Below are 57,671 nucleotides of genomic sequence, written 5' to 3' on the forward strand. Positions count from 1 at the left end.
ATAACCTTCTACTACTTCGAAACAAAGTTACTTCGGTATCATATATTGATACTTTTATAAAAATATGAGTTTTGTTAAAAATTAGTTACATCTCAGTGATATCAAGCTTCTCGTTTAAATTTATATCAAAAAGTGTATGTCATCGATGAAGTATCATATATTGATACCTTCCTATGATTTAATTTTTGATACTCTACTAAGATAACCTAATACAAATTATCAAATTGATGAACTAATGAAGAAGTCTCAAAGTCTTTCGACTACTTCCAATCTTCATCATTTGCCCTATCGGCTACGGATTAAATTAATTCCGTTTTCTGTCGATAAGCTATTAAGTCGAAAAATAAGACTACTAAATAACTTTAGAAGAGAAACACTTCTCTACTTCGGGCGCTTTGCCCATTCATTTTTAAATCGAATACGACGCTCGATGGGCATTTACCTATCCTGTATGCGCTATCGATTACGGCGAATTTTCGATTACCGTCGAGCGTCGTATTCACCAGTTTCGCCACTGGCTTGATTTAAATAATGATACCCTCTTTACAGGATAACGAAAATGAACTTCATCAGCAAAACCTCCATCTATTTCAACCACGAAAAGAAACTTCACAAATTCAGCAATGGCGAACAAGCCAAAATCTGGAAACTCGATACCATCAAATTGAAGATGGGAACCAGCACACCAGTTAAATTCAACAAATACGAAATTAAGTCTAACCTTTTCAAAGACTTGAAAGAACTTGGTTATGGAACCGCTAATGTAAAGGGTCGCAGCATTCAGGATCGGATCAAGTCCGAGATGAAAGAAGTCTATATGGATATCAAGCAGTGTGAATATGCCATTCGTGTTGCTGGTTCTAAAATTTACATTTTCGTTATCTCTTACAACCATAGCGGGAACAACGAACGTCAAAACTACGAGGGGATTATCCTCTCATTTGAAATCGATGTTTCTGGTAAACGAGTAAAGATTGAACACTTCCAAGAAGCTTTTAATCAATGGCACAAATTCACCACCGGAAAAAATAATATGGTTCATAAATTAAACGAAACAGATATGGTCAAAAAAGAGAATCGCGGTAAGTATGAGCGCAAGCTAATCAAAACCCCTAAGCTGACAGTAGACGCTACCCAAGAGCAAATCGTTGCCAAGATCAACGAAATCCAAGAAGTAACCAATCACAACGCGATGGTCGCCGAACAAGAGCGCATCGAAGATATGCAGCGCATATATGAAGAGAAGAAGAAACAATACGAAACTATCCAAAATCTTCTTGTCAAAGCTACTAAGCAGCAAGGTTTCGCTAAAGAAGAGTTGGCAAATATGGAAATCGATATGCTTAGTATGGGGTTAGCACAATGAACCCCTTACAATGGACTACCAAGCAATGCGTAACGTTCCTGGTTCTCTTTATCATCACTATGCCGATGTTCCTATTGCTGATTGTTTAGAGCGGGGCGATCTGCAAATTTATGACTTGTAGGACTGCTGAAATCCAAGCAGTCATAAACCATAAGCCAGCGGACTTTATTAGAAACTGGAAAAGAAGTATGGAATCGAAAGTATGAAATTTCCCTACCTTAAAAAATTAAAGGTAAAAACGGCGTTTTCAGACACCACTAAATATTAGTGTAGAGAGAAAGAAATGATTCTTCTCCACAAACGGGTTCCAAAAACCCGAACAATTTCACAAACCGCTATTTGGTTATTGTGACAAAACTATCTGACTTGAAGAGGAACCATGTGTTTTCTAATAGCGGATTTGTCGCATGAATTCCGATTTTGGGCAAGCCAAATAGCACAATCACAATAACCAAATAGAGGTTTAAATTTTTATGAAAAACGAAATTATTACACTGAAACTTGAAAGTAAAGAAATCACCCTGACTACTCACGATGTAGAAGGATCCCAACTCTATAAAGCTCAAGACCTTCTGAAAGGTTATGGTCTTGATGCAAAACAGGTATCCAATACCATTAGCAACTGGTTGATTGGTATGAAAACTAAACTACTTGATTTTAAAGTAGTATCAAAACAAGGTAAAAACGGCGGAACATACCTAACCAAGCGTCAAATCCTGAAACTTGCTGGTTATGTCTCCTATGAATTTGAAGATGCTGTTTATGAAGCATTTGAAATGCTCATGGGTGGTAATGGTAATGACGCAATAGAAAAGGCTCTGAGTGTTGCTGTAGTCCATAAGGTAATGTTACAAGACCGCCCTACCCCAACGCTTAAGAAGATGTATAAAGAATCCGGAATGAAGATTGACGAGTTTGTTTCTCATATCCTGAAAAACAGCACTTTGAATAACAAGGCTGACGTCGATGACCGTAAGAGGCTGGCAAACGCCCTCTTGAACGTGGTTGATGATATTGTCGTTGGTGGTAAGAACGTTGCTGATGATGCGTTGCGTATCTTGTCAGCGCAGAAAGAGATTCATCAATACCGCGCTATGAAGTTCGCGCAAAGTGCAAACTATAAGAAGACTATCGCACTCAAATCTAATCGTAAGCTTGTCCGCCAGTCAGAAGCCTTGGAGCGTATGATTGATGAAGCTCAAGCCGAACTTGAACAGGTTCGCACCAAAGCACGTATGATTGGCTCTATTGCCCTTGCCGACCGCAAGATGAAGAACGAGCTTGAGTTGCAGATTATCGACCTTGAAGAACATATTGAAGATTTGAAAGCTCAACGTGAAGAGATACCCTTCTAATGCGCTTATTAAAAGAGCAGTTACCAACAGAAGAGGATTACGCCCGTTTGAAGAAAGAGTTCAAACCGCGCCCTCGTAAAGAATGATTTTCCTTGTGGTGAGGAAGATAAGGGAACAGGTTCGATTGGACTTGTTCCCTTTTCCGTATCTGCGATATGATGATTTCGAATCCCACTAACGAGAATTCATAATGACCAAGACAGAGCAACAACAAGCCGCCATAGAAGTCCTCTCTAACCGTCAGAGCGTTGCTGAATGGCTTAACGAATGGCAGCCTACCCACGAAGAGTTTGAAGCTCTTGTAGCGCGTCTCACGAGCGTTTATGAAGACTTCCACAATGAGAAGAAGAAGGCGGATATTGAGAACCTACTTCAACTTATGAAATCAAAGGGAATTTCACCTCAAGATCTGATTCCAAACACATCACCTAAGCCAAAACAGAAGTCAGAAAGCGAAAAGCTCAAGATAATGTATGTCACTAAGACTGGTGAAGTTCAAACTACTCTCATCGGTGCGAAAGGTAGAGTTGCAGATGCAGAGGTTTCTGAGTTCCTTTCATATGCAAAAGACATTGGGTTAAGCCGTAGTCAAATCGCTGCTATGAGTGATGAGGAATGGACTACAAAATTCACTGAGTATATGAAAAAGATGAAGAAATAATAATGAAATTCACAGATTTTAAAATCGTTCCTAACAGCGGCGACTTCCACCCATTTGAGTTGAGTCATAAGGTTGTTACTGTTACTGCGTCGTTAGACGGTAATTCCGTAAGTATAGTTTTTAAAGATAATAAAGTAGAGGCATGTTCATTGACTGTCGTCGATAAAGGGTATGAAGAATTTATTGATGAGTCGAAATCATTTTTAGGTATGTAACTATAAATTACACCCATCAAGGGTAGCCTTCTGGTTGCCCTTTTTTGTATCTGCGATATGATGTTCATCGTCAGCTTCTGACACCCATCAACCGTGCTATGTCGATGGGGATAACACACTTTTTAGCCATCCTTCGGGATGGCTTTTTTATTGCCTAACTAAATACAAGGAGAATCACAACATAGGAGATTTAAACGATGAGTTTACCGGTTCTATCAGTCGATGACTGGCCAGTCGGAAATGTCAGTATTGACCAGCAAACCCCCAACTTCTTCACAGAAACAGTTTCCGGAAGGGTCAGATCTTACGAGCGAGGCTTACACATGATCTCGTTCAAATTTGATGTGTGGTTACCCTATGACAGCGACGTCAAACGGATGAATGCGTTTATGCTTCAATGTCGGGGCAGAGCTAACCCATTCGTTCTTGACCTTGGTAATTCGTCTACTTGGTTCAACCCACTAACCAGTCAAGCACGACGAATTACCCTTGGTGCAAATGCTGGTATTGGGCAGAAGAATATCACTCTCGTGGGATCTGTTTCCTCTATTTCAGAAGGGGAATATTTCCAAATGCCCAATGACACAAAACTTTATGTTGTTATCGGCAAATCCGGTCAGAATGTAGAGGTCTATCCCCCGCTTCTTATTGCGCACAAATCTGGCGAAACACTGAATTTCGAAAATCCCCGCCCTCAACTTAGGTTAGAGAAAGACGAATTCACATTAAATCTTGAGGGTCGCGGGAAAACTATATCAATATCCGCCAAGGAGGTAATCTAATGGCTATTGTATGCAGCCTTGTTACTCTGGATCTGACAAGATTCACGAGCATTAATCAGAAGGTATGTTGGACTGACCATATTCATGATGTGGTCTCCAATGGAACAATTTATCGGTCTGCTGGTTCACTATTAAAAATTAGCAATATTTCAACACAAAGTGTTTTGAACAACAAACAGATTAAAATCACACTCTCTGGATTGGATGAGAATACTACTCAAATCGTCAATTCAAATGAGTTCCGAAATGCGCCTATTCTCATCGAAAAGGCAATATTACAGGACAATACCAATAACGTATCTACTAAACGAACTTATTTTCGTGGGAAAACCGCAACACCAGATACCACCATTGACTATAAATCCGGATTGATAACTATTAATATTTCGGCTCAATCAATTTTCGATCTATCTGTGAAGCCAAGTTATTCGAGAAGTAACAATGCCACGCATCAATTCAGTTTTAATGGAGATATGTTCTTTGAATACGCGAATCGTGATCTTGGTGAAGATATTCTCTGGAGAAAACGATAATGGAGCTTCATGAGTTAATTGAACAATATAGGGGGCAGTTTAGATCCCCTTCTACTTGTGATTGTTTGAGTATGATCCTGCATTACCTTGGTGATGATATTCATATTGAACAAATTGCAGGACGCTATAAAACTCAACGTGGTGCATTCAGAACGATTCCTAAGCTAACTGGCTACCCTTCCATTGATGACTATTTAAAACAGCACTGTGAGCCGGTCACCCCCCTATTCTGTCGTGATGGAGATATAGTTATTGCACAAGGCCACATAGCGATTATTGCAGGTGGGTATCTTTTTGGAGTAATTACAAACTTCGATGGTTTCGAGCAGTTCGGGTATAAGTCTTTCGATATTACCTCTCTAAATACAACAGGAGTATACATTTTTAGAAAGAGGTAAAATTAAAATGGCAGAATTAACAATCGGGACAATCATCACGGCGGTGCTGTCCGGGGCTTCCCTTGCAATGAGTGCTTTTACTCTGTTGAGTAGTAAGCCGGGGAATCTTAATCAACAAGATCCGGGTGTAGCTGTTCAGAGAAAAGGGTCAGACACCCCTAAAATCATTGCCTGGGGTGATACGAGAATTCCCTCTGTAAGGGTTTATACCAACGTCAACAATAACAATTCAGAAATGCTGGCACAGGTATATAGTCTTGGGTGGGGGCCTTTGAAATCAGTTGAAGAAATCTATATTGATGGTGTCCCCTACTTCAAAACCTCCGGTGACAGATCTAATGTTTGGTCAAATCAAGGTGCGGAATTCCCAAATGTTCAGATGGGTATACGTCGCGGTTTGGCGGTCGAAAGCGTTTGGTCTCAAATTACATCTAACTCTGACGGTGAACTGAGTAACAATCACAGGGGGGACCGCACAGGGTCTGTAAGTCTCCTGGCAAGACGCCAAGTCAACATGAGTGGCGATAACAACGTCCGCTTCATAAGCCCTCAAGTGAGGATAGAGGCGCTTGTGCATGGTAATGCGGTTGTAGACCCACGTTACGATCCTCTGTTACTTGGTGCAACTGACATAACAAAGCGTAAATGGGTAGATGGTAGCGTTATTTCATATCGAAATCCTGCCCTCTGTTTGCTGACCTACTGCTTAGATCCTGATTTCGGTGTTGGTCTTACTGCTGATAGTATTGACATCAATTCGTTCCTCCTTGCCGCAAACTATTGTGATCAGTATGGATTGAAATGTGATGGTTTTTCAAATGCAGATGATGACCATGGAACTACCATCAAAGATCTTGCGAGTTCGTTTAGTTCGATGGTCTTTATCCAAGATGGATTGTTGACTGTTAGACCAAATACTAAACGACCGGTGAAATACACTATTCGTGAAGGTGATTTGGTTAGAGATAACGCCATCAGTGTTAGCAACAACAACCAATCTGAATACGCGAATGCGGTCGTGTGTGAATTCCAGAACAAGACGACTGAGTATAATAAAGACAAATATGCATTACCCGCGAACAAATGGACAGATGAAGCGATTATTTCTGATGGGGGGAATGTAAAAGAATTTTCATTGAAGTTACCATATACAACTGACCCCATGCATGTTAAGCGATTCGCTAACGAAGCATTAAAAATTCGTAAGTATTCAAAAAAGTCGGCAAAAATCACAATTGATAATAACGATTTCGATTTGCGGATTGGCGACGTAATCAGATTGGTTCATGTGCCACTCACAGTTGATGCACTTTTCACGGTCGATGAGATCGGAAATTCACTGAATGAGAAGGTCATGGAAAGTTCAATTTCCTTATCAGAGTATCGTGATGAGTTCTTTGACACGAATTATCAGGATGGGATTATCTCAGGAAGTCAAGGCAATCCGAATATAATCGTATTGCCTGTAAGTGGATTGAACTTTATACAGAATAACACGCTCACGACTGGTTCAGGTGAATTACATTGGAATAATCAATATAAGGGTGATTGTTCATTCCGCATTGAATATCGTCGAACTGGCACAATTACATGGTCTTATTACAACGAGGTTCGCACTGAATCTTGTGTGATGACTAATTTGCAATCTGGCGCTAACTATGATTTTCGTGTGTTGGTTGTCACAGCATATAAGACAAGTTCTTGGGCAACTCTAAACAACGTTAGGATTAATCGCTCTGTAAGTTTGCCTGCTGTTACTGGCTTAAATGGTAACTTTGTATCACGAGATGCTGTTTTTGTGTGGAACCCAATCAAGGGGGCAATTTTAAATAACTCACCTGTTGGTGATGGGGTTACAGATTTAAGTCAGCTTGTTTCACATTATGAAATCAGTGTCAAACACGGGACAGTAGCGAAGAAAACATATAGAAGTAGTTCTCCACGGTTCATCTATTCATATGAAGAAAACGCATCTAATGGGCTTAGTCGAGACCTGACTGTCACAGTCAAAGGCGTTTCAATCTATGGTGATAGTTCACCTGACACCGTTATGACGGTTAGAAATGAGCCTATGAGCGCCCCCAGTGGTGTGAGTGCGAAAGCTCAACTAATTAATTTAACGGTTGAATGGCTAAACCCGTCTGATTTGGTTTCTGACTACTCTGCAACCGATATTTGGATAACAGATAGCAAGACAACTGCACCTACTTCCCTTGATCTGGTAGCTTCATCGAGTGTCGGATTCTTCACGGCGCTTCAAGATGCTAAAAAATCAGGATGGATCTGGCTTGCTCATCGTGATGTTTTTGGTCATGAATCTATTCCGGTGTATAGCGCCCCTGTGTTTTTCCGACAGACAACCATTGATGAAGAACTTAGTGGATCAGGTTTTGAGGATACGATTGAATCTATTCAAAACAACATCGATGTTATTGAAGGTGCGCTTGATACTGTCAATACAGAAATTGGCGTTATTGAAGGAACCATTACCAGCAATAAGACCGAGATCGATACAAAACTTGCGCAACAGCAAGCGACTATCACAGCAGAGAAAACCCGTCTTGATGGGCAAGTCGCCGAACTGAACACCGCTAAGAACTCTATCGCCTCTCAAGGTCAATCGATACTCAAAAATGCGACCGATATAAAGTCGAATAAGACCTCTATAACCTCTCAAGGTGCGAGACTCACAACGGTTGAACAGGTAGCAACCGACAACACGGGTAGTATTGCGACGACGAATCAGTTACTCGAAACTATCAATGGGGATCTGAGTTCCAAGATAGAGACTAACAAGCAAAGTATTGTTACAACAAACTCTGCACTCTCGACTCTCGATCAACGACTCACGGCAAAGACTAATACTAATGCCGCCGATATATTGAGCAATAAAACAGCGATTGCAACAACCAATTCCAGCATGGCGAGTATGGATACCCGTCTTACGGCGAAAACTAATACCAACGCTGCGGACATATTGACGAACAAGACTGCAATCACCACGACTAATAGTTCTATGGCGAGCATGAACACATCATTGCAAGCTCAAATAGATACTAACAAGGCTGGGGTTTCGACCAATAAAACAGCGATTGCCGCAACCGACAAGAATTTGGCAGATTACAAGATTTCTGTTTCAACCTCTTTCGGTGCAACGAATGGAAGAATTGATACTGTTTCGAGTAGTGTCTCAACTCTACAAAACACGGTGACGACGAATGCAACGAGTATCACAGCGAACTATAACGATCTGAACGGTAAGATCTCGACTAACTCGACTGCGATTGTAAATGCCAACAAGGCTATAACATCACTCGATACAAAGCTTACAGCTTCAATTAATGGTGTAGATGGTAAGGCTGATGCAATTCGAGCAGATGTTACCTCTCAGGGTTTGGCAATCGTTGATTTAAACAGTTCACTGGCGAGTATGGATACCCGTCTCACAGCTTCAATTGGTGGTGTAGATGGGAAAGTTACGGGGATCGAATCAACCGTTACCTCTCAGGGTCTCGCAATCGTTAATCTCGACCAATCGCTCACCTCGTTCAAAACTTCAACAGCGGCGAACTTTGGAACGGCGAATAGTCGGATCGATACCACCAACACGAACTTAGCGACAACTAACAAAGCACTGAGCGACTACAAAATTTCTACTGATAGTCGAATCGGACAGAATACCGCCAATATTACAAGTCAGGGTTCAACTCTGGTCACTCTTGATCAAAGTTTAAGCTCTTATAAAACGAGTAATAATGCAGAAGTCGCGGGTATTAAATCAAGTGTTACAACCGTTCAGCAATCAATTGCGACCACGGATGGTAAGGTTTCTTCGATGTATGGCCTCCGGGTTGATGCGAACGGTAAAGTTGCTGGGATGACTTTGAATGCGAGTAACAATTCAACTTCAATAGATTTCTTGGCGGATACACTCCGAATTGCAAGCTCGACGACCGGAACACCAGTAACAGCTTTCGAAGTCAGAGGCGGACAGGTGATGATGCGTAACGCTCTAATTGGATCCCTCACGGCGTCACAAATTGCAGCAGACCAGATCAACGGAAATCACATAGCGGCAACCAGTATCATTCAGGCAGGTTCAGGGGCTACCAGTGCCACCCTAAACGGTGCTGATGCAAACTGGCGTATCTATGCTGGCTCAACTACTCCCGGATCTGCACCCTTCCGTGTGAGCACTACAGGCGGTTTGGTGGCGACGAATGCGACCATCACTGGGACCATCAACGCCACAAGCGGGACGTTCAATGGCACAGTAAACGCCACAGGTGGGAATTTCACTGGTTATGTGCAGGTAGGAAACTCATACATGAGTGCAAATCCTGCACATGACTTCTTGAATGGGAATGGTGGTAATTTCCGTGTAGATAGAAACGGAAGTCTTTATGCGAACAACGGCACTTTCGGGGGAACAATCTACGCTGATAAGATAGTTGGTGACATAGTAAACGCTGGTGTGACTGATCTTCCTGCATTTAATGTGTTCTCTATACAATCCGGTCAAGTATATGACTTATTCACTATGAATGTCCCTGCGGCATCCTTTGTTAGGATTGCAAACCTTGTTAAGTTCCCAGTTAATTGGCGAGGGGCTGAAAACGGTGGCACTTACTCGATGTATCTAAGAGATAGCACAGGAAGAAATAGTTGGCTGTTCAGTGGTAGTGGACAAAATACATTCGATATTAGTTCAATTCTTGAAAACTTGTATGTTCGAGTGCCTGCAAATTGTACTTGGTGGAAGATAGTTCTTACTGCGGATCGACGTAGCTCACTTACCAGAACCGCAGCAGATCAAACAGGATGGACACTCTTCAAAGAAGGTTCAGGTGGTGTATCCGTATCACATCCTTAAAAACAACTAAGAACCTATCCTGTCAGATGGTGGTATCTCAATCACTACTTAATAACAAAAGACTCCTTCGGGGGTCTTTTTTTGTTTTTGTGGTTATGTGCTTTTAAGCGTTATCGCAAGGGATTCCACGCCCACGAACTCTGATGGGGGCACCCTCAGTGCCCGCCATTTATCTGTGACTCCTCTCCCCGCTTCCTTTACCCGCCATAGGTGATCCCCGGCGCCAGGGGCGCTGATGCCTGTTCGCCCGGCTGGCCGGACTGCAACGGACACAAAAAAAGGGAAGTCATTGACTCCCCTTCTTCAGGTACTGCGTTCCGCCCCACGAGGTCGGGATGGCCCGGTTACTGGGCCAGCAGATGCCCCACCAGCTCATGACGCCAGCCTTGCAGCAGCATGGGCTTGTCGGCGCGCGCCCGCTCCTCGGCGCTCATCCGCCAGCTCCAGGTGAAGTACTGGTGGATGATCTTCTTGCTGGCAACCAGCTCCGGCGGGATGTTGCTGGCCTTGGCCTTCTCTTCCACCATGGCCTTGATGCGCTTGAGCTCGGCCTTGTACTGGGGGTAATCCACCAGTCGACGAATGGGCTCGGGCCAGCCTTCGGGGTCGCTCTGCTGGGCCGCCGCGACTATGTCCAGCATCCGCTTGCCGTGGATCTTGATCTCGATGGGGGCCAGCCCCAGCTCGTTGAGATCCCGCAATGAAGTAGGCCGACGCTCCGCCACCTTGAACAGGTGCAACTCCTTGACCACGAAGTTGAGAGCCAGATCCCGGCGCACCGCCTCTTGCTGACGCCAGGCGGCGAGCTCGCGCAGAATAGCCAGCTCGCGCCGACCCAGTTGCCAGGCGTTGATGATCTCGAGGTAGGCCTGACGGGGATCACTGCCCTGGGTCTTGCGGGCGGAGTGGTTCTGGCACTCCTGCTCGAACCAGGCAAACTTGCCGCTCTCGTGCAGCCTGGCCATCACCTTCTCGTAGAGGGGCATCAGGTAGAACACATCCGCCGCCGCGTACTCGAGCTGGCGCGCAGTCAGGGGACGGGCCAGCCAGTCGGTGCGGGCCTGATCCTTTTCCAGCTCCACACCGAGGAACTCCTTGACCAGGGCGCCGAAGCCGACCGAGACGCCGTAACCCAGAAATGCCGTCGCGAGCTGGGTGTCGTGCATCTGGTTGGGCAGGTGGCCCGCCTGATGCTGAATGAGCTCCAGATCTTCACCCGAGGCGTGCAGTATGGCGATCTGCCCTGCCCGGCCGAGCCGCTGCCACAGCCCCGAGAGATCCAGGGTCAGGGGATCCAGCAGGGCGAGGCGTTCGCCGTCATAGATCTGGAACAGACCGAGCTGGGGATAGTAGGTACGGGTGCGAACGAATTCGGTATCTATGGCCAGGGGAACGTCGGCCAGGGAAGCGAGATACTGCTCCAGTTCGGCTTGCTGTGAAATGAGTTGATATTGCATCTTTGCCTGCACGTTGGTCGGGACCCAGAAAGAAAAAACCGTGGCATGACCCACGGTTTTGCATAACGACAGCGCTTGACTGCAGAGCAGTGCATGCCGGTTACTGCTTGGCAATCTCCTCGTCGCGCAGCACGCGCCTAAGGATCTTGCCCACATTGGTCTTGGGAAGTTCGTCGCGAAATTCTACCAGTTTCGGCACCTTATAGGCAGTCAGATGTTTGCGGCAGTGGGCAATTATCTCGTCCTCCGCCAGCTTTGCATCTTTCTTGACCACGAAGATTTTCACCAGCTCGCCGGAAACCGGGTTGGGCACACCGACAGCGGCCACTTCCAGCACCTTGGGATGGAGCGCCACCACGTCTTCAATCTCGTTCGGATAGACGTTGAAGCCGGAGACCAGGATCATGTCCTTCTTGCGATCGACGATCTTGAAGAAGCCCTGCTCGTCGCACACGGCGATGTCACCGGTGCAGAGCCAGCCATCCTGCATCACCTCGGCGGTCGCCTCGGGACGCTGCCAGTAGCCCGTCATCACCTGGGGGCCGCGCACCTGCATCTCGCCGGGGGCGCCCAGCTCGGTGATAACCTGCCCCTTGTCATCCACCAGCCGGATCTCGGTGGAGCAGACCGGCAGACCGATGGAGCCGTTGTAATCCACCAGATCGTAGGGGCAGACGCTCACCAGGGGTGAACACTCGGTCAGGCCATAGCCTTCCAGCAGCGGAGTATGGGTCAGCGCCTTCCACTGCTCGGCCACCGCGCGCTGCACCGCCATGCCGCCGCCTATGGTCAGCTTCAAGCGGGAGAAGTCCATGCTCTGGAACTCGCCGTTATTGACCAGGGCGTTGAACAGGGTGTTGACCCCTGTGATGCAGGTGAAGGGGTACTTCTTGATCTCTTTGACAAAGCCCGGGATGTCGCGGGGATTGCTGATGAGCAGGTTGTAGCCACCCAGGCGCATGAACAGCAGGCAGTTCACCGTCAGGGCGAAGACGTGGTAGAGCGGCAGCGCGGTCACCACGAACTCCTTGCCCCGCTCCAGCACCGGGCCATAGACACCGAGGCACTGCTCCACGTTCGCAATCATGTTGCGGTGAGTCAGCATGGCCCCCTTGGAGAGGCCCGTGGTGCCGCCTGTGTATTGCAGGAAGGCGATGTCCTGGTTGCTGATTTCGGGCTTGATGTACTGCAGGTAGCGGCCCTTGGCCAGTGCCTGGCGCATGGTGCTGGCGTGGGGCAGGTTGTATTTGGGCACCAGCTTCTTGACGTACTTGACCACGAAGTTGACCAGGGAGCCCTTGGCCAGGCCGAGGTTGTCCCCCATCCGGGTCAGGATCACGTGCTTGACCGGGGTGTCGTGCACCACTTTTTCCAGGGTATGGGCGAAGTTGGAGACGATGACGATGGCCTTGGCGCCGGAGTCTTTGAGCTGGTGCTCCAGCTCACGCGGGGTATAGAGGGGGTTGACGTTGACCACAGTCATGCCGGCCCGCAGTATGCCGAACACGGCGATGGGGTATTGCAGCAGGTTTGGCATCATCACCGCCACCCTGTCGCCCTTGCCGAGCTTGAGCTCGTTTTGCAGGTAGGCGGCAAAGGCACGGGACTGCTCTTCCAGCCGGCGATAGGTAATGGTCTGCCCCATGTTGACGAAGGCGGGCTGGTCGGCAAACTGGGTCACCGACTCTTCAAACATCTCGACCAGGGAGCCGTATTGGTCTGGATTGATCTCGGCGGGCACCCCTTCTGGATAACGCTTCAGCCAGACTCTTTCCACGAACTTCTCCTGCATAACTAGCACCTGTGCGCTCACTGTGTTGCCTCCGTCCCTGTCACATCCATTTCAATCAGTTGTTTTAAGCTCATGCTCTAATGCCGCACATAGTTACATAAGGCAACATCGATTAACAGCAAATTAACAACGAGAAGTGTGAGGGAGAAAGCAAACCTGACATGATTCAAAGCCGGCGATCCTACCGGATCTGACAGAAATTTTCGATATAAACGGCGGTTTTTGCCGAATTTTCCATATGGAAGTGATGATTTCCCGCCACCTGTACCATTTCAATCTGGCCAAAGGCCGGCCCTCGCAACTGCCACTGCGTCAGCAGACTCGGGAACCCCTGCTCGCCACGGATAAAGAGCACAGGGCAGGCGATGGCCCGGATCAGCGCCTGGGCCTGGCCTTCGCTCATGCGCATGGGTGAGAGATCCCGCAGACGGGGATCGCTGCGCCAATGCAGCCGCCCATCCCGCGCCTCCAGCTGGCGCTCGCAGATAAGGCGCGCCGCCGCCGGGGAGATGTCAGCAACCTTGCAGCGGGCCGCCACCGCCTCGTCGAGGGAGGCAAACCCACTGGACGCTCGCTCGCGAGTACGGCTGCGATTGAGAATGGCCCGCCGCAGCTGGGCGGGTACCTCCTCATCGGGTTGGCTGAGCGGCCCCAGCCCCTCCAGCAGGATGAGCCGCACTATCTGCTCGGGGAAAACCCCGGCATAGGCGCTGGCGATCAGGGCCCCGAGAGAGTGGCCGAGCAGGATGAAGCGCTGCCAGCCCGCAGCCTGGGCAATCTGATGGAGATCGTCGAGCCAGTCGACGAAGACATAGGGGGTGGCTTTGTGATCCGAATGACCGTGTCCCGGCAGATCGACGCAGACCAGGTGGCACTCATCGAGATGGGGGGCAAGGGGCAGGAAGCTGGCGCCGTTGTCGAGCCAGCCGTGCAGGGCAATGACCAGGGGCTTGCCCTGCCGGCCGTTATCCAGCAGGGCGATGCGCCGTCCGTCGGCCAGGGTGAGGAAGCGCTCTTCCATCATCACCAGCGGGAGTAGTGGCGTCTTGGCCAGAAGGGATCATAGAAGGGGTCGTAGAAGTAGGGGTCCATGTAGCGGATCTCCACCTCCTTCACCGGCGGCCACAGCTTGCTGGCGGTGACCTTGAGCACAGAGAAACGATACTTGTGATCCCCTATCTGGCTGTCCACCGGCTTGTCCAGGGTGCCGAGCACCGTCAGGCTGCGTCCCTTGGCATAGAGCGTCGGATCCACAAAACCCTTCATGACGGCCAGAAAACGCCCCGGGCTCTGCTCCGTCTGGGTCGGTACGCCATTGGCTTTGAGCGGCAAGTAGACCACCTCGATGATGCTCTGATCCTGCTCGTTGTGCACCGCAGAGATGACGCCGCTCCAGCGCGCGGGCTTGCCCTCCATCCCCTGCAGGGCAGGTTGATAGGCCACCAACTGGCTTTCCGGCTCATAGGCCAGCTCCTTGGGCACCGAGCTGCAGCCGACTAGCAGCAGCCCTGTCAGGCCCAGCATGATCACGCGTTTCATCATTTGCCTCTCCTTGTCCGCGCCGTCCGCCTTCACTCGTTGGCGTCGCGTCGCGGCTCGCCGTTGGATGTCACTCGCGACCGGGCAGCTTTTTCCAGGTCACCTTGTCGCGCAAATATACCGGTGTGGCCTGCTCCACAGCGACCGCCTCCCCCGCCAGCCAGGCGGCCCGAGCCAGGGGCAGCATGTCGACCGCCACCGGGAAGCGAACCTGGCTCACCGCCAGCTCGTCGGCCAGGGCGTTGAGCGTCTCGCCATAGGTTTCAAAGCCGGTTCCGACGCAGCTCAGGCTGCCCGCCAGCTTGCCGCGCGCTTCAATCAGGGCGGCGGGATCGCTCACCACTTCCTCCCCCACCAGTTGCATGCGGCCATCACACAGCTCGTAGTGGCCAAAATAGACCTCGTTCATCCGTGCATCTATGGCGGTCAGCACCCGCTCGGCGCCGTCGAGACGATGAGCCCCCTGGGCCATGGCAGCCAGGGTGGAGATGCCAATGAGCGGCACGCCGGCGCCAAAGGCGAGCCCCTGGGCCACGCTGATCCCGATGCGCACGCCGGTAAAGGAGCCCGGTCCACGCCCAAAGGCGATGGCGTCGAGCTCAGCCAACGATAGACCGGCCTCGTCTAACACAGCCTGAACCATGGGCAGGATTTTTTGGGTGTGATCCCGCGGCGCCTCTTCCCAACGGGAGAACAGCTTGTCGCCCACCAGCAGGGCGGCGGAGCAGGCTTCGGTGGCGGTATCAACGGCCAGGATCTTCAACTCGGTCATGGGTTCCAATCTCTATAAATCAGTCAATGACATAACGTGCAAGCGGGATCTGCTCACCCGTTTTCTTAACATGGCAAATCAGTCAATCGCTAGCCACCCGCCAGCATCGCAGGTCGAATGCCGAGCGCACCGGGTACGCGGTCTGTCAGGCTCAAGCGCCCCGGTCAAAGAAACTCCCCAACGACTCTAACTCCCGGGTGCGAGGAATGGCGGGCAGACTCTTGATAAAGGTGGCGCCATAGGGCTTGTTGACCACGCGCGGATCACAGATGACCAGCACGCCGTGATCACTGCGATCACGAATGAGCCGCCCCACCCCCTGTTTCAAGGCAATCACCGCCTTGGGCAGCTGGAGCTCGGCGAAGGGATCTCCCCCCTTGAGCTTGCAATCATCCACCCGCGCCTTGAGCAGCGGGTCGTCCGGGCTCGCAAACGGCAGCTTGTCGATGATAACACAGGACAATGCCGCCCCTCGCACGTCTATCCCCTCCCAGAAACTGCTGGTAGCCACCAGCACGGCGCGCCCATTCTCCACGAAGGTCTTGAGCAGCCGCTGCTTGTTATCCTCCCCCTGCAGCAGGACGGTGCGGCCTATCTCCCGGCGCAGCACCTCGGCCACCTGCCGCATCACCTGATGGCTGGTGCAGAGGAAGAAACAGCCCCCCGGCGTCTTGTTGATAAGGGGGATCATCAGATTGGCGAGCTGTTCCCCCCGCCCGAAGGCATTGGGCTCAGGCAGGAAGCGCGGTACGCACAACCGCGCCTGTTCGGCGTAGTCAAAGGGGCTGTCTAGGATAAGCTCGGCGCTGCCGGCCAGCCCCAGCTCCGCCTTGAAGTGATCGAAACGCATATCCACCGTCAGGGTGGCTGAGGTAAAGATCCAGGCCACCTCGGGCTTTTGCACCTCGGCGCCGAACCGCTCGGCCACCGACAAGGGGGTGAGATTGAGGGAGAAGTGCAGCCGGGAGCAGTCATACCAGTAGGAGAAACCTGTCTGGTTCACCGCCAACACCTCACCGAGGCGGGTGCGCAGCTCGCAGACTCGCTCGAAGGCGTGATCCAGCTGTTCACCGCGCCCGAGCGCCAGTTTGAGCACCTCGTAGCAGAGCCCGATGGCGTCGTTGAGACGGGCCAGCGCCTGGCCCCAGAGCGGCTGGCGCAGGATATCGCGGGTATTGCCGCGCCCCCCCTCTATCCCGAAGGCGAGGCGCAAGTCCTGGCTCGCGATGGAGAGCCTGTCCGCCGCCTTGCCAAGCTGCCCCATGTCGTGGGCCTCGGCTCTATAGGCGAGCTGGATGTCCTGCGCCAGATCCAGAATGGTGCGGCTGCCCACCGACTTGCCGAAATAGTTGGTTGCGATCTCAGGCAACTGGTGCGCCTCGTCGAACACATAGACTTGCGATTCGGGCACCAGCTCGCCAAATCCGGTATCTTTCACCGCCATATCGGCGAAGAAGAGGTGATGATTGATCACCACCACCTGGGCATCCATGGCCCGTCGCCGAGCCACCACCAGATGGCAGTCGTCGTAATAGGGGCAGTCGCGGCCGAGGCAGTTGTCGTTGGTGCTGGTGACGTGGGCGAGGATCTCGGCGTTCTCCTGCAGCCCCGGAATGTCACCCACATCGCCGTTGTCGGTGGCGGTGGACCAGGACTTCACCTTGACCAGATCGCTGAGGATCTCGGGCTTTTGCAGGTGGGATTCGCTCAAGAGGCGGTTCATCCGCTCTATGCACAGATAGTTGCTGCGCCCCTTGAGCAGGGCCACCGGCGGGGTGTAGGAGAGCGCGCCTGTGATGGTGGGGAGATCCCGGTAGAAGAGCTGCTCCTGCAGGTTCTTGGAGCCAGTGCTTATCACCACCCGCTTGCCGGATTCCAGCGCCGGCACCAGATAGGCGTAAGTCTTGCCGGTGCCGGTGCCCGCCTCCACCAGCAGGCGGCCGCCGCTCTTGATGGCGCGCGCCACCGCTTCGGCCATCTCCAGTTGCGGCGCACGGGCCTTGAAGCCCTCGATGTGGCTGGCCAGAGGGCCATCTGGCTTGAACAGGGTCTGGATGGTCAAAGGAGGGTCCCGCGCAAAAGCGGCCATTATGCCAAAAGCGTGGCGAAAGCGGGACTGATAATGCGTTCAGACGAAGAGATCGATCTGATGGTCCGGATCCGGCTTGTGATCATCTTCCTGCGCCTTTGGCTGATCACGCTTGGCCGGGTGATGTCCCTGCTGGTACTGCTGGGCGCCGCCGCCGCCGTTGTCAGTACCAATCTTGCGCAACTGATGCTTCTGGCTGATTTGGGTCACCTCCCGCTTGATGTCGTCGGGGCTCGGGGTCGACGGCGCGCGCGGCAAGATGGGGAATAACAGGTCCTGGCTGGGCATGGTGATCACTCCTCAGGCTATCTTGATTAGTTATCGACCAGAAAACCGTTTTCTCCACTTTAATCGGGCAAATCACAATTTCAGGTTGCATTTTCTGTCAAGGCAGGTAGTTTAAATCAGGCGTCAACTACGACATCTTATTTGTAAAGGATTGATTACATGAAGTTCACCCTGCTGAAGACTCATCATCACCATCATCATCCCGACTAGTCTTTCAGGAGGTTGATTGCTGGAAGACACTTAACTGGTGACTTCCAAAAGGACCGCAAGATTCATGAACCCTCGGAAGCACACACTTCCGAGGGTTTTTTCGTTTTTGACTAGAAGGAAATCGAGCAATGGAAACACAACGTCTGCGCATCGCCATGCAAAAATCCGGTCGCCTGAGCCAGGACTCCCAGGCCCTGTTCAAGAGCTGCGGCCTCAAAATTAACCTGCGCGAGCAGCGCCTTATCGCCCACGTGGAGAACATGCCCATCGACATACTGCGGGTGCGTGATGACGACATCCCGGGGCTGGTGATGGAAGGGGTGGTCGACCTTGGCATCATAGGCGAGAACGTACTGGAAGAGGTGCAGCTCATTCGCGCCTCCCAGGATCTGCCCTATCAGGTCAAGACCCTCAAGCAGCTCGACTTCGGTGGCTGCCGCCTCTCCCTGGCGGTACCGGAAGACGTCACCTACACAGGGCCGCAAAGTCTGGCAGGCAAGCGTATCGCCACCTCCTACCCCGGGCTGCTCAAGCGCTTCTTCGACGAGAAGGGCCTTAATTTCAAGAGCGTGATGCTGGGCGGCTCGGTGGAAGTGGCGCCCCGCGCAGGACTGGCCGATGCCATCTGCGACCTGGTCTCCACCGGCGCTACCCTGGAGGCCAACGGCCTCAAAGAGGTGGAGGTGATCTACCGCTCCAAGGCGGTACTGGTGCAGGCTCCCAACCCCTTGAGTGAGGCCAAGCAGAAGCTCATCGACAAGCTGCTGCCCCGCATCCAGGGGATGCAGCAGGCCCGCGAGAGCAAGTACATCATGCTGCACGCCCCTAAAGACAAGCTCGATGCCATCACGGATCTGCTGCCGGGCGCCGAGCGCCCCACCATAATGCAGCTGGCCGGTGACACCAATCAGGTGGCGCTGCACGTCGTCTCCAGCGAGACCCTGTTCTGGGAGACCATGGAGCAGCTCAAGGCCCTCGGCGCCAGCTCCATCCTGGTACTGCCCATCGAAAAGATGATGGAATAAGGAAGGGACATCATGCAGACCCTGATCTGGAAGACCCTCTCCCCCACCCAGCAGGCCGATGTGCTGACCCGCCCCGCCCTCAATGACGAGGCGGACATAGGTGCCGTGGTCAAGGAGATCATCGGCGCCGTGCGCAGCCGGGGCGACGACGCCCTGCGGGAACTAGGCCTGCGCTTCGAGCGCGCCCCCCGCGAGCAGCTGCGCGTCAGCGAGGACGAAATAGAGGCCGCCTGCGCGCGGCTGGATGACGGCATCAAGAGTGCCATCGAAGCGGCCATCGCCAACATTCGTACCTTCCACGCCGCGCAAGCGCAACCCGTGGTGCGGGTGGAGACCCAGCCCGGGGTGGTGTGCGAGCTGCGCACCCAGCCCATCAGCCGGGTCGGCCTCTATGTGCCGGGGGGCAGCGCGCCGCTCCCCTCCACAGTGATGATGCTGGCCATTCCGGCAAGCCTGGCCGGCTGCCGCGAGGTGGTGCTCTGCACCCCGTCGCCGGCCAGCGACGAGATCCTGTTTGCCGCCCGCGCCTGCGGCGTCGAAAAGGTGTTCGCCATCGGCGGCGCCCAGGCCATCGCCGCCATGGCCTACGGCACCCAGAGCATTCCCAAGGTAGACAAGATCTTCGGCCCGGGCAACGCCTACGTGACCGAAGCCAAGGGCCAGGTCTCCCGTGACTGGCGCGGCGCCGCCATCGACATGCCCGCCGGCCCCTCCGAGGTGCTGGTGATTGCCGACGAGAGCGCCAATCCTGCCTTCGTGGCCGCGGATCTGCTCTCCCAGGCCGAGCACGGCCCCGATAGCCAGGTGGTGCTGGTGACCACCTCGCCGCTCCTGGCCGACGCCATCGCAGGCGAGATCAAGGGCCAGCTGGCCCAGCTCAGCCGCCGCGACATCGCCGCCCAGGCGCTCGGCAGCAGCCTGGTGATCCTCTGCGACAATCTGGACGAGGCCTGCGCCATCTCCAACGCCTATGCGCCCGAGCACCTGATAGTGCAGACCCAAGCGCCCCGCGATCTGCTGGACAGACTCGAGAACGCCGGCTCCATCTTCTTGGGCGCCTGGACGCCCGAGTCGGTCGGCGATTACGCCAGCGGCACCAACCACACCCTGCCCACCTACGGCTATGCCCGCACCTGCTCCAGCCTCGGGCTCGCGGATTACCAGCGCCGCTACACTGTGCAGGAGCTGAGTATCGAGGGGATCCAGGGCCTTGGTCCCATAGTCCAGCGCATCGCCGATGCGGAAGGGCTGGATGCCCATAAAAACGCCGTCACCCTCAGATTGAACGCACTTTCAAGCCAGCAGCAGAAGGATTTGTCATGAGCATCGCCAATCTGGCTCGCCGCGTGGTGCGGGCCCTCACCCCTTACCAATCCGCCCGTCGCATCGGTGGTCAGGGTCATGTCTGGCTCAACGCCAACGAGGCGCCGCTGGCCTACCCCTTCACCATCGAGGGCAACCGCCTCAACCGTTACCCCGAGTGCCAGCCGGCCGAGGTGGTCAACGGCTACGCCGCCTACGCCGGGGTCAATCCGAGCCAGGTGCTGGTGAGCCGCGGCGCCGACGAGGCCATAGAGCTGCTGATCCGCACCTTCTGCGAGGCGGGGGAAGATCAGATCCTCATCTGCCCCCCCACCTACGGCATGTACGCCATCAGCGCCGAGACCTGCGGCGTCGGCATCGTCGAGCAGCCGCTCACCGCCAGCCGTCAGCCGGACTGGCCCGCCATCGCGGATCGCCTCTCCGATGTGAAGCTGGTGTTCCTCTGCTCCCCCAACAACCCCACCGGGGATCTGGTGGGCCGCAAGGGGCTCATCGCCTTGCTGGAGAAGGCCCGGGAGCGCGCCATCGTGGTGGTGGACGAGGCCTACATCGAGTTCTGCCCGGAAGGCTCAGTGGTGGATCTGCTGGACCAATACCCCAATCTGGTGGTGACTCGCACCCTCTCCAAGGCCTTTGCCCTGGCGGGGATCCGCTGCGGCTTTACCTTGGGCAATCCCGAGGTGATCACCATGCTGGCCAAGGTGATAGCCCCCTACCCCATCCCCGAGCCCATCGCCCAGATAGCGGCCCAGGCCCTCTCCCCCATGGGGCTGGCGCTGATGCAGGAGCGGGTGCAGGAGCTCAACAAGCAGAAGGCTCTCATCAAGGCCGAGCTGCTTCGGCTTGGCTGCGTGAAAGAGGTGTTCGAGGACAAGGGCAACTTCGTGCTGGTGCGCTTCACCGATGGCGCCGCCGTCTTTGCCGCCATGAAGGCCGCCGGCATCATCTTGCGTGATTTTTCCAGCAAGCCGGGCCTGGACAACAGCATCCGCATCACCATCGGCTATCAGGGGGAGATGGACGCCGTCCTCACAGTGCTGCGCGATCTATCGAACAGCACCCCCTCAGCCAGCAACCCGTCTGCCGCCAGCGTATAAGGAAGTAGCCAGATGAAGACCCCGTTTTTGTTTATCGACCGTGACGGCACCTTGATAGAAGAGCCGGTGACCGACAAGCAGGTGGACAGCCTCGCCAAGCTGCGCTTCGAGCCCATGGTGATCCCGGTGCTGCGCGAGCTGCAGGCCGCCGGTTACGTGCTGGTGATGGTGACCAACCAGGATGGGCTGGGCACCGCCAGCCTGCCGCTGGAAAACTTCCAGCCCCCTCATGATTTGATGATGCACCTCTTTGAATCCCAAGGGGTGAACTGGGAGCAGGTGCTGATCTGCCCCCACTTCCCCACCGACGGTTGCAGCTGCCGCAAGCCGAACCTCGGGTTGGTGAAGGAGTACCTCGCCTCGGGTCGTATCGACTTTGCCAACTCCTTCGTGATAGGCGACAGACAGACAGATCTGCAACTTGCCGAGAACATGGGCATCCGCGGCATTCGCTACCAGCCGCAGGATCACGACTGGCTCGCCATCCGTGATCAGCTGCTCTCCAAGGGGCGGGTGGCCGAGGTGGAGCGCTACACCAAGGAAACCCGCATCCAGGTGGCAGTGGACTTGGACAAGAGCGGCGGCAACCAGATTGCCACCGGCATCGGCTTCTTCGATCACATGCTGGATCAGATAGCCACCCACGCCGGGTTCCGCCTCAAGCTGAAAGTCAGCGGCGATCTGCACATCGACGATCACCACACGGTGGAAGATGTGGGACTGGCCCTGGGTCAGGCCCTGCGCCAGGCCCTTGGCAACAAGCGCGGCATAGGTCGCTTCGGCTTCGTGCTGGCGATGGACGAGGTACAGGCTGTGATCGATGGCCGCCCGCGCCATACCACCGATACCCCCTCCCTCACCGAGCTGGACGTGGCCACGGCGCTGGACTTGAGCGGCCGCCCCTACTTCGTGTTCGACTGCCCGAGCGGCTTTGGCCGCGACAGCGTGGGCGAGATGGCCACCGAGATGGTGCCCCACTTCTTCCGGTCGCTCTCGGACGCCATGGCCATCACCCTGCAGATGAAGGTGGGCAGCGGCAACACCCACCACCAGGTAGAGGCGCTGTTCAAGGGCTTTGGCCGCGCCCTGCGCCAGGCCATCCGGGTGGAAGGGAGCGAACTCCCCTCCAGCAAGGGGGTGCTGTGATGGGTTTGAGTAAGCAAAACCTCGTCATCATCGACACCGGCTGTGCCAATTTGGCCTCGGTGCGGATGGCGTTCGAGCGCCTCGGCGTGGCGCCGCAGGTCTCCTGCCAGGCCGCCGACATCGAGCAGGCAGACAAGCTGATCCTGCCCGGGGTGGGCACAGCGGTGGCCGCCATGAAAAACCTCAACGAACGGGGACTTGTGCCCCTTATTCGCGCCGCCAAGCAGCCCCTGCTGGGCTTTTGTCTCGGCATGCAGATGCTGGCACAAGCCTCCGAGGAGACCATGAGTGGCAGTGACGAATCGGATGAGGGCTTGATCGAGGGCCTCGGCATAGTGCCTGGCAGGATCCGGCTGATGGAGGTGGGCAATCTGCGCCTGCCCCACATGGGCTGGAACCAGATTGAGCACGATGAGACCCACCCGTTGCTGAGAGGGATCCGAAGCGGCAGCTACTTCTACTTCGTCCACTCCTACGCCCTGGAAGTGACAGAGGCGTCCCTCGCCACCTGCGACTATGGCCAGCCCTTCACCGCCATCGTCGGCCGTGACAACTTCTTCGGCGCCCAATTCCACCCGGAGCGCTCAGGCAGTGCCGGTGCCTGTTTACTGCAAAACTTTCTGGAGCTGTAACAAGGATGATCATTCCCGCAATTGACCTCATCAATGGCCAGGTAGTCCGACTCTATCAGGGGGACTACGGCCAGAAGACCGCATACAGCAGCAGCCCTCAGGCCCGCTTCGACGACTATGTTGCCCAGGGGGCGGAGCAGCTGCACCTGGTGGATCTGGACGGCGCCAAGGATGCAAAAGCGCGCCAGCTCGCCCTCATCACCGAGCTGCTCGCCGTAACCCAGGCGCCGGTGCAGGTGGGCGGCGGGGTGCGCAGCGAGCAGGACGTGGCAGACCTCTTGGCCGCCGGCGCCAACCGGGTGGTGGTCGGCTCCACCGCCGTCAAGTCCCCGGATCTGGTGGCTAGCTGGATGGAAAAATACGGCCCCGAGCGCATAGTGCTGGCGCTGGACGTCAATATCGATGCCCAGGGCAATCGCCAGATTGCGGTGGCAGGCTGGCAGGAGAACAGCGGTGTGAGCCTTGAGGCGCTGATCGAGCGCTTCCTCCCCGCCGGGCTCAAGCACGTGCTCTGCACCGACATCAGCCGGGATGGGACCCTTTCGGGCAGCAACGTCGAGCTCTACCGGGATCTCTGCGCCCGTTACCCCAGCGTGGCGTTTCAGGCCTCAGGCGGCATCGGCGGCCTGGCCGACATTGAGGCGCTCAAGGACACAGGCGTCAAGGGGGTCATCCTCGGCCGCGCGCTCCTCGAGGGCAAGTTCGACGTGAAAGAGGCCATCGCCTGCTGGGATGAATGACCACGGGATCACCCGGTGATCCCTAAGGTGCCTGTCCGGCCATCAGCGCCGGAGCAGGCACCTTTTCTTCTGAGGGCGCAGCGGCAAGCCCTTATAATCTGGAAGCAATTGACTCTATACTCGGACTCATCGAGATAACGTCACGGAAGGCTTATGTTCACATCTCACTGTGCCACCATCCTCATCGTCGATGACTCTCCCGAGAACCTGATGGTACTGACCGAATTGCTCTCACCCACCTATAGGGTGCTCGCCGCCCAGAGCGGGGAGAAGTGCCTGCGCATTGCCAGTGGCAAGACGAGACCGGATCTCATCCTGCTGGACGTGATGATGCCCGGCATGGACGGCTATGAGGTACTCAGACAGCTGCGCACCAACCCCGAGACCCACCGCATTCCCGTGGTACTGCTCACCGCCCTCGCCGATCCCCAAAGCGAGGAGTTCGGCCTGTCGCTCGGGGCCGTCGACTACATCACCAAACCCATCAAGCCTGTCATCGTCCAGGCGCGGGTGCGCACCCAGCTGGAGGCCAAGCAGGCCCGGGATGGTCTGCACGATCAGAATGCGGCCCTGGAGGCCGAGGTGGCGCGCCGGATGACCGAAAACGATCTGATCCAGCAGGTCTCCATCCGGGCGCTGGCCCATCTGGCGGAGATCCGCGATCCCGAGACCGGCAATCACATCCTGCGCACCCAGGCCTATGTACGGCTGCTGGCGAGCGCCCTTGCCGGTCACCCCCGCTTTGCCGAGACACTGTCGCCGGATTACATCGATCTGCTGAGCCGCTCCGCTCCTCTGCACGACATCGGCAAGGTCGGCATTCCCGACCATATTCTGCTCAAGCCGGGCAAGCTGACCCCCGAGGAGTGGCAGATCATGCGTACCCACGCCAAGCTCGGCAGCGATGCCATCGAGGAGGCCGAGCGGGATATGGAGCAGCCATTGGCCTTCCTCACCCTGGCCAAGGAGATAGCTCACTGGCACCACGAGAAGTGGGACGGCAGCGGCTACCCGGACGGCCTCTGTGGCGACGCCATTCCCCTCTCGGCCAGGTTGATGGCGCTGGCGGATGTGTTTGACGCCCTCATCAGCGTCCGGGTCTACAAACCAGCCATGTCCTATGAGGAGGCGCGCACCCTGATCCTCTCTGGCAGCGGCCAGCATTTTGATCCGGACGTGGTGGCGGCCTTCGACAGCCATTTCGAACAGTTCGTCACCATAGCCGAGCGTTATCAGGATGACGCCGAGGTCGCCCATGGCTGAACAGCCTCCCCTGACCCGAGCCCATGTGCTCAACGTGGTGCTCACCTATGCCGCCGTGGCGAGCCTGTGGATCCTGCTCTCGGACAAGGCGGTGGAGTGGCTCTTCAGCACTCCGGCCCAGTTCGCCCTGGCCAGCACCATCAAAGGCTGGCTGTTTATCCTCATCACAGCGCTCATGCTCTATACCATGCTGCGCCGCCGCATCAATCAATCCACGGCAAGCCCCCGGCTCTCCGGGCGTCAGTGGCTGCCCATACTGCTGCTCAACAGCCTCATTCTGGCCCTGACTGCCATGGCTATCGCCCAGAACATAGGGCTGACCCGGGACAAGGAGGTCGCCCGACTCGAAACCATCGCGGATCTCAAGAGCCGACGCATCACAGAGTGGCTCGGCAATCGGGAGCAGGATCTGCGCCAGATCATCGACAACCCGCGCTATGGGGATCTCTCACCTTCCAGGCAGAGAACCAAGCCGTCTGATGAACAGGCTCAACGGCTGACGCGGCTGGTGGAGTTCATCTCGGCAGAAGGATTCGATGGCGCGGCCCTCTTCGATCCGGCTGGCCAGCCCCTGTGGCAGACCCCGGGGGCGGGCATCATGAGTGCCACATTGCGCGATGCCCTGGCCCGGGTGACCGCGGGCAAGGTACTCAGGGTCGGACCCTATCTGGATGAGTTGGGCCAGCCCAGGCTCGACTTCCTGGCTCCCCTGGCCACGGCGGCGGGGCCGGCGCCCGTCATAGTGCTGCAGATAAGCGGCAGCCACTGGATAAACCAGATCCTCAAGCCCTGGCCCATCCCCGACAGCAGTGGTGAAGCCACGCTGTTTCGCCAGCGCGCAGATCAGGTGCAGTATCTGAGCGACCTACGTTACCGCCCCGACTCGGCCCTTCGCCTGCACCTTCCGCTCCATCACGACACCTTGCTGGCGGCCCAGTATCTGCGTCTGGATGCCGGGCAACGAGGGCCCAGGGTTCTTTCTGGCAAGGATTATCGCGACACGGCGGCCTTTGGCGTCGTCTACCCGGTCGAGGGCACGGACTGGTATCTGCTGGCCAAGATAGACAAGGCCGAGCTCAACCAGGCCAGCTTCAAGGAGAGCATCTGGATCGGTCTCATCAGCCTGCTGGTGCTCTTCGTCACCAACGCCGGCATCATCTTGCTGCGCCAGCACACCCGACTGCTGATGACCGAACAGGTCCGCCACTCCCAGGCGCAACGGCTGCAGGCGTTGCAACTGCTCTCCGCCATCGCCGACAGCTCGGAGGATGCCATCTTCGCCAAGGACAGAGAGGGCAAATACATACTGTTCAATCGCGCCGCCAGCCAGTTCGTGGGCAAACCGGCCGCCGAGATGCTGGGCCAGGATGACCTGGCCATCTTTCCCCCCGATCAGGCCCGGATGCTGATGGCCGCCGGCCGTCGGGTGATAGAAAACAACCGGGTGCAAACCGAGGAGGAGTATCTCACCCTGCCCTGCGGCGATCGGGTATTCCTCGCCACCAAGGGGCCGCTGCAGGATAACGACGGTCAGGTGATCGGCATCTTCGGTATCTCCCGCGACATCACGGGCTTCAAGCGTGCCGAGGCAGATTTGCGGGAGCGGGAGGGACTGTTTCGCGCCCTGGTGGAGCAATCCCTTGCCGGCATCTACATCATCCAGCAGGGCAGACTCTGCTACATCAACCCCTGTTTTGCCCACCTGTTTGGCTATGACTCCCCCGGCGCCCTGCTCGGCGTCGGCCCACTGCACGCCTTGGCAAGCCCACAGGACAGCGAACGGGTGGCCGAGCTGGTGCTGCGCTGCGAGCAGGAGGGTGGCGACATCCATGCCCGCTTCAGCGCCCTGCACCACGGCAACCAGCCCCTGGAGGTGGAGCTGTACGGGCGGCGTGTCGACTATCGCGGCCAGCCCGCCGTGCTCGGGCTCTTGCTCGATGTCACCGAGCGGGAGCAGGTCGAGCAGGCTCTGACCCGCCAGGCCATGGAGCTGCGCCAGCAAAACGAGGAGTTGGAGCGTTTCAACAAGGTGATGGTGGACAGGGAGCTCGCCATGCTGACCCTCAAACACCAGATCAATGAGCTCTCACGCCAGCTCGGGCTACCGCCGCCCTACCCCCAGGCCCCCATGCCGCCGGAGGAGCACCCATGATGAAGCGACCGCAATTGTGGCACGTCCGCCCAGCCACCCAGCGCTGGGGCGTCTGCCTGCTGGCCCTGCTGCTGCCCGTCCTGATGTTGCAGATCCGGGTCCAGTTGCCCATCGCCTTTGGCGAGCGGCCGTTGCTGGTGCTCTTCATGCTGCCCATCATCATCTGCGCCCTGCTGGGGGGCTTGCTGCCAGGCCTGCTCTGCACCCTGATCACTGCCCTGGTCACCACCTATTTCCTGCTGCCCCCGATCCATGAGCTGACAGTGGCGGCCGGTCAGGATCTGGTGCAGTGGGGACTCCTGATCGCCAACGGCGTGCTCGTCAGCCTGCTCAGCGCCGCCATCCACCACTCCCGCGCCCGGGAGATCCAGCGCTGGCAGGAACTGATCAGCACCCAATCCCGCCTGCAACAGAGCGAAAACCGCTTCCAGGTCACCTTCGAGCAGGCGGCAGTCGGCATCGCCCTGGTCGCCCCCGATGGCGCTTGGCTGAGGGTCAATCAGCGCCTGTGCGACATGCTGGGCTACAGTGCCGATGAGCTCATGGGCATGAGCTTCCAGCAGATCACCCACCCGGACGATCTCTTCATCGATCAGCACTACGTCACCAGGATGCTGGCAGGCGAGCTGCCCCACTACACCCTGGAGAAGCGCTATCTGCGCAAGGGGGGCGAGATCATCTGGACGACACTGACGGTGGCCCTGGTCAGGGATCTCGAGGGAGAGCCCGATTACTTCATCTCCATCATCGAGGACAATCAGCAGAACAAGGAGACCGAAGAGGCCCTGCGCCGCAACGAGGGGATACTGCGAGAATCCCAGCGGCTGGCCAAGATCGGCAACTGGCGCTGGCGTGTCAGCGACGACAGCCACTTCTGGTCCCCGGAGATCTACCGCATCTACGGCCGTGATCCCGCCCTCCCCCCTGCCGTCTATCCCGAGGTGAAAAAATACTTCACCCAGGAGGGCTGGCACACCCTAGCCCAGGCCGTCGAGCGCTGCCTGCGCAACGGGCAACCCTATGAATGTGATGCCGGCGTCATCAACGAGCAGGGGAACCCCGTCTGGGTCACCGCCCGTGGGGCCGCCTTGCGGGACGGGGACGGCAATGTCGTCGAGCTCTATGGCACTGTGCAGGACATCACGGAGCGCAAGCTGGCCGAGCAGCAGTTGCTGCACAATCAGCAGGTGGCGCTCGATACCCAGCGCCGCGCCCGCCTGGCGGCACTGAACCTGATGGACGATGCCATCAGTGCCCGGGTCCGAGCCGAGTCCATCAGCAGCGCCCTGCGCGAGAGCGAGCAACGGCTGCTGATGGCCCAGGAGGGCGCCCACGTCGGGATCTGGGAGTGGGACATGGTCAATGATCACCTCTTCTTTTCCCCGGAATGCGCCCGCCTCTATGGCCGCCACGCCGAACAACTCACGACCTTTCACGCCTGGCAGGCTTGCCTGCACCCGGAGGACAAGCCCCGTATCGACGCCTTGCTGTCCGAACTGTCGGTCAGCGACAAGCCCTTCGAAATCGAGTTCCGGATCCTGCTGCCAAACGGTGACCTATGCTGGCTGGTGAGCAAGGGCAGCGTCTATCGGGATGCCTGGCAGCGCCCCTTGCGTCTGCTCGGCATCCATCTTGACATCACAGAGCGCAAGCAGGCGGAGCAACAGCTGAGGCAGCTCTCCCTGGCTCTGGAGCAGAGCCCGGACGGCGTCTTCATCACGGACACCCGGGCCCGCATCGAATATGTCAACGCGGCCTTCCTGGCCATCAGCGGCTACCGGCAGGACGAGGTCATCGGTCAGACTCCCTCACTGCTGCGCTCCGGCCTCACCCCCAGAGCCACCTATATCGCCCTGTGGGATGCCATCAAGCGCGGCCAGCGCTGGCACGGCGAGTTCGTCAACCGGCGCAAGGACGGCTCACACTATCAGGTGCTGGCAGCCATCTCCCCCATTCGCCAGGAGAACGGGGGAGTGACCCACTATGTGGCGGTACAGGCCGACATCACAGAGAAGAAACAGCTCGGCGAGGAGCTGGATCAGTACCGTTACCACCTGGAGGAGATGGTCAACGAGCGCACCCTGCAACTGGCCCAGGCCCATCAGCGCGCCGAGAGTGCCAACCGCGCCAAGAGCGCCTTCCTGGCCAACATGAGCCACGAGATCCGCACGCCCATGAACGCCATCCTGGGGCTGACGTATCTGCTCAAGCGCGACACCCCGGACAGCACCCAGCACGAGCGGCTGGAGAAGATCGACAATGCCGCCCAGCACCTGCTCACCATCATCAATGACATCCTGGATCTCTCCAAGATAGATGCGGGCAAGATGGCGCTGGAGCAAGGTGACTTCTCCCTCACCGCCATGCTGGACAACGTCAGCGCCCTGATGAGCGAGCAGGCCCGTGCCAAGGGCCTCAGCCTCATGGTCGACATGGGAGACTCCCCCACCTGGGTTCATGGCGACATCACCCGCCTGCGCCAGGCACTGCTCAACTACGCCGCCAATGCCATCAAGTTTACCGAGCAGGGCGCTGTCACCCTGCGGGTACGGATGGCCCGTCCGCTTGCCAGCGGCTACCTGCTGCGCTTCGAGGTAGAAGATACCGGCATCGGCATCAGCCAAGAGCAGTGCGAGAAGCTGTTCCAGGCCTTCGAGCAGGCCGACGTCTCCACCACCCGCAAATACGGTGGCACAGGCCTCGGGCTTGCGATCACCAGTCGGCTTGCCGCCCTGATGGGAGGAGAGGCCGGCGTCAACAGCACCCTTGGCCAGGGCAGCTGTTTCTGGTTCACCGCCGCCCTCTCGGCGGGTCAGGGGGAGGCGCCGCAATCGCTCCCGCCGGCGCAGAGCCTGGCGCAGACCTTCTTCCCCCACAGGGCCCGGGTGCTGCTGGTGGAGGACAACGCCATCAACCGCGAGGTGGTGCTGGAGCTGCTTTGCCACAGCGGCCTGGTCATCGAGACCGCCGTCAATGGTCAGGAGGCGCTGGAGCGCGTCCGCCAGCATCCCTACGATCTCATCCTGATGGACATACAGATGCCGCTGATGGATGGCTACAGCGCCACCCGCGCCATCCGCGCCCTGCCTGGCCGGGAGCGGATCCCCATACTGGCCCTGACGGCAAGCGCCTTCGAGGAAGACAGGCAGGCGAGCGAATCGGCCGGCATGAACGACTTCATCGCCAAGCCTGTCACCCCCGCCAAGCTGTTTGAGGCGCTGGGGCGCTGGCTGCCCAGCAACGGGATGGTGGAGCCCGATGAGCAGGACCTGCCCCGCGACATGCAGGCAGGCCCCCTCGCCCCCCTGCATGGCTTCCCCGGGCTGGATCTGCAACAGGGGTTGGCGGCACTGCAGGGCAATCAGGACAAATACCTTGCCTTGCTGCGCCACTTCGCCAGCGAGCATGGCCAGGACATGGTCCTGCTCCGCCACCATCTGCAAACGGGTGACAGTGTGACCGCCACCCGACTGGTTCACACCTTGCGCGGGGTCGCGAGCACCCTTGGGATGGTGGATCTCGCGCAGCAGTGCCTGCAGCTGGAACAGAGGCTCGCGGAGGATGGCCTTGAACAGCCCGCCCTGATGACGGCCATCGCCGGGGCCTTGGTTGCCCTGCGCGATCGATTGGGGGAGGAAGCGCCCGCCCCTGCGGCGGAGCTCATCCCCCTTGGCAGCCAGTGGCAACGGGATCTGCGCCACCAGATGGAGACGCTGCTGGCACAAAGCGATACCGCCGTGATCCCGCTGTTCGAGCAGTATGCCGCCCCCTTGCGGCTCATGCTGGGGCCACGCAGCGAGACCCTGGCCAGGCAGTTGAAGGCATTCAACTTCGACGGCGCCCTGCTCACCCTTCGCCAATGCGTGGAAGCAGATGAGCCCCCAACTGACGTTATCTCCCCCCTGCCCGATGGCCCTTCGCTGCCCCCGGGCCCGGCGAAGGGAGACAAAGGGTTGAATCACTGAATAAAGTCATGCATATAGTGTTGGTTCCCCCGGGGCAGCGCCGCCCGAAGAGCGCGCCGTTTCCCGCTCAGGATCCAGCAGAGAAAGCATGCCAACCGCTTTTCCGTCCGCCGCCTGATCCTGCGTCACCGGCAGAACGAAGTTTTTTTAACTGTGCTTTACATGGAGCAATGAGCATGTTGTCAAAGCGTATTATCCCCTGCCTCGACGTCAAAGATGGCGTTGTGGTCAAGGGCGTGCAGTTTCGCAACCACGAGGTGATGGGCGGCATAGTCGAGCTGGCCCGCCGCTACGCCGAGGAGGGTGCCGACGAGCTGGTGTTCTATGACATCACCGCCTCGAGCGACGCCCGCGTGGTGGACAAGAGCTGGGTGAGCCGGGTGGCGGAAGTCATCGACATCCCCTTCTGCGTCGCCGGCGGCATCAAGAGCGTGGAGGATGCCCGCCAGATCCTGGAGTTTGGGGCCGACAAGGTATCCATCAACTCCCCGGCCCTGGCCGATCCCACCCTGATCACCCGACTGGCGGAACGCTTCGGCGTGCAGTGCGTGGTGGTGGGCATCGACTCCTACTTCGATGCGGCGAGCGGCCAGTATCAGGTCAAGCAGTTCACCGGTGACGAGAGCCGCACCCTCACCACCAGCTGGACCACCCTGGAGTGGGTCAAGGAGGTGCAAAAGCGCGGCGCTGGCGAAATCGTGCTGAACGTGATGAACCAGGACGGCATGCGCCAGGGCTATGATCTCGAGCAACTTAAGCTGGTACGAGCCGTCTGCAAGGTGCCGCTGATTGCCTCCGGTGGTGCTGGCACCATGGCACATTTCCTCGATGCTTTTACCCAGGCCGACGTGGACGGGGCCCTGGCGGCCTCCGTATTCCACAAGGGCCTCATCCCCATTCCCGAATTGAAACGCTGGCTGAAAAACGAAGGAGTCGCCATCCGTGAATAATCCCTTGATTGATCCCACCCTCATCGACCGCCTCGATTGGGCAAAATGTGACGGCATGATCCCCGCCATCGTCCAGCATGCCGCCAGCGGCGAGGTGCTGATGCAGGGCTTCATGACCCGGGAGGCCCTGGAGAAGACCCAGGCCACCGGCCAGGTCACCTTCTTCAGTCGCAGCAAGCAGCGCCTCTGGACCAAGGGTGAGAGCTCGGGTCATGTGCTCAAACTGGTCGCCATCAGCACCGACTGCGATCAGGACTCCCTGCTGGTCGCCGCCGATCCGGTCGGCCCCACCTGCCACCTGGGCACCCCTTCCTGCTTCGACGGTCACCCTGTGCCGCCGCTCGGCTTCCTCGCCGAGCTCGAGCAGATCCTGGCCTCGCGCAAGGGGGCAGACCCGGCTACCAGCTACACCGCCAGCCTCTACGGCAAGGGTACCAAGCGCATCGCCCAGAAGGTGGGTGAAGAGGGGGTGGAAGTAGCCCTGGCCGCCATGGCGAAAGACAGAGAAGAGCTCATCAACGAATCCGCTGACCTGCTCTACCACCTGACGGTGCTGCTGCAAAACGAGGGGCTGGGCCTGAAGGATGTGGTGCAGCGTCTCCATGAGCGCCACAACAAGTAGTCTTTGCAGTTAGACAAAACGGGCCCTGATGGGCCCGTTTTTTGTGCGCCGGCACCCTCTTTCGGGAGTCGCCACTGCCAAGCCTGCCTCAAGGGGACTCTACGCCCCTGATCTGGCCGGGATACCAAGGCTTGCCCCCCCTGAACAGGGAGTCGCTCATCCCAGGGTCGGCGGCGATAATGGCGAACCACCCTCACCTCCCCACTCCAGGCGCGATGAACAAATTTCAGGTTTTCTCCACCCCGGAGGCGCCCGCCGCCTTCACCTTGCTCGACATGGCGTCGGCCAGCTTCCTGGCAGACAAGGCCGCTTTGCTGGCGCAGGGGTTCGAGGTCATAGGCGAACCCATACTGGCCCCTGATGCCCGCGCGGCGGCCGAATCCCATCAGCTCAACATGGCCGACCCCAGCCGCCCCTATGGTGGCCCCAGCACCATAAGCCTCTTCGCTTATACCCTGCTTAATGCCCCCCGGCTGTTTGGCAAGGGCAAACCACCAAGGCGCTGACTGAAGCCGACCTGAATAAAGGCCCCTTGTGATGTCGCAAATGGGGCCTGTCCGGCGGGAAAGCCCCCATGAATAATGAAGGGGCACAGTTCACCCCCAGAGGCCCTATGAGCAAATACCAGTTCTTCCGTCAGGGACAGGATCCCGCCAGCGTCACCTTCTTGCTGATGTCTTCCCCCTCTTTTTTACCTGAAAAGGCGCAACTGCTGGAGCAGGGCTTCGAGGTGGTGGGGGATTATATCGACGCAGCCAACGAGAAAGAGGCGCTCGACAAGTTCAAGAGCGGCATGATAGAGCCGCTCGCCGAGTACACCAAGGCCAGTGAAGCAGGGGGACTTTACTACTTCATCACCGGCCTGTGGGAGTCGCTGAGCAAGCGCATCAGGGGCGCCAATCCTCCCCGCTGAGAGGCTAGGTTATGACAGACCCGCCATCTCTTCCCCAGCAAGCAGTGAGCCTGTTGAACTTGCAACAGGCCTTCGCAGAACGAAAGGCCGGGCCCTGCAAGACGTGGTGCGGCGCCCTCATGAGCGGCATCACAAATGATCGGTGTATTGATATCCGACGGCTCACCCGGCTTGCCTCGACCAGTTAAAGGGGTGAGTCTTTATAATATTAAAAATAAACAAGAGGGAGGCGTTATTCCTCCCTTTTTAAATCCGAACAAGACCCTACAGTCAAATAATGGTTCTGCCCGGGTTTATTGCTCAACATGAATAAAAAAGCATTCACGGCACAAGCCATTGACTGGCATCTGGCTTTCAATCAAACAGCTCGAATCCAAAACCATCCAGCAAGTGGATTGCCTCAAGCCGTGTGAATTTAGTCCCTTTCAGGTGATTGTCCCGCACATCGATACGGTAATTTGTCGCCTCCCTGAAATCAGTACCGTTCAGGTTGGTATTGCCGAACATGCTTTCAGTAAAATCCGAGTATGAGAAATCGGATTTGCTGAAGTCGCCACCTCTGAAGTCCGCTGCCCTTACCTTGCACTCCTCCATGATCATCCCAGGTAAATTAAGACCAAAGAACGAGGAGTCATTTAAAATAGATTTTTTGAACATGAGCTGTCCAGGCACCACAAACCTTGACCACTCGGCTTTAGTCCAGTCAACCCCGATAATTTTACACTCTTCGTAAAGCACGGCTAAAAATCGGCTGCTATCAACGCGGAGGTTGCTCAGATCTGAATTTTTGAAGACGCAGTCAACGAACTTGCAACGTTGAAAATGGGCACCATTGAAGGAGCAATTAACAAAGACACAGTCTTCAAATACTTTTGCGTAGATATGGGTGTCGGCAAACTTGAGACCATTGAACTCTTCTTGGTAATACTCGGCGATGCCGTCATCTATTCTATCTTTCATATTGAGCCTTATTGCGATAATTCTGTCATTCACGCTCAGTCTTCATTGAGTGCTGCTTGCAGTTTTTCGAGAAACCTGCCGATATGAATGCCATCAACAAAGGAGTGATGCACCTGCACGGAAAAAGGCAGCATGACACGGCCCTCTCTCTCGGAATATTTTCCCCAATTGAAAAGAGGGATGGCGTTCTCTTTGTCTCCGGAGAATGTATGAGACAGTTGCGTATATGAGAACCAAGGTAGCGGTGAAAATTGAAAAACATTGCCTCCCGCTGGCGCTGTAAAATACGCCTGTTGTGCAAGCGCGGCCTGCTGCGCCGCCAACACATAGGTCTGCAGCGTATCCGTCAATGGGGCGTCAACAACCTTGAATAACTCTGTTTCCTTGTCAAGGTAAGTAAACACAGTATTGATTTGATCGTATAGCACCACGCGCCCATCCAATAATCGGTAGCGAAATGCCTCTATTTCATTTGCACACCTGGCCGTGACGAATATCATGGCAAAGGTGAATGATGTCTCCAGCTTGCGAATTTTGTTTATAAATTTCGTCACATCCAGCTCAACGGTAACGCCATAGAGTGGATTGCTGAAATTCTTGAAAATATTGCAATGGAGTGCACGCTCCCACTTGGTTTCATCAACCAGGAGATAGTTTGACACAGCGAAACCGCCTGTTTTAAATGGGTTTAAAAAAGCTTCACATCAAAAGCTGGTGATATCAATATTGCTTAAAGCAGCAATCCAATCTCAATAAATCGTTATCAGGCTGGCTTGCCATCGATCAAGAGCTGTATCGCTGCGCCATAATGCTCGGCAATAATATCGATTGGCGTTGTCAGCAGTGTTTCGTGCTGGATAACGGCCAATGAATTGATAAGCCCCCCCGTCTGGGCAGAAATAAGGTGTGCTCTCAACTCAGCATCCTGCCCCGGCAAACGCTGCGCCAGTTGCTCAACGAATCGAGTTCTAACGATATCCTGTAAACGGGCTCTTATGGTCTCGCTGTCTGAGGCCTGAACCAAAGACACATAGGAACTCATTTTATTTTTAATGTCGCCGGAGATCAGCTCAAGAACGATACGGTATCCCATGCCATCCAATGAACCTGTGAGTGCTTTTTCACAAAAGTCGCTGATGGCCAGCGCTTCGAGAAAAAGCTCCTCCTTGGAGCCGAAATAGCGGATGAGCAATGCGGGATCGACCCCGACTTCCTTTGCGATGGCCCTGAGCGATGTCGCTCTGTAGCCGGTTGAAGAGAAAAGTCTTCGGGCAACATCCAGGATCAAGGCTTTGGTTGTGTCAGCACCACTCAATTTCACCACCCCCTCGGTAACAGCATCCTTGATCATATTTCCTTCCCTTTCCAAGTCGTCATGATGAGTGATTTTAGGTTTGTCCCCCATGCAAGTCAACGGCGTTGACATGGATTATTCAACACCGTTGACCTGGACTGCCCAGCGACACATCCACATGACCACAGGAGATGAACTGCCCTCAGATGCCCGTCCGCATCCCCTTCGACGGGATCACTCCAGCTGCTGGCGCAACATGAACTTTTGCACCTTGCCGGTGGAGGTCTTGGGCAGGGGGGTGAAGATGATGCGCTTGGGGGCCTTGAAGTGGGCCATCTGCTCGCGGCAGAACGCGATCAGCTCCGCCTGGCTGAGCACACGGCCCTCCTTGAGCTTGACGAAGGCGCAGGGCACCTCCCCCCACTTCTCGTCCGGCATGGCGATCACCGCGGCCTCGTCCACGTCCGGGTGGCGATAGAGCACGTCCTCCACCTCCAGGCTGGAGATGTTCTCCCCGCCCGAGATGATGATGTCCTTGGATCTGTCCTTGATCTCCACGTAGCCATCCGGGTGCCAGACCGCCAGATCCCCGCTGCGAAACCAGCCCTCCGCCATCGCCTCTTCGCTGGCCGCCGGGTTCTTGAGGTAGCCCTTCATGACGATGTTGCCGCGCAGGAAGATCTCCCCCAGGGTCTTGCCATCCCGGGGCACAGGCTCGCCGCTGACGGGGTTGGCGACCCGCATCTCTCCCTGCAATGGAGAGGCCACCCCCTGGCGCGCCTTGAGCCGGGAGAGCGCAGTGGCATCCTGCCCCTGCCAGCTGCGCTGGGGCTCGCACACCACGCAGGGGCCATAGGTCTCGGTGAGGCCATAGACATGGGTCACGGCTATCCCCATGGCCTCCATGCCAGCGATCACGGTGGCGGGTGGCGCCGCCCCCGCCGTCATCGCCTTGATGGGGTGATCGAGCCCCAGTTTCAGGGCCGGATCGGCGTTGTTCAGCATGTTGAGCACTATGGGGGCGGCGCAAAAATGCGTCACCCTGTGTTCCTGCAGCGCCTCATAGATGGCGCCCGCCTGCACATGACGCAGGCAGACGCTCACCCCGGCGGTGGCCGCCAGGGTCCAGGGGAAGCACCAGCCGTTGCAGTGGAACATCGGCAGGGTCCACAGATAGACGGGGTGCTTGGGCAGCTCCCAGGAGAGCACGTTGTTGACCGCATTGAGGTGGGCGCCGCGATGGTGATAGACCACCCCCTTGGGGTTGCCCGTGGTGCCCGAGGTGTAGTTGAGCGAAATCGCCTGCCACTCGTCCGCCGGCAGCCAGCCGGGCTCGTCGCCGTTGCCCCCGGCAATAAAGTCCTCGTAGGTCAGCTCGCCGACCAGCTCCCCCTCCCGATAGAGGGGATCGTCGATGGCGATCACCAGAGGCTGGCAGTCAATGAGAGAGAGCGCCTTGCGCACCAGGGCGCCAAACTCCCTGTCCACCAGCACCACCCTGCTCTGGGCATGCTGGAAGATGAAGGCCATGGACTCCGCATCGAGCCGGGTGTTGATGGTGTTGAGCACGGCGCCGCTCATGGGTACCCCGAAGTGGGCCTCGAACATGGCCGGGACATTGGGGGCGACGATGGAAACCGTATCACCCTCGCCGATGCCGTGCAGGCGCAGGGCCGAGGCGAGCTGGCGACAGCGCACCTCGGTCTGGGCCCAGCTCTGGCGCAGGGGGCCGTGGATCAGGGCCGGGTAGTCGGGATAGACCCGGGCCGCCCGGGCCAGAAAGCTCAAGGGGGTCAGGGCCTCGAAATTGGCGGGCGTCTTGCCAAGGCCAGTCTCGTAGATGTGCGGCTTTGTCATCGGGTTCCTTCCTCATATAGGCACAAAGCGGGGGGCGTCTCGCGGATCACGGCGCACAAGGCACTTGGCAGGCGGCGGATCCTTATACCCGATGAGGGTACCAAGGGGGCGCACGCCCAGGTATTAGCGAAACGTCTTAAGGGGGCGGCCCTGCACCAGACTCTCGCGACGCCATCACTCATCTTTTGTCGCCAATCACAGACGCTCCCTTGCCGGGGCCGTTTTTGGCGCAGCCAGCCTCTGTCGCACCCGAAGGGCCATTGCCTTGAGCCCGGGGACAAAAATGCCAAGAATGAGCCCAGGCCCCAAGGGCAATCACTGTAAGGAGAGAAGAGATGAACACATCCATGTTGGCAGGTATCGGGATCGGTGTGGCCTCTGCACTGGCATTGTCTGCCGCCGCCAGCGGATCCCTGTTTTCATCAGAGCCCCAGTTTGCCGAGGTGCTGGCCAGCAAACCGGTGACCGAGACCATCAAGACGCCGCGCCAGGAGTGCCGCAACGTCACCGTCACCCACCGCAAGCCGGTGCAGGATGAACACAAGATCCTGGGCACAGTGGTCGGTGCGGCCCTCGGGGGCGTGGTGGGCCACCAGTTCGGTGGCGGCAGCGGCAAGAAGGTCGCCACCGTCGCCGGGGCCGCCGCCGGTGGCTATGCCGGCAACCAGGTGCAGGGCAACATGCAGGCGGGGGACACCTACACCACCACGGAGCAGCGCTGCAAGACGGTGCAGGACAGCAGCACCCGCACCCTGGGCTATGACGTCACCTACCGCCTCGCCGGTCAGGAAGGGATAGTGCGGATGGAACAAAAACCCGGCACCACCATTCCGGTCAAGGATGGCAAGCTGGTACTGAGCAACGCGCAGGGTTGATACTCCGTTAGGAGCGCCCTGCCATAGAGAAGGCCCACCCGACGCGGTGGGCCTTTTTCATAGGCGGAGCACTGCCAGTCAGGCCAAAGCGCCAACCAGCAAGAAGGGGCCCGCGGGCCCCTTGTGTCATCTGCATGCTCACTCTCATCAGTGGCGGCCGAAGGGCCACCAGGGCTTGTCGTTGTCCTGGATATCGACCCGGGTCTGCTGCACCGCCCCCGGCTGGGCCCCTTTCAGCTTCTCGAGGTTGACGCTGAACTGCTCGATGGACTCCACGAACCAGTCGTCCAGGATCAGCACCTTGATGGACTTGCTGCCCCCCTCGCCTGCGGCCCAGCTCACCGACTGGCCGAACCAGGGCAGGAAATCCAGCCCCCAGCGCGCCGTGATCCCCTCAAGGCTCAAAGTAGCACGGGCGGGTTTGCTGAGATCGCCGCTGCGCACCACGGGTATCTCGGCAAACCACTGTCCCTCGTTCACCGCCATGCTGGCGCTCGCCAGGGCTATGGTGGAGGGCGCCAGCTTGTCCTTGATGGTCACCAGGGTCTGGTGTTGCTCCCCCAGGGCCGCGCCGCTTGCCTCGAACAGCTCCAGGGTGAAGGTCTCATCCCCCTCGTGCAGGGTGTCGCTCTTCACCGGAATGTTGATGGTCTGGCTGTCGCTCTGGCCAGCCGCCCAGTTCAGGGTACCGGTCAGTGGCGCCACGTCCTTGGCATCGGCGCTGCCGTAGGCGACGCGGTAACTCACGCTGGCCTCCCCATGGCTCCCGTCCCGGCGCGCCACGGACGGCGTGAGGGTACTGCCCTCCTCCACGCTGGCGGCGGCGCTCTCCAGGCTCAAGACTCCGGCGGGCGGCAGCGGGTACTGAATGGCCACCAGCACGGGATCGTGATCCGAGGCGCTGAAGGGCCCCTCGGATTTCGCCAGCTGACCTGTGTACTTGCTGCCGTACTCGAAGAAGTTGCTCTCGGCGGAGTTGATGTGCCAATCCTCGATGCCGATCACCTTGGCCGCCAGGCTCGGATTTGCCAGGGCGTGATCCAGGTTGCCGAGCTCCCCCTCGTAGCTGTAGGAGTAGGTGTCGGTGCCGTGGAAGCGGGTGTTGAGGTTCACCAGACCATAGCCCTTGCCAAGGGCGCTGCCGCTCTCCTCATAAGGCTGGCCCGCCAGTGTGGTGAAGGAGGCGCTCATGATCTGGCGCGGCTGCGCGGCCGGATCATAGCTGGTCAGCACCCGGATGGGATCCTCCATGCCGTAGGCGTTCAGATCGCCGATGAGCAGCAGATCCCCGCTCACCCCCTTGAGGCGATCCCCCAGCACCCTGGCGGCGGAGACCCGCAGGGCGTTGCAGTGGCCCTGGCCGTCCAGCGGGTCGGCGGTCACGTAGTCGGGATAATCCTCGAAGCAGGCAGAGCCCTTGGACTTGAGGTGGTTGACCACCAGGGTCAGGGGCGCATCCCCCTTGGGAGAGCTGAAGCGCTGCAGCAGCGACTCGCGCATGCCCTGGTTGATGGCCACCGGTTTGCCGCTGGCGTCCTGGGCCTCGGCCTGCTGCACCGGCAGCACTATGAGGCTGGCGGCCCCTTGCGGCGTCACGCTGGCGGGTCTGTAGATGAGGCCCACGGTAATGGCATCTGTGCCTATGGGCTGGCCATCGGGGGAAGCCACCCAGGCGTAGTGATCCGCCTCGTCCGGCTGGGCGGCGTTGAGGGCCGCCACCAGATTGGCGATGGCGGAGTTGTCGCCGTAGCCGTTGTTCTCTATCTCCATCAGCCCCACCACGTCCGCGTTGAGGCGGGTGATGGCGCTGACGATCTTGGTGCGCTGCAGCTCGAACTCAGGCACCGTCAGGGCGCCTCTGTTGCTGCCGGTGGGGTTGGCATCCCCGCCCACCACTGTGGTGAAGAAGTTGAGCACGTTGAAACTCGCGACCCGCAGATCCCCCGCCTCGGCGAGCTCCGGCGTCTCTACCCTGTCCCAGCCGCTGTGATCGATGTCGCTGCTGTCGATGCGGTTGCTGGCCACCAGCCGGAACAGGTTGTAGGAGTAGCCGAGCGCCCCCTCCAGCCCGTTGAGCCTGTCGCCGATACGCAGGTAGCCATCCTCTGCGTTGAAGCCGGGATACCAGGGCAGCACGCCGTCCGGCGCCTTGGCGTCCGTCTCTACCACCAGCTGGTTTTGCTGGTTGCGCAGGGCCCAGTCGCTCGCCTCCTGGCTCAGGGCGGCAAACTTCTGGGTCGACTTGATGAGGGGCGCGCCATAGGCCAGCACCAGGTTGTTGCGCTTGCCGTCGTAGTCGAAGCTGAAGTTGCGGGTCACCACCAGGCTGGATTCCGGCACCAGCCTCACCTGCATCCCCTCGTGGCGCTCCAGCAGCTGGCTCAGGCTCTCGCCTCCCACAGGCACCAGATCCACCGCCGGCAGCAAGGCCCCCACCGGCTGGGTTATCACCAGCTGATCGGCACTGAGCTGGGTCTGGTTGAAATACTCTTTGACCTTGCCCGAGACGCATACCTCGGCCCCCGGCACCAGGGCGCCGTTGACCTGGGTGCTGTGGATGAAGAGGCCGTCCGAAGTGGCCGGATCCCCGTCCCCCTGCGCGTCCTGAATGAAGAAGCCCTTGTAGAGGCCGCTCACCACCTGGGTCACCACGCCGCGAGTGGCGTAGGCCTGCTCGGATTCAAACTTGCCTACCGGCACCAGGGGGCTGCTGCTGCCCGGGCCCTGAATGGCGGGCACGGGTATCAGCTGTTCGACCGGGCAGACGAAGGCGGGCGGCTGGGTGCCGTCGCAGGGTGCATCGCCGCTGCAGCCGAGACCGCTGGCGTCATCCTTGGCGGCAGCCACGTATTCAATCGCCGGATCGAAGGGGCCGGTCGCATCAGTGCGGCCCGTGGTAACGGTGGCCTTGCGGCGAAGCGTCATGTCCAGGGTCGAAACAGAGCCCGAGACCCAGGCCGTGCCCGGATCCACTCCCACCTGGCCTAAGCTGTCTGCAATCTCGCTGCCGCGATAGAGCACCAGAGCATCGTCGCCATTGAACACCAGATTGCCGCTGGTCTGATTGGCCTTGGCCAAAATCTCGCCGCTCGCGGAGGGATTGGCCAGCACCAGGCTGGCCCCCGGGGCCAGGGTGCCTTGCAGCGCCAGGCTGTTGGTGGGGGCATCGGTGAGGGGTTTGCCGTTGGCGTAGAGCGCCAGCCGGTATTGGGAGAGATCGACGGGATCCGAGCCGAGGTTGCTCAGCTCCACCGCCTTGTTGTTGCCAGAGCCTTCCAGGTATTCGCTGATCAGCAGTTGCGCCTGTGCCTGTCCTGAGAGCGCCAGCCCGACCGCGAGCGCCACCAGAGAGTGTCTTCCTGACATGGTCAGTTTCCTTTTTTATGGGCAGATTATGTTATTGGCGCCCCGCGCAAGGCGGGCCGCAGCACCTTGTTAGATGTCGAACTCGGCCAGCGGCCAAGATCGCGCCTACTCTGCCCCCTTAGCGGCGGAGTCGCTGGGAGCTGGCTAACAATGCCAACAAATTGTTGCGTGCAGGTGACGAGCAATACCCGTATGGGCAGGTTATTTCGCTCCAAATGGCGGGGCGACGGGTCTGCCGAGATGTTCTGCCGCCTCTGTGTCGTCTCGGCGCACAAGGGGATGACAGACTCTGACACAGGGATACCAATCCGCATCTTGGCAGGGTGCGGCCGAGAGCGGCCATGGGGGCACGGCGGCCTTGGCAAACCGGTCGGTACAAGGTTGGGGGAATAACGGCAACCAGGGAGAAGCGCCGGGATAAATCGCCGCAAGGTTGGCGAGCCAATATTCCCCCTCGTCGGCAGGAAAATTCCATGGCCACAGTGAAAACGATGCCAAATGAAACAGGATTTTATCCTGACTGACTGGGGCTAGACGGTCAGGCCCTAAAAAAGAGGGGGGAGCATGCAGACGGCCATTGCTTTTCGGCTCACGAATAGCAATAGTTCTCACTTCTTTTTTTAGGCCGTATCCCCCGAGGTTTCACAAGATGTTTCGTCACCCCCTGGCAAAGTTGCTGCTGCTTGGTCAGCTCGCCCTGATGAGCTGGATGGCACAGGCCGCCGCCCCCGTTGAAGTGGAAGATGTGATGGGCCGCAAGGTCTCCCTGAGCCTGCCCGCGAGCCGCATAGTGCTCGGTTTCTATCCCGAGGATTACCTGGCCGTGGCCGGTGAAGGGGGCGCCGATCGCCTGGTGGGCATGTCCCGTGGCTGGTTCGTCAAGTCCCGCCCCGCCATCTGGTCCCTCTATGTGGCCAGCCTGCCGCAACTGGCCAAGGTGCCCGACCTTGGCAACGTGCAGGATCAGAGCTTCTCCATCGAGAAGACCCTGGCGGTCAAACCCGATCTGGTGATCCTGGCCCAGTGGCAATACGAGGCCCTGGCCCCGGATCTGCCGCGCCTCGAGCAGGCTGGCATTCCCGTGGTGGTGGTGGATTACAACGCCCAGACCCTGGCCCGCCACATGGCGAGCACCCTGCTGCTTGGCAAGGTGACCGGCCAGGAGGCCCGTGCCCGCAAGATGGCCGACGAATACAAGGCCAAGATTGACACCATCACTTCCCGGGTTGCCAAGGCGAAGCGCCAGCCGCCCCGGGTCTACATCGAGCTGGGTGACAAGGGCCCGGCCGAGTACAGCTACACCTATGGCAAGGACATGTGGGGCGCCATGGCCCTGCTGGCCGGCGGTGACAACGTCGCGGCCCCCTTCGTCGAACGCTGGGGCCCCATACACCCTGAGCAGCTGCTGGCGAGCAAACCCGAGGTGATCCTGATGGCGGGCTACGAGAGCGTGAGCAGCGCAGAGGCGATGCAGGTCGGTCAGGATATCTCGGCCGAGACGGTGCGCCAGCGTCTGCAGGGTTTTGCCGCCCGTCCGGGCTGGAGCGAGTTGCCTGCGGTGCAGCAGGGTCGCCTCTTCGCCGTCTATCACGGCGCCACCCGCAGCATCATGGATGCCGCCCTCATCGAATTCATGGCCAAGGCGCTCTACCCGGACTTGTTCGAGGATCTCGATCCCCTGGCCACCTATCAGGGCTTCTACCGCAGCTATCTGCCCATTCGTCCCCAGGGCACCTTTATGCTGGGTATCAAGTAATGGCAGGTTGAACCTGACGGGCCGGACTTTCCCGACCCGAGTCAGGAAAGTCCCTCTTCGTCATCCCTCTTCAACCCTTGCGGGCGCCCCTTGAGAGCGCCCGTTTCAGGATGGTTATCATGAATGATTTGGCTGCCCTGCAGCAGACCCTCACCCGCCAGCGACAACGGGAGCGCCGCCGCTGGCACTGGCTGGCGCTGCTCACCCTGGTGCTGTGCATTACCCTGGTGCTCGACATCGCCACCGGCCCCTCCCTGCTGCCTCTTGGGGAAGTGATCGATGCCCTGCTCTCCCCCGACCAGGCGGACTCCATGACTCGCACCATCGTCTTTGATATGCGCCTGCCCATCGCCTTGATGGCCCTGGTGGTCGGCGCCTCCCTCGGGCTTGGCGGTGTCCAGATGCAGACCCTGCTGGACAACCCCCTGGCCAGCCCCTACACCCTGGGGCTCGCGGCCGCGGCCGGGCTCGGCGCCGCACTGGCGCTCTATACCGGCGGTCTTGGGCTGCCGCCCCTGATTGCCATTCCGGCCGGCGCCTTCATTTTGTGCATGTTTGCCGCCAGCCTCTTGTTTGGTCTGGCCATGATGCGCAACATTAGCAGCCAGACCCTGATCCTGGCGGGCATAGCCCTGCTGTTCCTGTTCCAGTCCCTGCTCTCCCTGCTGCAGTTCCTCTCCTCCCCCGAGCTAAACCAGCAGATCATGTTCTGGCTGTTTGGCAGCCTGATGCGCACCACCTGGGATGCCCTGATCATCACCGCCGCCGTCACCCTGATCTGCACCCTGCTCATCTACCGTGACGCCTGGGCCCTCACCAGCCTGCGTCTGGGGGAAGCCAGGGCCCGCAGTCTCGGGGTCAACGTGGACAGGCTGCGCATGAAGACCCTGATCCTGGTCGCCCTGCTCACCGCCACTGCCACCAGCTTCGTCGGCATCATCGGCTTCGTCGGCCTGGTGGCCCCCCACATAGCCCGCATGCTGGTGGGGGAAGATCAGCGCTTCCTGATCCCGCTGTCGGCCCTGTGCGGCGCCTGCATGCTGTCGGCGGCTTCGGTGCTCTCCAAGTCCATCATTCCGGGGGCCCTCTTTCCCATCGGCATAGTCACTGCGCTCATTGGCGTGCCCTTCTTCATCTGGCTGATCCTCGGCAGGGGGCGTAAACGTGCTTGAGATATCCCGACTCTCCCTCTCCCTCGGCCAGCAGACCCTGCTGCGGGAGCTCGACCTCACCCTGAACCCGGGTCAGGTCCATGTGATCATCGGCCCGAACGGGACCGGCAAGACCTCGCTTCTGCGCGCCCTGTTCGGTGAACTGACCCCGGCCGCCGGCGACATCCGCCTGGGGGGCCAGAGCGCCCGCCAGATGACCCAAGCCAAATGGCGCCAGCAATTTGGCTACATGCCCCAGAACATCCAGTTGGAGCTGGATCTCAGCGTCATCGAAGTGGTGGTGCTGGGGCGTCTCGACAGCCTCTCCATGCGCCTGGCGGACGAGGATATACTGGCGGCCGGCCGCGCCCTGCAGGCCCTTGGCATAGCCCATCTGGCGGATCGCCCCCTCTACTCCCTAAGCGGCGGCCAGCGGCAGATGGTGCTGTTCGCCCAGGTGCTGCTGCGCGACCCCCGCATCATGATGCTGGACGAGCCGGTCAGCGCCCTGGACCTGCATCACCAGATGCAACTGATGGAGCACCTCTGCCAGCAGACCCGGGAGCAGCAGTGGATCACCCTGGTGGTGCTGCACGATCTCAACCTGGCGGCCCAGTTTGCCGATCAGCTGATCGTGCTGGCGGGGGGCGATCTGCAAGCCTTCGGCCCCCCCGCCCGGGTGCTCGACGCCGACCTCATCGAGCGCCTCTATCAGGTGCCGGTGCAGATAAGCCACGATCAGAGCGGTATCCCCTTCCTGCGTACCCTGCGAAGACAATGATGACGAGACTTCCCATGACAGCGCCTGCGGTATGGCCCGCAACAGGCCCCCGGGTGCACGCAAGATGAACGGCGCCTCCTACTGGCGGGATTGGCAGGGCATGAGCCCGGCCGCCCGCCTGCTCATCATCAATGGCCTGGCGTTCAACCTCGGCTTCTACATGATGCTGCCCTTCCTCGCCCAGCACATGGGCAGCGGCCTTGGCCTCGCCGGCTGGGCCTGCGGCCTGGTGATGGGGATGCGGGTCTTCAGCCAGCAGGGGCTTTTCCTCTTGGGGGGGACGCTCGGGGATCGCATCGGCTATCACCCCGCCATCGTCTGGGGTTGCCTGGTGCGATCGGCCGGCTTCCTGCTGCTGGGCTGGGCCGAATCCCTGCCCATACTGCTGCTGGCGGCGGCCCTGACCGGCTTTGCCGGGGCCCTCTTCACCCCCTGCGCCCAGGCTTATCTGGCGAGCGAATGCGGCACCCCGAGCCAGCGCCAGCGCGCCTTCGCCCTTCACAATCTCGCCAGCCAGGCGGGCATGTTGCTCGGCCCCCTGGTCGGTCTCACCTTGACCCAGCAGAGCTATGCCCTGACCGGGCTGCTGGCCGCCACCCTGTTCGCCCTGCTCGGGGTGCTGCAGTATCGGGTGCTGCCCAAACGCCCGGTGGCCAACCAGAGCCCGCGCGGCGCCATCTTGCGCCAGTGGGGCACCATTTTGCGCCAGCGCCCCTTCATGATGTTCACCCTGCTGGCGGGCAGCTACCAGATCCTGTTCCACCAGCTCTATCTGGCCCTGCCCGCCCATATCCAGAGCCTGCCGGACGCCACCCAGCTGCTCGGCGGCGTCTTCACCCTCTCGGCGGTGATCGGCGTCCTGCTTCAGCTGCCGGCATCGCGCCTGGTGGAGCGCCGCCTGGGGGTACCGCTCGCCATGGGGCTCGGTATCGGCCTGATGGGGCTCAGCTATCTGGCCCTCCCCCTGCTGGCCCCCTGGCCAACGGCGGGGGTATTGGCGCAGGTGGCCCTGCTATCCTTGGGCTCCATCCTCTGCTTCCCGCTCTTTGCCGCCCAGTTGCCCCGCTACGCGCCCCCTGAGCAACTCGCCAGCTACTACGGCTTCTATGCCAGTGCGGGTGGCTGCATGGCGCTCTTTGGCAACCTGCTGATCGGTTTTATGCTGGGGGATGCGGGCACCCGTCCCGCCACCGCCATCTGGTGCCTGCTGGCGCTCGCCGGCTTGCTGGCCGGGGTTGGCCTCTATACCCAGCTGCGCAAGGATGGCCAGCCACAACCGGCCGCCAATCAATAAACGGGGCGGCCAAGGCCGCCCTGTTTTTATCCCATTCCTCCCTCTCCGCTCCTCACCCTTTTCGTCTAACCCGAAACAGGGCGATATGCTTGGCATCAATCGTACTCTAGTCAGATATATACAGTGTACCTTCCATAACGACTCCAAAATGGACCTGTTTGAAATCATTATGCCACGTATATCCTCTTGTTTTGTTGGCTTTACAATCAATGGAGCACCCGCTATTAATTGACTGCCGCTGTTTCATAAGAGGAGCGGTGTAAGGCTGCCCAGGGAACACTGGTCAGTACCCGCCGCCGCAAACATGTGGAGGACGGGACTTCAACTTGAACCGAAGTCCGTCCGGCCACCATCCAATCCATATCGTCACGGACTTCAATATCAAACTTATTGAGGTCACGACCATGGGTAAGATCGCCAAACAACGCCACCAGGCTGCCATTCGTCAATCCTTTCAGTGCTTCTATTGCGGACTGCCGATGTGGGAAGCCTCCCCTGCCGCACTGATACACCAATACCGCCTCACTCCTGTCGAAGCACGGCTATTGCAGTGTACGGGGGAACATCTGCAACCACGCAGCGAAGGGGGATCGGATCGGCCAGCCAATATCGTGGCCGCCTGTCGACACTGCAACGGCACCCGCCATAAAACCCCCACGGTGCTATCCCCTGAGCAGTATCAGAAAAAGGTACGGGCGCGGATGGGTAAAGGGGGCTGGTTTCCGAAAGGGATCACCAGCAAGGTAAAGGGGAACAAAACCAATCGGGTTTAAGAGCCATAGGTTCGATTAGCGAAGCGTAATCGGACATGCGAAATAGAAATAAAAAGGACGCCATCAGGCGTCCTTGAAAACAAAACCGGGTCAACTCCCCAGATGGAGCGCCAGCCAGACCGCCAGGGGGATCACCAGCACCGAGAGCGCATTGCCGCCGAGCACTATGCTGGCCACCTTGTCGGGCTGGCACTGGTACTGCTCACAGAGCATGTAATTGAGCACCGCCGGGGGCAGCGCCACCGAGAGCATCAGGAGCGGGATCCAGGCAGGATCCAGGGGCAACAGCCAGACGGCGATCCCAAGGGAGATGCCCCCCGCCAGCAGATAGAGCAGGTTGCACTTGAGCGCCAGCCCCAGGTGATCCAGCTCCCCTTCCATCAGCCGGATGCCGAGGGCAAAGAGCATCAGGGGCACAGCTATCTGGCCGAGCAGGGAGGCGCTGGTCACCAGATAGTCCGGCAGCGGGATCTGCAGGTTGGCCACCAGCAGCCCCGCCAGGGCCGCCCACAGCATGGGGCTGCGCAGCCAGAGCCAGCGCGAGGCGTTGGCCGAGAGGATGAACATGCCCACCGAGAAGTGAAGCAGGTTGGAGAGCACGAAGAGGATGACGATGGCGCCGAGCTGCTGCTCGCCAAAGGCCAGCACCATCAGCGGGATGCCGAGGTTGCCTGTGTTGCGAAACATGGCGGGCAAGATCAACGCCGCTCTCTCTATGCCCTTGAGTTTGAGCAGGGAGAGCAGCAAGCCCGGCAGCAATATCACCAGGGCCCCGGCCGCGATAAGCGGCAGGTGGGCCGCCAGATCCAGCGGGTATTTCACCAGCGCCGAGAAGACCAGCGCCGGGGAGAAGAGCTCTATGTTGGCCCGGTTGATGTAACCGAGTTCGGCTCCCCCGCGCAGCCGCCCGTAGAGGGCGCCGAGGCCCGCCACCGCAAACACCGGGATGACGATATCGAGCAGTGCACTGAGCATGGGGAGTCCGTCTTAGAGTTCGCGGGCGGCGCGCCCCATCAGCACCACGGGATCCAGGGTGACCTCCAGGGTGCCGTTGCTGACCCAGAGCTGGCCGTCCGAGATGGTGCAGGTGAGCTGCATGGTACGCTCCACCATGGCGGTCAGGGGCAGGGTCTGGCTGTCGGAGAGCTCGATCACGGTCAGGTTGTCGTGCAGGCCGAGCTTGCCCTGGTTCTGCTTCCACCAGACGCTGGTGCCACGGCCACCGTAGAGATAGAGCACCACCTGGCGGGAGCGGTTGCACGCCTTCTTGAGGCGTTTCTCGTCGGGCTGGCCGAGTTCAATCCAGAGCTCGATCTCGTCGGAATAGTTCTTGCGCCAGAGCTCGGGCTCGTCGTCCGCCGAGAGTCCCTTGGTGAACTCCAGCCGCTCGGCGGCGTGCCAGGCAAAGGCCGCCAGCCGGATCATCATCCGCTCGTCGGTCTCGGAGGGGTGACGGGCCAGGGTGAGGGAGTAGTCCTGATAGAGATTGCGATCCATGTCAGACAAGCTGATCTGGGCCTTGAAGATGGTTGCCTTGAGCGCCATAGAAATCGTGAACACCTGATGAAAGAGAAAAGGGCGGACATGCCGGGCGCCAGTGTAATCAAAATGGCCGCCGGGTTCGACCATATTGACCACAGTTTTCCCCGCCTTGGCCTGGATAAATGCGTTAAAAAACACATAAAACAAATGCCAGTCCGAGGACTGGCATTTGGCGGCATTAACGAGAGTGACTCACTTCTCGGCGGACTTGACCCCGAAGGCATTGAGCAGCAGGCAGCAGGTCACTGCCACGGCAACGAAGCCGCTCAGGAAGATAAAGGGCATGGCCCCGTATCCCAATATGTTCCAGATGGTTTGTTCAAGCAGACTCATTGTGTGTCCTTCATCCAGTGAAATGGGTGTCCCTTTCGTGACGGGGTAGTCCCCGTTCCTGATAAGGCTATTTGACCTCAACCGGCGCCTGAGTCCTATGCCACCAAAGTAATAAATGGGGCACCAGTTTGCGCCAGATCAATGATTTGGCCCCTGATGCGCCGCTTTTTTACCCATGGAGGCGAGCGTTCTCCCCTTCCCTACCCCGCTCAGACAAAAAAACGAGGCGACCCCGGGGTCGCCTCGCGTGCTTTCTAGGCTGTTCGCCGCTGATCAGTAGAAGCGCGGCTCAGTAGAAGCGCTGCTGCTCCGCCGCCATCGCCTTGAGGCGGGCGCAGGGGGCGAACCTATCGCCGTGACGCTTCTGGTAGTGCTCGAGGCGCCCCACCAAATGATCAATGCCGAGGCTGTCCATGTAGCGGAAGGGGCCGCCGAGGAAAGGCGGGAAGCCGATGCCGAAGATGGCGCCGATGTCGCCGTCACGGGCCGAGGCCACCACGCCGCTGTCGAGCGCCATGGCCGCTTCGTTGAGCATCAGCAGCACGCAGCGCTCGGCGATCTCCTGGCGAGCCAGCTTGGGCGATACCTTGACCCCGAGCACGGCATAGACGCTCTCGTCCACCGTCTTCTTGCCCTCCTTGCCGGTGAGGCGGTTGCGCGGCGCCGCCTTGCCGTAGAGGTAGAAGCCCTTGCCGTTCTTGCGCCCCTTGCGATCGTCTTGCAACAGCTTGTCAAAGGCCTTGGGAGCCTGGAACTGCTCGCCGCCGAGCTCTTTCTCGAGGATGGGGGAGATCTTGGCCCCAACGTCGATACCGACCTCATCGAGCAAGGTGATGGGGCCGACCGGGAAGCCGAAGTCCAGCAGGGCACTGTCCAGCACCTCCACCGGCTCCCCTTCCAGCACCAGGCGCGCCGCCTCGTTCATGTAGGGAGCCAGGATGCGGTTCACGTAGAAACCGGCCTCGTCTTTGACCACGATAGGTGTCTTGCCTTGGGCACGGGCAAACGCCAGGGTGGTGGCCACCGTCTCGGCGCTGGTGCCGGCATGGGGGATGATTTCTGCCAGCGGCATCTTGTCCACCGGGCTGAAGTAGTGCAGCCCCACCACCCGCTCCGGATGGGCGGCATTGGCCGCTATCTGGTGAATGGGCAGGGAGGAGGTGTTGGAGGCAAAGACGGTGTGTTCACCGCACTCGCGCTCCACGTCCGCCACCATCTGGTGCTTGAGGGCGAGATCCTCGAACACCGCCTCCACCACCATGTCCACCCGGTGGAAACCGGCGTAGTCCAGGGTGCCGGTGAGCAGGCTCATCTGCTTCTCCAGCTCGCTGCGCAGCAGTTGGCGGCGCTTGAGCTTCCTGGCCAGCAGGTCATAGCTGTAGCGCATGGCGTTGCCGATGCCAGCGCTTCCTACGTCCTTGATCCGCACAGGTACCCCGGCCTTGGTGGCGGTGACGAAGGCGATGCCGCCCCCCATCAGGCCACCACCCAGCACGGCGGCATGGGCCACCTTGCGCGGCTCGGCCCCCTGGTAGCTGACCTCTTTCTTCATCTCTGTGGTGGCGAAGAAAATTGAGCGCAGGGCGGCGGATTCCGCCGTCATCACCAGCTCACCGAAGTGGCGGGACTCGGCGGCGAGGCCGGCCTGCATCCCCTCCTCCACGCCGATGCGCACCACCTCAAGGATCCGCTCAGGGGCCGGGTAGTTGCCACGGGTCTTGGCTTTGACTCCCTTGCGGGCCTGATCGAACAGCACCTTGCGACCCAGGGCATTGGTCTCCAGCACCTTGGCTTGCAGATCCCGCTTCAGCTGATGGCGGGGCTTGCCCTTCTTGGCAAGCTTGATGGCGGCCTCCAGCAGTATGGAGGGGGGTACCACATCGTCCACCAGTCCCAGTTTTTTGGCCTGCTTGGCCCTGACCTGCTTGCCGGTCAGCATCAGATCCAGCGCCTTGGCCACCCCGATGAGGCGCGGCAGGCGTTGGGTACCGCCGGAACCCGGCAGCAGGCCCAGCTGCACTTCCGGCAGCCCCAGCACCGTCTTGCCGTGTTCGGTCACCACCCGACCATGGCAGGCGAGCGCCAGCTCCAGCCCGCCACCCAGGCAGGGGCCGTGAATGGCGGCGATCACGGGGATGGTCAGCGCCTCGATCTCGGCGAAGACCACCTGCCCTTCCCGCGACAGCGTCTCGGCGTCACGGGCACTGGTGCAGGCGGCCAGCATGCTGATGTCGGCCCCGGCGATGAAGGAGTCCTTCTTGCCGGAGGCGATCACCAGACCGATCAGATCGCGGTTCCCCTTTATCTCGGCCAGCACGGAGCGGATCTCGTCTGCGAAGGCGGCCTTGAGGGTGTTCATGCTCTCACCGGGCACATCCATGGTGAGGATGCCGATGCCGTCTTTGCGAATATCCAGTGAAAAAGTCTTAGCGCTCATCATTCAACCTCCAGCACCATGGCCACACCCAGCCCACCCGCCGCACAGGCGGTGTTGAGCCCCAGTCCCCCACCCCGACGCCGCAGCTCGTGCAGGGTCTGGGTGATCATGCGCGCCCCTGTGGCGGCAAAGGGGTGGCCATAGGCCAGGGAGCCGCCGAGGACGTTGAATTTCTCCATGTCCACCTCGCCGATGGCCTGATCCCGGCCCAGTTTGTCACGGGCGAATTCGGCACTGGCAAACATCTTGAGGTTGGCCAGGGTCTGGGCGGCAAAGGCTTCGTGCATGTCGATGAGGGTCAGATCGGCCAGCGTGATGCCGGCGCGGTCCAGCGCCAGCGGCGTGGCATAGGAGGGACCCATCAGCATGTCCTGCCAGACGTCGATGGCGGAAAACGCGAAGCTGCGGATGTAACCCAGCGGCTCCAACCCCAACTCTTTCGCCCGCCCTTCGCGCATCAACAGCACGGCGGCGGCGCCGTCGGTGAGCGGGGTGGCGTTGGCGGCGGTGACCGAGCCATGCAGCCGGTCAAACACCGGCTTGAGTTTGGCGTAGCTCGCCAGATCGGAGCTTTCACGGATGTTGTTGTCCCGCTCCAGCGGCGACTTGTAGGGGGGCACGTGGGCGGTGAACACCTCGCCACTGAGCTTGCCCTCGGCCCAGGCCTGCGCCGCCAGGGTGTGGGAGCGGTGGGCCAGGGCATCTTGCGCCTCGCGGCTGATCTGGTGGCTCTTGGCCATCTGCTCTGCGGTCTGTCCCATGGAGAGGCCGGTGGAGTACTCGGCCACCGCGGGCGGCACCGGCATCAAGTCTTTCAAGCGCAGACGCCGCAGAATATTGAAACGCTGCTGCAGATTGCGCGCCTTGTTGAGATCCACCAGGGCGCGGGCCAGGGTCTTGCTCACCCCTATGGGGAGCACGGAGGAGGAGTCGGCACCGCCTGCGATGGCGATGTCGACAGTGCCGGCCATGATGGATTCGGTGACATTGGCCACCGCCTGGAAACTGGTGGCGCAGGCGCGCGACACGCTATAGGCATCGGTGCTGACACTCATGCCGGTGCCGAGCACTATCTCGCGAGCTATGTTGGGTGCTTCCGGCATCTGGACCACCTGGCCGAACACCAGCTGGTCGATGAGCTTGGGATCGAGATCGGTGCGGGCGAGCATCTCGCTCACCACCAGTTTGCCGAGATCCACCGCAGGCACGCCGTGGAAGGCCGTGGCCTGCTTGGCAAAGGGGGTTCGCAGACCCGCCACGACGGCAATCCGTTCGCCCTGGCGAGTCGTCAGTTTCAATGGCTGTTTCATCCTGGCTCCTTGGTTAAACGAGAAGATTAAAAGGAAGAGGTCTGACCTCATTGCGCCACATCTTAACAATCCACTCACAAATTTCATACAGCTGATTGAAACTAAATTGCCGCCATCTTGCCACCCTCCCTCGCCCTTGGGGGCCAACTGGAGTATAAAAAGATCAACTTCTATGAAAACAACGGGTTCATTACATGGCAGCGGCCGAATTTAGAGCGCTTGGGGACTATCTTGGCAGTCAGATCCTGGGACAGGGCTCCCTCATCGAGGGGCTGCTGATCGCCCTGCTATGTGAAGGACATGTGTTGATCGAGGGGGCCCCCGGCCTTGCCAAGACCCGGGCCGTCAAGGCGCTGGCCGGCGCCGTCGAGGGGCGCTTCGCCCGCATCCAGTTCACCCCAGACCTGCTCCCCGCCGATCTCACCGGCAGCGAGGTGTTTCACCCCCAGGATGCCAGCTTCGTGTTCCAGCCCGGCCCATTGTTCAACCACCTGGTGCTGGCGGACGAGATAAACCGGGCCCCGGCCAAGGTGCAGTCCGCCCTGCTGGAGGCCATGGCCGAGCAGCAGATCACCGTGGGCAAGAAGAGCTGGCGCCTGCCGCCGCTCTTTATGGTGGCGGCCACGCAAAACCCGATAGAACAGGAGGGGACCTATCCCCTGCCGGAGGCCCAGCTCGACCGCTTCCTGCTGAAACTCATGGTGGATTACCCCAGCCCCGCCATGGAGCTCGCCATCTTGCAGCTCAACGCCGGAGGCGAGCAACTGCCGCCGCCTCCCCTAACCCTGAGCCAGGCCGCCCTGCTCTCGGCCCGCAGCGCGGTGCAGGCCGTGCAGATGCAGAGCCGGCTCGAGCACTATCTGGTGCAACTTATCTGTGCCACCCGCCCCGGCAGCGGCCTCTGCCCCGAGCTGGAGCCCCTCATTGCGGTGGGCGCCAGCCCCAGGGCCAGCATAGGCCTGGCCCGCGCCGCCCGCGCCCGGGCCTGGCTCGCCGGGCGGGATTTTGTGCTGCCGGAAGACATCCAGCAACTGGCGCCGGCCGTGCTGCGTCATCGCCTCATTCCCAGTTATCAGGCCCTGGCGGACAATCTCGACAACGATACCCTGATCGCCCGCCTGCTGGATGCCATTCCATGTCCCTGACAGCCCGCCGTTCATCGCCACCGTTTAATCCCCAGCTACCAGGCCATGGCGGACAACCTCGACAACGACACCCTGATCGCCCGCCTGCTGGATGCCATTCCATGTCCCTGACAGCCCGCCGTTCATCGTCACCGCTTAATCCCCAGCTATCAGGCCCTGGCGGACAACCTCGACAACGACACCCTGATCGCCCGCCTGCTGGACCTTATCCCATGCCCCTGATGATCGGCCCCCATGACCAGATCCGCTGATCCTCGCGCCCATCCCGATATCGCCCTGCCCCTGGCCCAGTTGCTGGCCATCCGGCTGTGGGCGAGACAGGGTCAGCGGGTGCGCATACATCAGGCACGTCAAGGACGGCTCGGGCGACAGCCGGGCCTGAATTTTCGTGAGCTGCGCCTCTATCAGGCCGGGGACGAGGTGCGCCACATCGACTGGCGGGTCACAGCCCGCCTCGGGCGCCCCCACACCCGGCTGTATGCCGAGGAGCAGGAGCAGGCCCACTGGCTGCTGCTGGATCTCTCCCCCGCCATGTATTTCGGCTCGGGCCCCCAGCTCAAGGCCCGCCTCGGCTGCGAGCTCGCCGCCGCCCTGCTCTGGCAGGGGGAGACGCAGGCAAACACTCTGGTCTGCCACGGGATCGAGACCCGACACGAAACTCAGCGTGACTCCCTGATCCCCCTGCTGGAGGCACTCTGTCACCACTATGAGGCGGGGCTGGATCGGGCCCCTCTGGCCAACTCCCTGGCCCAGACCCTGGCGCGCCTCAGCCTGCCCCATGGCGCCAGACTGACGCTGATCAGCCACCATCAGCCCCTGGATCAGGGGCTCAGCCAGCAGTTGCAACGCCTCGGCCAGCGCCACGACATCCACTATTGGCAGATCCGGGATCCCCTGGAAGCGGCCCTGCCCGAGCAGGGGCAACTGGCGGTGCAATCGGGCAAGCGCAGCGGCTGGCTCGATGCCGGACAGACCCTCTTTCGCTGGCGCTACCAGGAAGCGGCAAGGCAGCAGGCCGACGCCTGCCAGCAGCAGCTGTTGCCCCTGGTGCAGCGCCTCTACCGCCTCGACAACGGTTTGCCCCTGCAACGCCAATGGCAGGAGGCTGGATGCCGTCTGTTCTAAGCGCCCCCCTCCAACACCCGCCCGGGCAGACCTCCTCGCTGACGCGGCTTCAGGAGATCCAGGGGCAGCTTCGCGACATCCATCCGGGCCCGCCCCTGGAGAGCGCGAGCGATCCCCGTCTGCTGGCCTGGGGCTGGCTGCTGATCGCCCTGCTCGCCGCCTTGCTGATCGGGGCCACGATAAACACCCTGTGGCGTCAGCGCCGCTGGGCACGTCAGATAGACTGGCAGGCCGCCGATCTGGCGCCTGCCCTGCACGCCGCCCTGAGAGAGGCGGCCATCGCCCGCTGGCCAGAGGCCCGTACCCTGCAAGGGGATGAGTGGCTCGCCTGGCTCGACCGCCGGGGAGGCTGCCATTTTGGCGAGTTCGCCCGCCAGTGGCCGGGCTGGCTCTATGGCTCAGACACGCCGGATGGGGCACAGCGGGCGCGGCTGCGCCTTGCCTACCTCAACTGGGGGCGCCGCTGCGTCTGTGCACCGCGCTGGATGGCGCGCCCTGTGCTGTGGCACCGCACCCGCGGCGGAGGGGCCAGATGATCCTCGCCTGGCCCTGGTTTGCCCTCGCCCTGGCATTGCCGCTGCTGGTGCGCTTCGGCCTGCCACCGCTCTCCCGCGCGAGTCGCGCCAGGCTGGCCCATGCCGGCTTCCCCCTGCTGCTGCCCCAGGCCGGGCAGCCTTTGTGGCGCATGGCCCTGTGCTGGTGTGCCCTGGTGCTGGCCCTGTGCCGCCCCCAGTGGCAGGAGGCTCCCCTCATTCACTACCAGGCCAGCCGGGACATCATCCTGGCGGTGGATCTCTCCGACAGCATGCGCACCCAGGACATGCTGGATGAGGGGGAGCAGCGCGATCGCCTCTCTGCGGTGCGCCAGCAGATAACGCACCTCATCGGTGAGCGCCCAGGCGATCGCATCGCCCTCATCGTCTTTGCGGATCACGCCTACCTGCTCTCCCCCCTGACCCAGGAGACCCGGGCCCTGCTGGCACTGACCCGCGAGCTCGATTTCGATCTGGTGGGGCGCACCACGGCGCTCGGCGAGGCCATACTGCTGGCCCGCCAGCACGCCGACCCCGCCCGTCCCACCGCCCTGCTGCTGATCACCGATGGGCGCAACACCGCGGGCAACGCAGAGCCCCTGACCGAAGCCAGGCGGGCCGCCGCCGCAGGCATCCGCCTCTATACCCTGGGGGTGGGGGCCGATCCCGACACCTTTGCCTCCCCCCTGGGAGGGGCAGATCCCAGCGCCGAGCTGGATGAGCCCTTGTTGCAGCAACTGGCCGAGCTGGGCCATGGCCGCTATTTTCGTGCCCGCAGCCAGGCCGATCTCTCGGCCATCAATCAGGCCATAGACACTCTGGAGCCTGCCGCCCGCCCGCAGACCCTCTATCGCCCCCACCATGAGCTCTACCCCTGGCCCCTGGCGCTGGCCTGGCTGCTGCTGGTGTGGCCGGCCCGACTGCGCTGGCCGATGCGGCGAACGGGCAGAGAAGATCCGGAGTCGCCCCATGAATAAGTGT

General features: G+C 59.1%; 48 protein-coding genes, 2 pseudogenes and 1 other annotated feature. Of the genes and pseudogenes, 33 read left to right on the plus strand and 17 right to left on the minus strand.

Annotated features, from left to right (window positions below):
• The first annotated feature begins 559 nt into the window (after positions 1-559).
• The 8 genes from G4923_RS09350 to G4923_RS09385 all read left to right on the plus strand — a co-directional run bounded on the left by G4923_RS09350 (position 560) and on the right by G4923_RS09385 (position 10,183).
• Positions 560-1,366 carry a hypothetical protein gene (locus tag G4923_RS09350; protein ID WP_163136767.1) on the plus strand — a complete coding sequence of 269 codons (807 nt, stop codon included), beginning with the start codon at positions 560-562 and terminating at the stop codon, positions 1,364-1,366.
• Positions 1,367-1,839: 473 nt separating this feature from the next.
• The gene (locus tag G4923_RS09355; RefSeq protein WP_163136768.1) at positions 1,840-2,721 is read left to right on the plus strand and encodes a hypothetical protein; all 882 of its coding nucleotides are present in this window, start codon (positions 1,840-1,842) and stop codon (positions 2,719-2,721) included.
• Between the two features lie 190 nt (positions 2,722-2,911).
• Positions 2,912-3,382 (plus strand): hypothetical protein, encoded by a 471-nt coding sequence (locus tag G4923_RS09360; RefSeq protein ID WP_163136770.1) that lies wholly within the window; start codon positions 2,912-2,914, stop codon positions 3,380-3,382.
• Between the two features lie 2 nt (positions 3,383-3,384).
• Positions 3,385-3,597, plus strand: a complete 213-nt coding sequence (locus G4923_RS09365) for a hypothetical protein (RefSeq protein WP_163136771.1) — start codon at positions 3,385-3,387, stop codon at positions 3,595-3,597.
• 197 nt (positions 3,598-3,794) lie between these two features.
• Positions 3,795-4,379, plus strand: coding sequence for a hypothetical protein (locus tag G4923_RS09370; protein WP_163136772.1), 585 nt, complete (start codon positions 3,795-3,797; stop codon positions 4,377-4,379).
• Positions 4,379-4,912, plus strand: a complete 534-nt coding sequence (locus tag G4923_RS09375) for a DUF2163 domain-containing protein (RefSeq protein ID WP_163136773.1) — start codon at positions 4,379-4,381, stop codon at positions 4,910-4,912. Before G4923_RS09370 ends, G4923_RS09375 begins: the two co-directional genes overlap by 1 nt.
• Entirely contained in the window at positions 4,912-5,310 is a 399-nt protein-coding gene (locus G4923_RS09380) for a DUF6950 family protein (RefSeq protein WP_163136774.1), read from the plus strand. Before G4923_RS09375 ends, G4923_RS09380 begins: the two co-directional genes overlap by 1 nt.
• Before the next feature lie 7 nt (positions 5,311-5,317).
• Positions 5,318-10,183: a phage tail tip fiber protein gene (locus G4923_RS09385; protein WP_163136775.1), complete on the plus strand. Its 4,866-nt coding sequence runs from the start codon at positions 5,318-5,320 to the stop codon at positions 10,181-10,183.
• Between the two features lie 344 nt (positions 10,184-10,527).
• Here G4923_RS09385 and rnd read toward each other — a convergent pair whose 3' ends face one another.
• The 7 genes from rnd to G4923_RS09420 all read right to left on the minus strand — a co-directional run bounded on the left by rnd (position 10,528) and on the right by G4923_RS09420 (position 18,120).
• Positions 10,528-11,640, minus strand: a complete 1,113-nt coding sequence (gene rnd / locus G4923_RS09390; RefSeq protein WP_025326940.1) for a ribonuclease D — start codon at positions 11,638-11,640, stop codon at positions 10,528-10,530.
• Positions 11,641-11,740: 100 nt separating this feature from the next.
• Positions 11,741-13,417 (minus strand): long-chain-fatty-acid--CoA ligase FadD, encoded by a 1,677-nt coding sequence (gene fadD / locus G4923_RS09395; protein WP_111910673.1) that lies wholly within the window; start codon positions 13,415-13,417, stop codon positions 11,741-11,743.
• A 196-nt stretch (positions 13,418-13,613) separates the two neighbouring features.
• Positions 13,614-14,456, minus strand: coding sequence for an alpha/beta fold hydrolase (locus tag G4923_RS09400; protein ID WP_163136776.1), 843 nt, complete (start codon positions 14,454-14,456; stop codon positions 13,614-13,616).
• Entirely contained in the window at positions 14,456-14,974 is a 519-nt protein-coding gene (locus G4923_RS09405) for a Slp family lipoprotein (RefSeq protein ID WP_139745484.1), read from the minus strand. Before G4923_RS09405 ends, G4923_RS09400 begins: the two co-directional genes overlap by 1 nt.
• A 67-nt stretch (positions 14,975-15,041) precedes the next feature.
• The gene (gene tsaB / locus G4923_RS09410) at positions 15,042-15,743 is read right to left on the minus strand and encodes a tRNA (adenosine(37)-N6)-threonylcarbamoyltransferase complex dimerization subunit type 1 TsaB (RefSeq protein WP_163136778.1); all 702 of its coding nucleotides are present in this window, start codon (positions 15,741-15,743) and stop codon (positions 15,042-15,044) included.
• A gap of 151 nt (positions 15,744-15,894) precedes the next feature.
• Positions 15,895-17,805 carry a DNA repair helicase YoaA gene (locus G4923_RS09415; protein ID WP_163136780.1) on the minus strand — a complete coding sequence of 637 codons (1,911 nt, stop codon included), beginning with the start codon at positions 17,803-17,805 and terminating at the stop codon, positions 15,895-15,897.
• 66 nt (positions 17,806-17,871) lie between these two features.
• Positions 17,872-18,120 carry a hypothetical protein gene (locus G4923_RS09420; RefSeq protein WP_163136782.1) on the minus strand — a complete coding sequence of 83 codons (249 nt, stop codon included), beginning with the start codon at positions 18,118-18,120 and terminating at the stop codon, positions 17,872-17,874.
• A gap of 185 nt (positions 18,121-18,305) precedes the next feature.
• Positions 18,306-18,434, plus strand: a sequence feature (His leader region).
• A gap of 24 nt (positions 18,435-18,458) precedes the next feature.
• Here G4923_RS09420 and hisG point away from each other — a divergent pair.
• From hisG to G4923_RS09485, 13 genes are all read left to right on the plus strand, one after another.
• The gene (hisG, locus tag G4923_RS09425; RefSeq protein WP_106886822.1) at positions 18,459-19,355 is read left to right on the plus strand and encodes an ATP phosphoribosyltransferase; all 897 of its coding nucleotides are present in this window, start codon (positions 18,459-18,461) and stop codon (positions 19,353-19,355) included.
• 12 nt (positions 19,356-19,367) lie between these two features.
• Positions 19,368-20,678, plus strand: a complete 1,311-nt coding sequence (gene hisD / locus G4923_RS09430) for a histidinol dehydrogenase (protein ID WP_163136784.1) — start codon at positions 19,368-19,370, stop codon at positions 20,676-20,678.
• Entirely contained in the window at positions 20,675-21,775 is a 1,101-nt protein-coding gene (hisC, locus tag G4923_RS09435; RefSeq protein ID WP_163136786.1) for a histidinol-phosphate transaminase, read from the plus strand. Before hisD ends, hisC begins: the two co-directional genes overlap by 4 nt.
• Positions 21,776-21,787: 12 nt before the next feature.
• Positions 21,788-22,921 (plus strand): bifunctional histidinol-phosphatase/imidazoleglycerol-phosphate dehydratase HisB, encoded by a 1,134-nt coding sequence (hisB, locus tag G4923_RS09440; RefSeq protein WP_163136788.1) that lies wholly within the window; start codon positions 21,788-21,790, stop codon positions 22,919-22,921.
• Positions 22,921-23,553, plus strand: coding sequence for an imidazole glycerol phosphate synthase subunit HisH (gene hisH / locus G4923_RS09445; protein ID WP_163136790.1), 633 nt, complete (start codon positions 22,921-22,923; stop codon positions 23,551-23,553). The genes hisB and hisH overlap by 1 nt, the downstream gene beginning before the upstream one ends.
• Before the next feature lie 5 nt (positions 23,554-23,558).
• Positions 23,559-24,293, plus strand: coding sequence for a 1-(5-phosphoribosyl)-5-[(5-phosphoribosylamino)methylideneamino]imidazole-4-carboxamide isomerase (hisA, locus tag G4923_RS09450; protein ID WP_163136792.1), 735 nt, complete (start codon positions 23,559-23,561; stop codon positions 24,291-24,293).
• A 153-nt stretch (positions 24,294-24,446) separates the two neighbouring features.
• The gene (locus G4923_RS09455; protein ID WP_106886828.1) at positions 24,447-25,556 is read left to right on the plus strand and encodes a response regulator; all 1,110 of its coding nucleotides are present in this window, start codon (positions 24,447-24,449) and stop codon (positions 25,554-25,556) included.
• A complete protein-coding gene (locus G4923_RS09460; protein ID WP_163136794.1) occupies positions 25,549-27,708 on the plus strand; it encodes a PAS domain-containing protein in 2,160 nt (719 codons plus the stop codon). Before G4923_RS09455 ends, G4923_RS09460 begins: the two co-directional genes overlap by 8 nt.
• The gene (locus G4923_RS09465; protein WP_163136796.1) at positions 27,705-31,673 is read left to right on the plus strand and encodes a PAS domain S-box protein; all 3,969 of its coding nucleotides are present in this window, start codon (positions 27,705-27,707) and stop codon (positions 31,671-31,673) included. Before G4923_RS09460 ends, G4923_RS09465 begins: the two co-directional genes overlap by 4 nt.
• Before the next feature lie 176 nt (positions 31,674-31,849).
• The gene (gene hisF, locus G4923_RS09470; RefSeq protein WP_025326924.1) at positions 31,850-32,623 is read left to right on the plus strand and encodes an imidazole glycerol phosphate synthase subunit HisF; all 774 of its coding nucleotides are present in this window, start codon (positions 31,850-31,852) and stop codon (positions 32,621-32,623) included.
• Positions 32,616-33,245: a bifunctional phosphoribosyl-AMP cyclohydrolase/phosphoribosyl-ATP diphosphatase HisIE gene (gene hisIE / locus G4923_RS09475; protein WP_163136798.1), complete on the plus strand. Its 630-nt coding sequence runs from the start codon at positions 32,616-32,618 to the stop codon at positions 33,243-33,245. The genes hisF and hisIE overlap by 8 nt, the downstream gene beginning before the upstream one ends.
• Positions 33,246-33,460: 215 nt before the next feature.
• Positions 33,461-33,751 (plus strand): hypothetical protein, encoded by a 291-nt coding sequence (locus G4923_RS09480; RefSeq protein ID WP_163136800.1) that lies wholly within the window; start codon positions 33,461-33,463, stop codon positions 33,749-33,751.
• 107 nt (positions 33,752-33,858) lie between these two features.
• Positions 33,859-34,158, plus strand: coding sequence for a hypothetical protein (locus G4923_RS09485; RefSeq protein WP_163136802.1), 300 nt, complete (start codon positions 33,859-33,861; stop codon positions 34,156-34,158).
• Between the two features lie 354 nt (positions 34,159-34,512).
• Here the strand turns inward: G4923_RS09485 and G4923_RS09490 are convergent, their stop codons facing one another.
• The 4 genes from G4923_RS09490 to G4923_RS09505 all read right to left on the minus strand — a co-directional run bounded on the left by G4923_RS09490 (position 34,513) and on the right by G4923_RS09505 (position 38,269).
• On the minus strand, positions 34,513-35,151 hold the full coding sequence (locus tag G4923_RS09490) for a pentapeptide repeat-containing protein (RefSeq protein WP_163136804.1): 639 nt from the start codon (positions 35,149-35,151) through the stop codon (positions 34,513-34,515).
• Positions 35,152-35,153: 2 nt separating this feature from the next.
• Positions 35,154-35,780: a CatA-like O-acetyltransferase gene (locus G4923_RS09495; RefSeq protein WP_163136806.1), complete on the minus strand. Its 627-nt coding sequence runs from the start codon at positions 35,778-35,780 to the stop codon at positions 35,154-35,156.
• 101 nt (positions 35,781-35,881) lie between these two features.
• Complete coding sequence (locus tag G4923_RS09500; protein ID WP_163136808.1) at positions 35,882-36,469, minus strand: TetR/AcrR family transcriptional regulator; 588 nt, start codon at positions 36,467-36,469, stop codon at positions 35,882-35,884.
• Positions 36,470-36,646: 177 nt separating this feature from the next.
• Positions 36,647-38,269 carry an acyl-CoA synthetase gene (locus G4923_RS09505; RefSeq protein ID WP_163136810.1) on the minus strand — a complete coding sequence of 541 codons (1,623 nt, stop codon included), beginning with the start codon at positions 38,267-38,269 and terminating at the stop codon, positions 36,647-36,649.
• 335 nt (positions 38,270-38,604) lie between these two features.
• On the opposite strand from G4923_RS09505, the gene G4923_RS09510 reads away from it, so the two are divergent.
• The gene (locus tag G4923_RS09510; RefSeq protein ID WP_106886838.1) at positions 38,605-39,144 is read left to right on the plus strand and encodes a glycine zipper 2TM domain-containing protein; all 540 of its coding nucleotides are present in this window, start codon (positions 38,605-38,607) and stop codon (positions 39,142-39,144) included.
• A 147-nt stretch (positions 39,145-39,291) separates the two neighbouring features.
• Here G4923_RS09510 and G4923_RS09515 read toward each other — a convergent pair whose 3' ends face one another.
• On the minus strand, positions 39,292-42,510 hold the full coding sequence (locus tag G4923_RS09515; protein ID WP_163136812.1) for an ExeM/NucH family extracellular endonuclease: 3,219 nt from the start codon (positions 42,508-42,510) through the stop codon (positions 39,292-39,294).
• Positions 42,511-43,159: 649 nt separating this feature from the next.
• On the opposite strand from G4923_RS09515, the gene G4923_RS09520 reads away from it, so the two are divergent.
• From G4923_RS09520 to G4923_RS09540, 5 genes are all read left to right on the plus strand, one after another.
• Positions 43,160-44,266: an ABC transporter substrate-binding protein gene (locus G4923_RS09520; RefSeq protein WP_163136814.1), complete on the plus strand. Its 1,107-nt coding sequence runs from the start codon at positions 43,160-43,162 to the stop codon at positions 44,264-44,266.
• Positions 44,267-44,385: 119 nt separating this feature from the next.
• A complete protein-coding gene (locus tag G4923_RS09525; protein ID WP_163136816.1) occupies positions 44,386-45,438 on the plus strand; it encodes a FecCD family ABC transporter permease in 1,053 nt (350 codons plus the stop codon).
• The gene (locus tag G4923_RS09530) at positions 45,431-46,198 is read left to right on the plus strand and encodes an ATP-binding cassette domain-containing protein (protein WP_163136818.1); all 768 of its coding nucleotides are present in this window, start codon (positions 45,431-45,433) and stop codon (positions 46,196-46,198) included. The genes G4923_RS09525 and G4923_RS09530 overlap by 8 nt, the downstream gene beginning before the upstream one ends.
• Before the next feature lie 64 nt (positions 46,199-46,262).
• Positions 46,263-47,492: an MFS transporter gene (locus G4923_RS09535; RefSeq protein ID WP_163136820.1), complete on the plus strand. Its 1,230-nt coding sequence runs from the start codon at positions 46,263-46,265 to the stop codon at positions 47,490-47,492.
• Positions 47,493-47,818: 326 nt separating this feature from the next.
• Positions 47,819-48,265, plus strand: coding sequence for an HNH endonuclease (locus G4923_RS09540; RefSeq protein WP_240455278.1), 447 nt, complete (start codon positions 47,819-47,821; stop codon positions 48,263-48,265).
• 90 nt (positions 48,266-48,355) lie between these two features.
• Here the strand turns inward: G4923_RS09540 and G4923_RS09545 are convergent, their stop codons facing one another.
• The 5 genes from G4923_RS09545 to fadI form a co-directional block, all read right to left on the minus strand.
• Positions 48,356-49,240: an AEC family transporter gene (locus G4923_RS09545; protein ID WP_161507157.1), complete on the minus strand. Its 885-nt coding sequence runs from the start codon at positions 49,238-49,240 to the stop codon at positions 48,356-48,358.
• Positions 49,241-49,252: 12 nt separating this feature from the next.
• The gene (locus tag G4923_RS09550; RefSeq protein WP_042648052.1) at positions 49,253-49,810 is read right to left on the minus strand and encodes a YaeQ family protein; all 558 of its coding nucleotides are present in this window, start codon (positions 49,808-49,810) and stop codon (positions 49,253-49,255) included.
• A 189-nt stretch (positions 49,811-49,999) separates the two neighbouring features.
• Positions 50,000-50,140: a TIGR02808 family protein gene (locus G4923_RS09555; RefSeq protein WP_005325161.1), complete on the minus strand. Its 141-nt coding sequence runs from the start codon at positions 50,138-50,140 to the stop codon at positions 50,000-50,002.
• A 289-nt stretch (positions 50,141-50,429) separates the two neighbouring features.
• On the minus strand, positions 50,430-52,577 hold the full coding sequence (gene fadJ / locus G4923_RS09560) for a fatty acid oxidation complex subunit alpha FadJ (RefSeq protein ID WP_163136821.1): 2,148 nt from the start codon (positions 52,575-52,577) through the stop codon (positions 50,430-50,432).
• Positions 52,577-53,887: an acetyl-CoA C-acyltransferase FadI gene (gene fadI / locus G4923_RS09565; protein ID WP_106886849.1), complete on the minus strand. Its 1,311-nt coding sequence runs from the start codon at positions 53,885-53,887 to the stop codon at positions 52,577-52,579. The genes fadJ and fadI overlap by 1 nt, the downstream gene beginning before the upstream one ends.
• 194 nt (positions 53,888-54,081) lie before the next feature.
• Between fadI and G4923_RS09570 the strand changes: the two genes are divergently transcribed.
• From G4923_RS09570 to G4923_RS09595, 6 genes and pseudogenes are all read left to right on the plus strand, one after another.
• Positions 54,082-55,032, plus strand: coding sequence for an AAA family ATPase (locus G4923_RS09570; protein ID WP_005325158.1), 951 nt, complete (start codon positions 54,082-54,084; stop codon positions 55,030-55,032).
• A gap of 3 nt (positions 55,033-55,035) precedes the next feature.
• Positions 55,036-55,143, plus strand: a pseudogene (locus G4923_RS09575) (AAA family ATPase); the annotation flags it as partial.
• 3 nt (positions 55,144-55,146) lie between these two features.
• Positions 55,147-55,254: pseudogene (locus tag G4923_RS09580) on the plus strand (AAA family ATPase); the annotation flags it as partial.
• Between the two features lie 12 nt (positions 55,255-55,266).
• Positions 55,267-56,157: a DUF58 domain-containing protein gene (locus G4923_RS09585; RefSeq protein ID WP_163136823.1), complete on the plus strand. Its 891-nt coding sequence runs from the start codon at positions 55,267-55,269 to the stop codon at positions 56,155-56,157.
• Entirely contained in the window at positions 56,142-56,693 is a 552-nt protein-coding gene (locus G4923_RS09590) for a DUF4381 family protein (protein ID WP_163136825.1), read from the plus strand. Before G4923_RS09585 ends, G4923_RS09590 begins: the two co-directional genes overlap by 16 nt.
• Positions 56,690-57,667: a VWA domain-containing protein gene (locus G4923_RS09595; RefSeq protein ID WP_163136827.1), complete on the plus strand. Its 978-nt coding sequence runs from the start codon at positions 56,690-56,692 to the stop codon at positions 57,665-57,667. The genes G4923_RS09590 and G4923_RS09595 overlap by 4 nt, the downstream gene beginning before the upstream one ends.
• Positions 57,668-57,671: the final 4 nt, after the last annotated feature.

The organism is Aeromonas rivipollensis, from assembly GCF_010974825.1.
GTDB classification, from domain to species: Bacteria; Pseudomonadota; Gammaproteobacteria; order Enterobacterales; family Aeromonadaceae; genus Aeromonas; species Aeromonas rivipollensis.

What these genes read in the sequence shown, in the direction of transcription:
- G4923_RS09350 (WP_163136767.1), top strand. Translation starts at nt 560, where the DNA reads ATGAACTTCATCAGCAAAACCTCCATCTATTTCAACCACGAAAAGAAA.
- G4923_RS09355 (WP_163136768.1), top strand. Translation starts at nt 1,840, where the DNA reads ATGAAAAACGAAATTATTACACTGAAACTTGAAAGTAAAGAAATCACC.
- G4923_RS09360 (WP_163136770.1), top strand. Translation starts at nt 2,912, where the DNA reads ATGACCAAGACAGAGCAACAACAAGCCGCCATAGAAGTCCTCTCTAAC.
- G4923_RS09365 (WP_163136771.1), top strand. Translation starts at nt 3,385, where the DNA reads ATGAAATTCACAGATTTTAAAATCGTTCCTAACAGCGGCGACTTCCAC.
- G4923_RS09370 (WP_163136772.1), top strand. Translation starts at nt 3,795, where the DNA reads ATGAGTTTACCGGTTCTATCAGTCGATGACTGGCCAGTCGGAAATGTC.
- G4923_RS09375 (WP_163136773.1), top strand. Translation starts at nt 4,379, where the DNA reads ATGGCTATTGTATGCAGCCTTGTTACTCTGGATCTGACAAGATTCACG.
- G4923_RS09380 (WP_163136774.1), top strand. Translation starts at nt 4,912, where the DNA reads ATGGAGCTTCATGAGTTAATTGAACAATATAGGGGGCAGTTTAGATCC.
- G4923_RS09385 (WP_163136775.1), top strand. Translation starts at nt 5,318, where the DNA reads ATGGCAGAATTAACAATCGGGACAATCATCACGGCGGTGCTGTCCGGG.
- rnd (WP_025326940.1), bottom strand. Translation starts at nt 11,640, where the DNA reads ATGCAATATCAACTCATTTCACAGCAAGCCGAACTGGAGCAGTATCTC.
- G4923_RS09400 (WP_163136776.1), bottom strand. Translation starts at nt 14,456, where the DNA reads ATGATGGAAGAGCGCTTCCTCACCCTGGCCGACGGACGGCGCATCGCC.
- G4923_RS09405 (WP_139745484.1), bottom strand. Translation starts at nt 14,974, where the DNA reads ATGATGAAACGCGTGATCATGCTGGGCCTGACAGGGCTGCTGCTAGTC.
- tsaB (WP_163136778.1), bottom strand. Translation starts at nt 15,743, where the DNA reads ATGACCGAGTTGAAGATCCTGGCCGTTGATACCGCCACCGAAGCCTGC.
- G4923_RS09420 (WP_163136782.1), bottom strand. Translation starts at nt 18,120, where the DNA reads ATGCCCAGCCAGGACCTGTTATTCCCCATCTTGCCGCGCGCGCCGTCG.
- hisG (WP_106886822.1), top strand. Translation starts at nt 18,459, where the DNA reads ATGGAAACACAACGTCTGCGCATCGCCATGCAAAAATCCGGTCGCCTG.
- hisD (WP_163136784.1), top strand. Translation starts at nt 19,368, where the DNA reads ATGCAGACCCTGATCTGGAAGACCCTCTCCCCCACCCAGCAGGCCGAT.
- hisC (WP_163136786.1), top strand. Translation starts at nt 20,675, where the DNA reads ATGAGCATCGCCAATCTGGCTCGCCGCGTGGTGCGGGCCCTCACCCCT.
- hisB (WP_163136788.1), top strand. Translation starts at nt 21,788, where the DNA reads ATGAAGACCCCGTTTTTGTTTATCGACCGTGACGGCACCTTGATAGAA.
- hisH (WP_163136790.1), top strand. Translation starts at nt 22,921, where the DNA reads ATGGGTTTGAGTAAGCAAAACCTCGTCATCATCGACACCGGCTGTGCC.
- hisA (WP_163136792.1), top strand. Translation starts at nt 23,559, where the DNA reads ATGATCATTCCCGCAATTGACCTCATCAATGGCCAGGTAGTCCGACTC.
- G4923_RS09455 (WP_106886828.1), top strand. Translation starts at nt 24,447, where the DNA reads ATGTTCACATCTCACTGTGCCACCATCCTCATCGTCGATGACTCTCCC.
- G4923_RS09460 (WP_163136794.1), top strand. Translation starts at nt 25,549, where the DNA reads ATGGCTGAACAGCCTCCCCTGACCCGAGCCCATGTGCTCAACGTGGTG.
- G4923_RS09465 (WP_163136796.1), top strand. Translation starts at nt 27,705, where the DNA reads ATGATGAAGCGACCGCAATTGTGGCACGTCCGCCCAGCCACCCAGCGC.
- hisF (WP_025326924.1), top strand. Translation starts at nt 31,850, where the DNA reads ATGTTGTCAAAGCGTATTATCCCCTGCCTCGACGTCAAAGATGGCGTT.
- G4923_RS09480 (WP_163136800.1), top strand. Translation starts at nt 33,461, where the DNA reads ATGAACAAATTTCAGGTTTTCTCCACCCCGGAGGCGCCCGCCGCCTTC.
- G4923_RS09485 (WP_163136802.1), top strand. Translation starts at nt 33,859, where the DNA reads ATGAGCAAATACCAGTTCTTCCGTCAGGGACAGGATCCCGCCAGCGTC.
- G4923_RS09500 (WP_163136808.1), bottom strand. Translation starts at nt 36,469, where the DNA reads ATGATCAAGGATGCTGTTACCGAGGGGGTGGTGAAATTGAGTGGTGCT.
- G4923_RS09505 (WP_163136810.1), bottom strand. Translation starts at nt 38,269, where the DNA reads ATGACAAAGCCGCACATCTACGAGACTGGCCTTGGCAAGACGCCCGCC.
- G4923_RS09510 (WP_106886838.1), top strand. Translation starts at nt 38,605, where the DNA reads ATGAACACATCCATGTTGGCAGGTATCGGGATCGGTGTGGCCTCTGCA.
- G4923_RS09515 (WP_163136812.1), bottom strand. Translation starts at nt 42,510, where the DNA reads ATGTCAGGAAGACACTCTCTGGTGGCGCTCGCGGTCGGGCTGGCGCTC.
- G4923_RS09520 (WP_163136814.1), top strand. Translation starts at nt 43,160, where the DNA reads ATGTTTCGTCACCCCCTGGCAAAGTTGCTGCTGCTTGGTCAGCTCGCC.
- G4923_RS09525 (WP_163136816.1), top strand. Translation starts at nt 44,386, where the DNA reads ATGAATGATTTGGCTGCCCTGCAGCAGACCCTCACCCGCCAGCGACAA.
- G4923_RS09535 (WP_163136820.1), top strand. Translation starts at nt 46,263, where the DNA reads ATGAACGGCGCCTCCTACTGGCGGGATTGGCAGGGCATGAGCCCGGCC.
- G4923_RS09545 (WP_161507157.1), bottom strand. Translation starts at nt 49,240, where the DNA reads ATGCTCAGTGCACTGCTCGATATCGTCATCCCGGTGTTTGCGGTGGCG.
- G4923_RS09550 (WP_042648052.1), bottom strand. Translation starts at nt 49,810, where the DNA reads ATGGCGCTCAAGGCAACCATCTTCAAGGCCCAGATCAGCTTGTCTGAC.
- G4923_RS09555 (WP_005325161.1), bottom strand. Translation starts at nt 50,140, where the DNA reads ATGAGTCTGCTTGAACAAACCATCTGGAACATATTGGGATACGGGGCC.
- fadJ (WP_163136821.1), bottom strand. Translation starts at nt 52,577, where the DNA reads ATGAGCGCTAAGACTTTTTCACTGGATATTCGCAAAGACGGCATCGGC.
- fadI (WP_106886849.1), bottom strand. Translation starts at nt 53,887, where the DNA reads ATGAAACAGCCATTGAAACTGACGACTCGCCAGGGCGAACGGATTGCC.
- G4923_RS09570 (WP_005325158.1), top strand. Translation starts at nt 54,082, where the DNA reads ATGGCAGCGGCCGAATTTAGAGCGCTTGGGGACTATCTTGGCAGTCAG.
- G4923_RS09585 (WP_163136823.1), top strand. Translation starts at nt 55,267, where the DNA reads ATGACCAGATCCGCTGATCCTCGCGCCCATCCCGATATCGCCCTGCCC.
- G4923_RS09590 (WP_163136825.1), top strand. Translation starts at nt 56,142, where the DNA reads ATGCCGTCTGTTCTAAGCGCCCCCCTCCAACACCCGCCCGGGCAGACC.
- G4923_RS09595 (WP_163136827.1), top strand. Translation starts at nt 56,690, where the DNA reads ATGATCCTCGCCTGGCCCTGGTTTGCCCTCGCCCTGGCATTGCCGCTG.